Consider the following 57,671-nt stretch of genomic DNA (forward strand, 5'->3'; position numbering starts at 1 on the left):
CACCAGCGTGGAATTTAGTACCACGTTGACGAACGATAATGTTACCAGCTAGAACTGATTCACCGCCAAAGCGCTTAACACCTAGACGTTTACTTTCTGAATCGCGGCCGTTACGAGTAGAACCGCCAGCTTTTTTATGTGCCATGAGTTAGACTCCTATTATGCGTTGATAGCAGTAATTTTAACTTCAGTGAACCACTGACGGTGGCCCATTTTCTTGTCGTGATGCTTACGACGACGGAACTTAACGATAGTTACTTTATCGCCACGACCGTGACTTACAACTTCAGCAACGACTTTACCGCCAGCTACTAAAGGAGCACCAACATGCACTGTTTCGCCATCAGCGATCAAAAGAACTTGATCGAATTCGATAGTTTCACCAGTTGCAACTTCTAACTTTTCTAAACGAACAGTGTGGCCTTCGGCTACACGGTGTTGTTTACCACCACTTTGAAAAACAGCGTACATAGCTATTTTACTCCAATTCCTAACACGCGGGCTCATTCTTGGATGAGGCAGGGTGCTATAAAAACTTTATTGACAATGGGCGCGGAGTTTACGCGAAGAATCTAACTCTGGCAAGCCCTAATTAGGAAAGAATAAAAAAAGACCGGATTAACTCTCACATTAGTTGAGCTAGTGCTGTCATATGTCAGAATTTTAGGTAAAATTCATTTCATTATAACACGTGAGCCTAAACAGGGGCCGGTACGTAATGACCCCACAACCAGAGTCTACTATGGATTTAAACGCTATTCGTCAACTGGCTGACACTGATATGCAAGCAGTCAATCAGCTGATATATAAACAGCTTGAATCAGATGTCGCCCTAATTAATCAATTAGGTTTTTACATTATTAATGGTGGTGGTAAACGTCTTCGTCCTCTGCTGTCGGTATTAGCCGCACGTGCGGTGAGCTACGAAGGCGAAGCGCATCTTAAGCTAGCGGCGATTATTGAGTTTATCCATACGGCCTCATTGCTCCACGATGATGTAGTTGATGAATCGACATTGCGCCGCGGACGAGAAACCGCCAACGCACTGTTCGGCAATAGCGCCAGCGTGCTGGTCGGGGATTTTCTTTATACCCGTTCATTCCAGATGATGACTGAACTCGACAGCATGAAAGTGCTCAGAGTGTTAGCGGATACCACGAACGTGTTGGCCGAGGGCGAAGTCTTACAACTGATGAATTGCAACGATCCTGATACCACAGAAGAAAGCTATATGCGGGTCATTTATTGTAAAACAGCTAAGTTGTTTGAAGCGGCTACTCTGCTTGCGGGTGTGTTAGCGGGTGCGACGCCAGAGCAAGAAACCGCCTTAGGTAACTATGGTAAGTATCTTGGTACCGCCTTCCAGCTTACCGACGATTTACTCGACTATACCGCCGACAGTGATGAGCTAGGCAAAAACATAGGTGATGACCTTGCTGAAGGTAAACCAACTCTGCCACTCATCTATGCCATTGCCCATGGCACAGACGAAGAGAAACACCTCATACGTCAAGCAATTGAGCAAGGCGATGGTACACAGGCCATAGATAAAATAGTGGCAGCACTGCACCATTGCGGCGCGTTAAACTACACCCAGCAAAAAGCGATTGAAGAATCAGAGAAAGCCATCGAGGCATTATCGATTCTACCCGACAGCGACTACAAGCAAGCCTTAGTTGCGCTAGCTAAGATTTCGGTCGACCGTAATCATTGATTACTCGCTAATTCATTTTTAGCCCAAAGAAAAGGTCTTACTCAGTAAGACCTTTTTTATTGCCTCAAACTCGCAACCCTAAGATTAAACCTGCCAGCGGATCGGCGCCTCGCCCCGCTCAAGTAATAATTGATTCACTTGAGAAAAATGCCCACAGCCAAAGAAACCACGATAAGCCGATAAAGGTGAAGGATGCGGCCCAGTAAGCACTTGATGTTGCAGTGCAGTAATCACTTGACCTTTTTTGATGGCGTGACTGCCCCAAAGCACGAAGATAACCGGCTGTGTCTGGCGATTCAATAATTCCAGCACTGCAGTCGTAAACACTTCCCAGCCCGCTTTGGCATGGGAATGTGCCTTACCTTGCTCAACGGTTAATACCGTATTGAGCATTAAGATCCCCTGCTCCGCCCATGCGGATAAATCCCCGTGGGATGGAATGGTAAAGCCATCAATATCCGTCGCTAATTCCTTGTACATATTGGCTAAGGAAGGCGGCGGTTTAATACCGCGCTTAACCGAAAAGCATAAACCATGGGCTTGATCTGGGCCGTGATAGGGATCTTGGCCAATCAATACCACTTTGACCTTTTCAAGCGGAGTCATAGTAAAAGCATTAAAAACATCAGCTTCGGGTGGATAAACCACTTTCCCAACCCTACGTTCATTGTCTACAAACGCACTTAGTTGCTGAAAATAAGGCAAAGCCCTTTGCCCATCGATAAATGTTTGCCATGTCACCTGAGTCACGATTTTACTTCCTCAATCCTATTATCGGGCTAGCTTAAAAGTCCTGCTGTAGAATGGCAAGTTTGAAGGTTATGCTTGTCGATGAGTGATAAGGCTATGTTTGCAGTGTTTCACTTTAAGACTTTCAATTTAAAACATTCGAATTTAAATGCTATAGTGCGCCCATTCTCGCACTGTCTAATACGCCATGATGATCCAACATTCTGATAAATTGATACAACGACATCAAACGGGTTTCACCTTAGTAGAGCTTGTGGTGGTCATCATAGTGCTCGGTATTTTAGCGGTAGTGGCCCTGCCAAAATTTATCAATGTGCAGCAAGATGCGCAAATCGCCACAGTCAAAGCCGCAGGCGGTGGCTTTAAGTCAGCCATCAATCTGGCGCGCTCCGTTTGGGCGGTAAAAGTGGGCTCAGGTCCAAAAGAAGACTTACCCGTATTTGGCACGGCGCAATCAGAACAAGTGGATTTCAACGCCTTCGGCTGGCCTGCACAGCACTATATCTTTGGTAATGAAGCCTCTCCGTCGCTTGATAATGTCGAAGACTGTATCTCAGTATGGGAAGTGTTATTCCAAAATACTCAACCGAGTGTCTCGCGCTTAAATGTTGATGCGACAGAAACCGACTACAAAGCCAGTTATACCAATCCTGGCAAGTGCACTTATTTCTATCGAACAAACGACAAACTCTCGATCAGTTATGACTCCCAAACCGGAGTCGTCATTACCGACACAGATCCCAATAGTTAATGCCTGACGATTCCTTCTTACGTCAATTAAGTTAGAATCGAACTTTAATCTGTTACTTTTTAGAGTGAACGCCATGACCGACACGAGCAACACCACCATTTACGAACTTGCCGATCAGTTTATTGCCTTAGCCAATCAGCTAAGCCAACAAGAAGCAGATGTAGGTAAAGTTGGCACGGCACTGCGTTTTGCCGCGGCACGTTTTAACGCCTTCGAAGCCGCGATTAAATCAGCGGATCTCGGCGCCGAGAAAGAAAGCGCATTAGAATGGTTTAGCAGTGAATTCAAAGAAATGCTGAGTGACAACTTAGACGATCACATCGCGAATCCGCCGATTCTCCAAGAAGCGGTGGCAGAAGAGACCGACAATTCAGTGCAAATGTTTAAAGGCTAAGCACGCCCTTCATGCATAGCGAAAACATAAAAAACGCCATCGATTGATGGCGTTTTTGTTTGTTGAAACAGATGACCTGCAATAAGTAACTAAAGCGTGTACACCACGCGGATCGCTAGCAGTATCAATACCACGCCAGACAACTTATCAATTAACCCAGCCTTTTCCCGTAACTTAGGCAACACGCTTGAGTGGGATAACAATAAAGCGATAAGCGTGTACCAAAGGCCATCGACCACCAATGGGGTAAAAACGATTAAGGCTTTAGCTGTCATGCTGTCGGCCACCATCACGAATTGGCTGAATAATGCGAGGAAAAATAGCATGATTTTAGGATTGAATAAGGAAATGGCGATACCATCACGGGCGGCGGTCAAGGTATCTGTCGCCTCCCCTGCGGCCAATTTAGCTTGCATACCGCCCTTGGAACGCAGCGCCTGAACTCCCATCCAAGCCAGATACAAAGCACCGAGAATCGCAATGCCATTAAAGACTAAGGGCGCCTTTTTAAGTACGACGGCTAAGCCGAGTAACGTCACCAACGCATAAATCCCAATGCCCATTGAATGTGCCCACGCGCAAACTATACCCTTGCCCCGTCCACCGCCTAAGGTATGGCGCACCACCATAGCTAAACTTGGGCCCGGCGACATAGCCCCCAAACAACAAATAGCCAATAAACCTAACCAAGTACTAAAACTCATTGAACACACCTTACGCCGAATAAAAAGGCCCCTTTGATGTAGATAAACTCTGGGGCCTTAACTTGTTTGCTATTCTAGCATTGCGCCATTAAGGCGTTAACGCTAATCCATCCGTTTGTCGATAAATTAACGGCTATTTAGGATGATAAAAAGCACGGATATCCTTCACTAACAGAGTTAAGGATTCGGGCTCAACGTACATCATGTGCCCCGCTTTATAGTAATGCATACTCACACGACTATTATCTATGCCGTTATCGGCAAAGGTATTTTCGGTGGCAAAAAATGGTGTCGCAAAGTCAAAGTAACCGTTGCCGACAAAAATCCGCAGATCTTTGTTCTCACGCTGCGCTTGGCCAAGATAAGGCGCGACGTTGACATAGTGCATCTGCTTGCCACTGATATTCCAATTCCAACTCCGGTTCACATCAACAGAAAGTACATTGAAAGGACGGGATAAGGTCACGCCCAAATCGTCATACAGATATTGATGCATGGCAGCAGTATAAGCGCCATCAATCCCATAACCTGATGGATCATCATCGGTTGAGTCGCCGCCACTGTCGTAGTCTTTACCTGTGTAGCGGCTGTCTAAGCGTCCTATCGTCAAATCTTGATCTCTGAGCAGCTCCTTAGTGTATCGACTGGCGCTCACGCGCAAATTAACACGATCTAAATAGTGCTCACTTAAACACGTAAAGCGCGCCAAGCTTTGACGTACAGCTTGATATGCCTCGGGTGTTAAGCGGCTGCCTTGCAACAACGCGAGGGCATAATCTTTGATCGCAAATTGGCGCGCCTCCTCAATAAAGGCCTCCAGCCCCAAGGCTTTATCCGCAGCGCTGACTTTATTATGGTAAAAAGCCGTCGCCGCCATGGTCGGTAAAAAACCAATGTATGGTTGATTATTACCCGGTTGGTAGCGGGCATGACTAAAATCGAGAATGGATGAAATCAGCATAATTCCATTGACCGAAATGTCAGTCCAACCTCCCTGCAATTCATTCACAAGTGCTGCCGCGCGAGTAGTACCGTAACTCTCGCCGGCCAAATATTTAGGGGAGTTCCAACGTTTATGCTCAATCAACCAGCGGCGAATAAACTCGGCTATCGACTGGGCATCTTCTTTCACGCCCCAAAAATCCGCACCTTTTTTATCGCCCAAAGCGCGGCTAAAGCCAGTACCTACGGGATCGATGAACACAAGATCGGACTCATCGAGCATAGAGTAATCGTTTGACTCAATGCGATAAGGTGCTGCGCCATCGTCCTTTGCATCTGGTACCACCACACGTTTAGGACCGAATAAGCCCATGTGCAACCAAAGTGAGGCCGAACCCGGACCGCCGTTAAAGATAAAAGTGACTGGGCGTGTACTGCTATCTTTAACATCGTTACGTAAATAGGTAATAGAGAAAATACTCGCCAGCGGCTCGTCTTTATCATCCTTTAAAATAATCTCGCCACTTATCGCTTGGTAACTGACTTTTTGCCCTTGAATCGTCATCTTATGCTCGGTTTTAACCACCTCAGGGACAAGCTTGTCGGCTTTATCTTCGGCCTTTTTGGCGGGTTCGGCATAGCTCAGGCTCGAGCAGAATACGATCAACGGCAACAGTAATAATGACCAAAGCGGCCTAGCCGACGAGCGTCGACGCGATAGTAAAGGTGTCATCTTATTTCCTTTTATTTTTGTTATAGCGGTAACTATCATCTTGCCCAGCTTACAAAGACTCAACAGCAGGCGCAAAACACAATTGCAACTGAATGCGTCAAAGGGCAGCTCAAATGAAATCCCATAAATTCACGCTGATTTAAGCCGTTAACCGCTAAGATAAGCACGAATCTAAGTCTGTATTCCTAAGCCTCTATGTTTAATAAAGGCACGCCATTCTCCAGCAGGAAATTTTATGAGCACTATTACTCTGATCAGTATTGTCATTCTTTGTCTATTAATCGGCGCTATCTTGCTGCTGATTTGGCAAAGACAAAAAGGAAAAACCATACCGCTGGCGGTGATATTTGTACTGGGATTTTTCGCCTTAGGACTTGGCGCTATTATTGGATTTGTGCATAAAGGCGAGGATTATCAAGCCTATCAAAAACTGCAATGGCACACCTTAGCGCCCGAGCAAATTGCGCCTCTGGTTGCCCAAGGCTATACAGTGTTTGTCGATATCACTTCAGATTGGTGCACCATTTGCCAAACCAATAAAGCCGAAGTCACCCACAGGGAACAAATTGTGAATGCCTTAATGGCAGACAACATTATCCTGATGCAAGGCAACTGGAGTGAGGCCAACAAAACGATTGAAAGCTATATGCGCCATGAAGGTGTACCTGGTACGCCCTACAATAAAATCTACGGTCCAAGCGCACCCAATGGCATTCTTTTGCCGTCAAAACTCAGTATGAGTGATGTGCTGAATGGCCTTGCTGCCGCACAAACGAATCGCAGCTAACGGAAAAACAACCAATAAAAAAGGCTGCACTGCAGCCTTTTTGCTCACTTCACTTCAAATCTATAAAAGCCAAATTTCTTGAAAGGTGGGTTAGAAATCGCTTCTATAAATTGGCTTACTCATTAAAAACGGTAATTTACACGGCCATAGTAGAAGCCACCGTTGTAATCGAACGGCCCACTTTCATAGTAAACGCCACCAAGTTGAGAATAAGCGTAATCATCGCCCACTTTCAGCTTTTGCGCTTTTTGGTCGAATAGGTTATTTGCCCCTACCGCCAGGGTTAAGCCATCAAATAACTCATAGCTCACTTCCAAATCTATGGTGACAGCAGCATCGGCCATTTCAGAACCCCAATCAGAGGTATCATCAGCATGAGTCGCATAGTACTCACCGAAGTAGTTACCACGTAGTGACATGCTTAACTGATCCCATGACTGCGCCCAGGTCAAGGTTGCACGGTGTGCAGGAATACCATCTTCTAAACGGCGAACCTTGCCTTCATCAGTGGTTTCGGGATCGAATTTATCAACGCTGGTATCGGTCCAACCATAGGCAAGACTGAATTTAGCATTACCCGACAGAATTTCCGCATCATAGGAGGCGACGATGTCGATACCTTGAGTGGTAGTATCAAAGTCGTTGGTGTAATAACTCACGCCTTGGATCAACTCAGGGAACTCAACCCCCGCCGCACGCAGCGCATCATAATCTTCAGCTTTAACATCAATCTTACTCGACTGCGCAATACGACCCTCTACACCAATGTTGTAATAATCGACCGTTAAGAAAAAGTTTTCGTACTCATAGACAGCACCTAATGCATAGCTTATTGACTCTTCAGGCTTTAACACTTCCCCGCCATAGAATGCCGCCAAAGGATCGGTGGGTGGTGCAATAAAGGTCTGGATCAACTGACCATCAATAATCGATGTCTGCGTATTGACAACGTTTTCTTGACCCACCGTTGGCGCTCTAAAGCCCGTGCTGTGTGAAGCGCGGAACGACAACTCATCCGTTGCGGAATACTGCGCCGTCAGCTTGTAATTTAAAGTGTCGCCGAAGGTAGAGAAGTCTTCGTAACGCAGCGCTAAACCGAGTAACCAGTCATCACTTAAATAGGCTTCTAAATCCGTATAAATACCAATATTGTGGCGGGAATTTTTACCCGCAGACTCAGGGCCAAAACCTTTAAATCCATGCGAGCCGATGCTGAAGCCTTGCTCGGCATAGGGGCCAGCAATCCACGAGGCTTCATCACCTTGAAAAATCTCAAACGACTCATTACGCCATTCAAAACCAGAAGCAAAGCTAATGTCTTCGATGCCGCCTATAGTAATAAAACGCGAGAAGTCTAAGTTAACTGTGGTTTCAACTTGCTCATAGGCACCGGTATCGAAATCAGTTGGGGTATCTAATCCCAATGATGGGTTTAACGAGTTTTTAAGGCCGAAGCTGGCTTTGTTACTACCGGTACCGGCGCTGAAATCGTAATTCCACTCGCCGATATCGCCCTTTACACCAGCGAAGAAAGACATATCTTCAATGGTCCCAGTGAACTGCGGTGTATAACCACCGGGGAAAATTTGGTTCATAGCAAAGCAATTGGGATCGGCAACCATGGCCTTATAAGCATCGGTATCTAAGACGTTACCATCAGCATCGGGAATACCGTCGTTGTTTGTATCAACTTTAGGAATTGGCACTACCACACAAGACGATTGATCACCATTTATAGCTCCGACTAATAAATTACCGCCTTCAGGAGGGGTATACACATTACTGCGGTCCTGCGGATTACGATAATAAAATCCCCCCACAGCATCGCGGGATGACAGGTTACCAAAGGCATAGGCATGCATATTGGCATTAATGTCTAAGCCTGAGTTGATGAACACTGAGTAGTCATCATTGATTTCAGGATTACCCCATACTTGAGCGGGGTCATTAATCGCAGTATTGCCCTGCACAGCTAAGTTAGCCGCATCGGGACGCTGCACACTACGACTGGTTGCATCCGCATTTTTATACTGGAAGCTTAAGTTAACAAAGCCATTATCCGTCAACGGTAAACCAACATCACCTTCGACTGTGGTCGTGGCACCGTCACCCTCGTAATATTCACCTTGGGTCACTGTGATGGACCCACCATCGGAATTATCTTTTAAGACAAAGTTCATGACCCCTGCAATCGCATCAGAGCCGTATTGCGCCGCAGCGCCGTCGCGCAGCACTTCGACTTGCTTCAATGCAGAACCAGGAATAACCGAAATATCAGGACCTTGAGCACCATCGTTAATGCCGCCGCCTTGGAACGCAATCACAGCTGCGCGGTGACGACGCTTACCATTGACTAACACTAAAGTACTGTCGGATGGCAAACCACGTAAGTTAACGGGACGTACTAAGGTTGCCGCATCACTGATGGGTTGAGCGCGCGAGTTAAACGAAGGTACTGAGGTCACCAACATATCAATCATGTCAGTCGAACCATTCTTTTTTAAGTCGTCACTACTAATAATATCAATTGGAACGGGGGAATCACCGATTGAGCGTGGTGCCGCACGTGAACCAACAACCGCAATCTTTTCCACGCCTTCATTTTTAACAGCAGCGTCTTCTTCCTCAGCCATGGCTTGCGGGCTAATGAAGCTACCAGACAAAGCTAATGTAATCGCCAAACTGACTGCACTTAATCCAAACTTCTGCTTCTTTGAGGTCATCATATTCATCCCAACTGCTTATTATTTTTTTAGAATACCTGACCTGCTTTATGCGATTCTCATCCCTAAACCTTGCAACTACGGTCAATACAAAGTTATTTTTTACATAACAAGAACATTTTTATAACATAAATAAGACAATATCCAATATTAAATCAGACTTTTGAATGAATATTAGTCATTTCTCTTTTAGATCAGTTTGTTATAAGTGAATATTTTTTAAGGTGTGTCGTTAGGTAAAATGCACTTTAGGGCGCCAAAATGTAAAACCCATAAGTCACCATAAAGTGGGAAATACTCACTAACTCAATCAAAGACACGATATATCGCGACATGCAACTTAAGGTATACTCGGGCAATACCAGCCAAGCTTGAGTACCGCAGATGACAAATAAGATTTCGGTCAATAATCAAAAATCAGTCGATAAGCATTTCTTGCCTGAAAATCAGTTACTGCTTAACGCTGTCGGTGAAGGTATTTATGGATTTGATTTAAGCGGGAATGCGGTGTTTATCAATCCCGCGGCTGAACGCATGACAGGTTGGAAAAATGAAGAGTTACTGGGCAAAAATATCCATAACTGTCATCATCACAGCCATGCCGATGGTAGCCATTATCCCCAAGAAGATTGCCCAATTTACAACACATTAAAGGATGGCATTACCCGCGAAATCACCCATGATGTGTTCTGGCGTAAAGATGGGAGTAGCTTTCCCGTGCATTACAGTTCTACGCCCGTTTACCGTGATAATGAACTCATTGGCGTAGTCGCGATATTTCGTGACATTAGTATCCAAAAGCAAACGGAGCAGTCATTACGTCAAGCGTTGGCGCAAGTGCAAGCGCTCTCGGAGCGACTAGCCTCCGAGAATCATTACCTACAGGCAGAACTAGCTGACAAAACGGGTGATGTGGATATTTCGGGTGGCAGTAGCGTGATCCGCCACATGATCCAGCAATTGCATATGGTAGCCAATACCGACAGTACTGTGCTCATTTGTGGTGAAAATGGCACAGGAAAAGAGCTCGTTGCCCGTAACTTACATCAACTCAGTCGCCGCAAAGATAAACCTATGATCAGTGTCAACTGCGCCGCGTTTTCAGCATCCTTGTTAGAAAGTGAACTCTTTGGTCACGAAAAAGGCGCATTTACCGGTGCCACCAGCCGCCGTAAAGGTCGCTTCGAACTTGCTCACCAAGGCACACTGTTCCTCGACGAAGTGGCAGAACTCAGTTTAGAAGCACAATCAAAACTACTGCGGGTCATCCAAGAGCAATCCTTCGAACGCCTCGGAGGCAGCGAAACCATTCAAGTAGATATTCGCTTGGTCGCCGCCAGTCACCACGACTTACTCAAGCGAGTCGAGCAAGGATTATTTCGGATGGATCTCTATTACCGCTTGAATGTATTCCCAATTCAAGTACCGCCACTGCGTGCGAGGATCGAAGATATCCCCGAACTCGTCAGCCATATACTGCACAGCTTGAATCGTAAGTTAGGCAAAAAAATCCGCGGTGTGAGCCAAAAAGGGCTGCAAAAACTCATGGCTTACACATGGCCGGGCAATGTGCGCGAATTGCAAAATATTCTCGAACGCGAAGCCATTCTATCCCAAGGCGATATTCTGCAGATCCATGCGATGCCGAGCAACAACCCCTTAGCTCAAGCACAAGGCCAAACCTTAGCAGAAGCGGAAGCCTTACATATAGAACAGACCCTTAAACGCTTAAACTGGCGAATATCCGGTCCACTCGGCGCGGCGAATGTGCTAGGCGTTCCGGCAAGTACGTTAAGATCGCGGATGACAAAACTGGGGATCCAACGTCAATCGAGTGAAATATAACTCTAACCACACAAGCTAAAAACGCGATATATCGCCAATGTGTGATATATCGCGACTACCACTTAGCTCGCACCATAAAATAACCATATATATCATAAGGTTGAATCAGTTAAAACTTGGCCTAGCGCTTGCTATAGGGAGGCGAATCTTATTTAAGCCGTTAGGACCCTTTATGCCCAAGAGCGAAGTTACCCCCAATTCTCCAAGTGTGAATAAGAGTGTGAACGCGAAACCTTCCTCAGTCGAGCTGCACATTCCGATTAAAATCCTCTCCAGCGAAACTGCAACAGGGAGCAATACGCCCTCTGGCAACATCCATTTTCGTGAGCAGAAAGGTGATTTTCAGCGCCTGCGAACCATGATGAATAGCCTGCTGATCGTGTTGTTTTTCGCCCTGCCGTTTATCTCAATCGATGGCCGCCAAGCGATATTGTTAGATATCAGCCAGCAACAGTTTTTCTTCTTTGGCATCACGCTCTGGCCACAGGACTTTACCCTACTCGCATGGATTTTTATCGCCGCCGCCTTCGGTCTGTTTTTTATTACCGTATTCTGGGGCCGCGTTTGGTGTGGCTATCTTTGCCCACAAACTGCGTGGACCTTTATCTATGTGTGGATAGAAACGCGCATCGAAGGCAGCAGCAACAAACGCAAGCAACTCGACAAAGCGTCCTGGTCTGGCAGCAAAATCGGTAAAAGAAGCACCAAGCACTTACTTTGGGGTCTCGCCGCCCTGCTCACTGGCTGTGGTTTTATCAGCTATTTTATTCCCGCCCGTGAACTCTATATCGACATTTTTACGGGCAATGCTAGCTTTTGGGTGACAAGCTGGGTCTGGTTTTTCGCCATTTGTACTTATCTGAATGCGGGCTGGATGCGCGAGCAAATGTGTCTACATTGCTGTCCCTATTCACGTTTCCAAGCTGTAATGTTCGATGCCAACACTAAAACCGTGACCTATGATGCACAGCGCGGTGAATCCCGCGGCCCACGTAAACGTAAGCAAGAAACCAATCTCAGAGAGAGTAATCTTGGTGATTGTGTTGACTGTAATTTATGTGTCGAAGTGTGCCCAACAGGAATAGATATTCGTAACGGCTTGCAATATGAGTGCATCAACTGCGGTGCCTGTGTCGATGCTTGTAATGAAACCATGTTGAAATTCGATTATAAACCGAACCTTATCGGCTACATGAGTGAGAATGATCTTAAGGGAGTCAGCTACTCCTATTGGCGCTCGCCGCGATTCTTAGGCTACGGCGCAGCGGTCGTGATCATGCTGATAGTGATAGGTTTAGATTTAAATAGCCGCAGCGAAATCCAGCTTAACGTGATCCGAGACCGTCAAAGCCTGTACCGCGAAACGGCTGACAATAAGATTGAAAACACCTATCAGCTGAAGATCCGCAACAAAACGCAGGACACTAAGCAGTATCAACTCGCTGTTGACAGTGAAATGCCCTTCAGCTTGATTGCCGATCCTATTATTACCTTGGCTGCGGGTGAACAAGTAGACTATCCCGTCACAGTATTAGCCGATAAGGATGCCATCCCCTCTGGACGCAAAATGATCCAATTCTCGGTGACGGATGTGAAACAGCCAAGCCAGCAAGTGAGTCAAGAAACCGGATTCTTTAGTCCCTAGACTTTTAGCGGTTAATATCGGTAACCGTCTACATTAACCGCTAAATCGGCGCTTGGGGGATCAACCTAAGCGCCATTCTAAATCAAGCACTAATCCTCAAAGGACAGATCTCGAATGATCTCCACTCACGCACTATTAGTGCTTTATCGATGACACGATAATTACGCTATCGTTAACGCCTGAGCTTTAGAGTAAAAATACTATTTGTTACATAAAGATACCGTTACTGGTATAGCGATGTTTTTCGCGATAAGCATTGACCTCTAGTGCTAACACCCTCTAATCTAAACACCTGTTTAACTCCAGAATAATAACAACTAATAAACATCATCTTTGAGGTAGTTCAGCATGGCATACGATCAAGACTCTCAACTCACACTAGACTACTCATCACTGGTCGATCTGATCGAGAAAACCAGCCTACGTTATGGCGATAAACCCGCTTATGCCTGCCTTGGTAAAACCAGCAGTTTTAATGAGATAGAACGCGACTCTCGTTACTTTGCCGCCTATTTACAGAATAAGACCACACTCAAACCGGGCGATCGCATCGCCATTCAATTGCCCAATATCACCCAATTTGTCATCGCGGCCTACGGCGCAATCAGGGCTGGGCTAATCCTTGTTAACACGAATCCTTTATATACCGAGCGCGAGCTTATTCATCAGTTCAATGATTCTGGTGCTAAAGCGCTCGTGGTGTTATCCGACCTATTGCCGACCTTGGCCAAAGTCATCGACAGTACTCAAATAGAACTCGTCATCTCCACCCATCCTTTAGATTTGATCGATCCGCATGTGCAGCCAAAAACAGGGCTTAAGAATGTCGAGTTTTGTCAGATTTTAAAACAAGGTGCTGACCTTACCTTTAGCCGATTTATCTCCAATCTCGACGACCTCTCGGCGTTGCAATACACAGGTGGCACGACGGGATTATCGAAAGGTGCCATGTTGACCCACGGCAATATGCTCGCCAATGCGGCGCAGGTAAAATCCCGCATCGCGAGCGTGATCACCGAAGGGGAAGATATCTTTGTTGCGCCGCTGCCGATTTACCACATTTATGCGTTTATGGTGAACTTAGTGCTGTATTTCGAGTGCGGCGGTTGCTCGGTATTAATTCCAAATCCGCGTGATATTAGTGGCTTAATTAAGACACTCGCCAAATACCCCTTCACGGGATTTGCAGGACTCAATACCCTGTTTGTCGCCCTATGCCATCAACCCGAGTTTAAGGCACTGGACTTTAGCCACTTAAAAATCACTATCTCGGGCGGCACCGCACTCACTGCCGCAGCGGCGAATATTTGGCAACAGACGACAGGTAATATGATCAGCGAAGGTTATGGATTATCTGAAACTTCGCCAGTGATTTCACTCAATGCGCCCGGTTATCAAAAACTTGGCACTATTGGTAAACCTGTGATTGGCACTGAAGTTAAACTCTTAGATGAAAACAACCTTGAAGTGCCCTTAGGTACAGCGGGAGAATTAGCTGCGCGTGGGCCACAAGTGATGCGGGGTTATTGGAATAATCCGCAGGAAACCGCCAACGCTATGACTCAAGATGGTTTCTTCAAAACCGGCGATATTGCCATAGCAACAGCGGAAGGTTTCCATCAAATTGTGGATCGCAAAAAGGATATGATCATAGTCTCAGGCTTTAACGTTTATCCCAACGAGGTGGAAAACGTGCTGGCGAGCCATCCAAGTGTGATCGAATGCGCCGTGGTGGGAGTAAAAGATGAACACTCGGGCGAAGCGGTTAAAGCCTTTATCGTGCTCAAGGATGATAGCCAAGATCATCAACAGGCAAAAGAGGCCATTCAAACCTATTGCCGCGAGCAATTGACCGCCTATAAATTGCCAAAAGTCATTGAATTTATGACGCAATTACCTAAAAGTACCGTAGGAAAAATTCTGCGCCGCGAGCTAAAAGATAAAGCTTAGAGACCGCACTTAAAGTGCAGTACTTAAAGTGCCGTACTTAAAGACAAAGCTGATTAACAAAGCTTAGCAACAAACGCACAGTAAAGAATCCGCCTTCTTAGAAGGCGGCTTTGACTTGCCCCTGGAAGGGGCTATTCAAAAAACTACATCATCTGCAACGACAATTGAGCCTCATGTTCCTGATCTTGTTTATCTTGATGGCGCACATATCGTCTAATGATTTCTTCATTAACCCCTACTGTATCTACAAAATAACCTCTGGCCCAAAAGCTATTGCCCCATAGCTTTTTGCGTACATGAGGGAATTTATTGAATAGCCTTATCGCACTTCTTCCTTTCAATACTCCCATCAGCGTTGATACTGACAACTTCGGCGGGATTATGACTACCAAGTGAACGTGGTCTATCTGAACGTTTAATTCTAAAACCTCACAACCCTTCATATTGCAAAGGATATAAATTGACCTGTATAACTCCTTACCAAGGTTTCCTTTTAATATTTTAAAACGGTACTTCGGAGTCCAAACAATATGATATTTGCAACGCCAATAAACATGTGATGAACTTCTATAATCGCCCATGCTTTTCGTTTCCTCTTACTTGTGGTGAATAAGAAGTCTCTTTTAGCATGGGCGTAATTCAGGCTATAGCCTCAAGGAACAATCACCACCGCCAGAGGCGGTGGTTTTGGGATGACAATAAAAGACCCAGTGAGCTAGCTTGAGCGTTTCAGCTAGCAACTGGGTTTTATTTTACCTAAATGGTCTCATTCAAGGCGCTGGCATTGGCCTCTTCGGTTAACAATTGCAGACTGGCAAATTCACGATATAACGCATTCGATTGCATCAACTCTTGGTGGCGCCCGCAGGCAACAATCTCGCCCTTATCGAACACAAAAATCCTATCGGCATTGATCACCGTCGATAAGCGATGGGCAATAATCAAGGTAGTTTTACCCGCCATCAATACGTCCAGCGCTTGCTTCACTTTCTGCTCGCTTACCGCATCTAAAGCGCTGGTCGCCTCATCGAGTAACAATATGGGTCTGTCGGCTAAAATCGCTCGCGCAATGGCGATCCGCTGCTTTTGTCCGCCTGAAAGCCGCACACCACGCTCGCCTAAATAGGTTTGATAACCGTCAGTAAATTCGCTAATAAACTCGTGGGCACGGGCCGCGATACAAGCATCTATCACTTCTTGCTCAGTCGCATCGACACGGCCATAACGCACGTTTTCAAGTACGCTGGTCGCAAAGATCACTGAGTCCTGCGGCACCAAAGCAAACTGCGCCCGTAGGTCATGTGGCAGAAGCTTAGCAATATCAATTCCTTCCAGTCGAATACTGCCAGCGCTAGGCACATAAAAGCGCTGCAATAACTGGAACAAGGTACTCTTACCCGCGCCACTTGGGCCGACTAAGGCGACCCGCTCACCCGCGGCAATGGCCATATTGAGCTGTTTTAGCACTAAGGCATCATGCTCTGGATAGGCAAAGTTGAGTCCTTCTATCACTAACTCGCCACTGACCTTGGCGGGTAACGCTACTGGATGAGTTGCAACGGGAATATCCACTGGCGTTTCAGCCAGTTCAATTAAACGCTCGGCGGCGCCAGAAGCCCGCTGAATTTCGCCTATCACTTCGCTAATGGTCGCCACTGCGCCTGCAACCATCACAGCGTAAAACATAAAGGCGGATAGCTCGCCGCCCGTCATCTTACCCGCCATCACATCGTGGGCACCGACCCAAGTCACCATAGCAATCGCCGCGATACTTAAAAACATCACGGTTGAGATCAGCAAGGCACGGTAACGAATGCGGCCGCTTGCCGCAGACATCACATCTTCAACGCGGGTATTGAATAGGCTACGGTCTTTATCTTCATGACCATAGGCTTGTACCGTATGAATTTCATGAAGTGTTTCATCCACATAAGCGCCGAGATCGGCAACCCTGTCTTGGCTTTCTCGCGCCAGCGTACGCACTTTACGGCCGAAAAAGATCACCGGTCCCAACACTAAAGGTACGGCCAATAACACTAATAAGGTCATCTTAACGCTGGTGATCCCCATCATGGCTAAACCGCCAAGCACGGTCACACTTGAGCGCAATGCCATAGATAAACTCGAGCCCACCACGGTTTGCAGCAAGGTAGAGTCGGCGGTAAAACGGGAGATCACTTCGCCGGTGCGAACCTTAGCGTAAAAGGCGGGCGAAAGTTTAAGCAGTTGATTGTAAACAGTTAGACGAATATCGGCACTGACCCGCTCGCCGAGCCAAGTCATTAAATAGAAGCGGCAAAACACAGCTGTGCCACTGACGGCGGTAATTCCGAGCACTAACAGTATGATTTCATTCAGCCGCTGCGCATTGTCGCGCACAAAGCCTTCATCAACCATTAAGCGCACACCTTGGCCCAATGATAGCCAAGCGAGCGAGCCTATCATCAAGCAAATAATCGCCGCGACGACTTTCAGTTTGTAGGGTTTAAGAAACCCCATAATCCAAGGCAATACCGATCTTTGCTGCGCCGAGGTTGGTTTAACCTTCGAAGCATCAGCGCTTATTGTAGGCGTGACTGGAATTAACTTTTCAGGCAATGGCTCTGCGCCCGCTTTAATGGGGTTTGGTGATTTGGTTAATTCGACGGTCGGCTCTGTCACTGGGGTATCCTTCGGTAGGGAACGGCAATTCAAGCATAACATTCACCTGAACTGGGTATCTGCAAGCCGTTAACCGCGCAGCTTTGCTTAAAGCATATCAGTGAGATGCTACCTGTTGCGGGAAAATTCAAGGGCAAAGCGTGGTTTTACTCAAAAGAAAAGCATAAAACCAACCCGCAGCGAGTGCGGGTTGGTTTTATTGCCATCGCTTAGCACGACTTAAGCGACTTGCTGATTTTCCGGTGTTTTGGGCGTGCCATGGTGGCCATCACGCTTCCAATCCACATCTAACAACTCTGCGCCGCTCAGGCTAAATGCTTGGCCAAAACCTTTCACGTAAAGACCCTGATGGGGCGCGAGCTTGTATAAGTTAAAATCGGTTAATGCCGCAAGGTTATCGGACATTTCACCAAAACGGGCCGATAACACACTAACGCCCTTAATAAAGGCGGGCGTATCACGAGGCACGGCCTCGGCAATCGCATCGAAGGTCAAACGCTTGCGGGCAAAAACCGATTTGGCCGCAGTTTCATCTTCAACAAGCATCACAGAGACCTTAGATGAGTGCTTTAAGTTATGACCATGACGGGCTAAGTCACTCACTAGAATATAAAAACCATCATCAGCCAGTGCGAAGGGGGCATAACTCGCATTAGGCTGGCCATCTGTACCTAGCGTGGCCAGTTGCAAGGTTTCCCTTTGCTGTTTAAAGGCTTCTATCTCAGGTAAAAGCTTGTCTCTTAATCGTTGTTCTTGTTCGGTCATTTCAGGCTTCATTTGCTGTGTTCCTTAAATACTTTTGTAAATGCTGCAATTCAGAGGTGTGATTGCACCGAGGCAAAGGCAGTCGCGAGCGCTTTAAATTGGCGAACTTGTTCAGGAAACAGCGCCCTTTGTTTATCGCGACCTAAATACACTTTGAACACGACCTCACCTTCGCTGCCGAAGAAGTTAATCGAATGGCTCTCGCTGCCTCTAAAAGGTCTGCTGATCAAAGCGATGCCACGCATGGCATCTAATTTGAGATGCCCGTGCAAACCGTCGCCCTTGCTGTAAAGGTTATAATAACCATGGGCATATTTTCCCTGTGGGAAATCCCCTTTAAATTCAAATACGCTGCCCGACAACATCACAATAGTGGTTAACTTTCCCCATTCGGGTAAGGCTTGTAGTAAGGCATCGAGCTGAGTTAACGGGACAAACACTACTTGTTCGGGCGGCAAGGCGGCAACGACTTCGAGCTCGGCAATGCCTAATTCACTGGCGAGCTGCGCTGGCATTAAATCAACTTGTTGCTCAAATCGTTGTCGCAGTTGCGCCTGCAGCTCACTTAGCTGACGTTGCTCAGAGCCTAAATCTGGCGCAACATCAAACTCAGTATCGAGTGTCATCTTCATTTTACTGTCTCCAGCTGGTAGCTATAGAGTGACTTAGAACATATATCGCGCCGATAACTTCATATTACGGCCCGGTTGATACAAGGTTTGCCACGCTTGTAGGTATTTCTCGTCGCCGATGTTTTCGATGGCAAAATCCACTCTCACACCCGCCATGGCGCCCATAGTAGGCTCCCATGCAACATACACATCCCATAGGGTGTAATCGTCGTATTTCGCCACTCTATAACCGTCAGGTGTATTCGACTGCGTCGCTATATAGGTAACGCGAGTGCCGAGTTTCATGTCGCCTTCCATAATGCCTTGGGATAAATCGACGTTGAATTTATTGGCGGGTATACCTTCAATATCGCCGCCCGTTTGACGATCTTCACCATGGGTTTGGCCGTAATTCATCGCTAAACGAGTTTGGCCAATACGATAACGACCGCTTATTTCAAAACCTGTTAAACGTGCATCCTCAACGTTATTCCATGAGGTCGTTTGCTCGAACCCAGGAATACCATGCCAAGGATTAGACACTTGCTGCACGATGAAATCGTCCACATCGTTACGGAAAATGTTGAACGTCAACGCTAATTCATCATCACCGGCTAACTCACTGAAACGTAAGTCTGCTTTGATTTCTTTGTTACGGGCTTTTTCAGACTTGAGATCTGGATTGGTCGCAAAGGTGTTGCATAGACCTTGGGGCAAAAATCCCGGAATAGGTGGAATGCAGTAATGGGTGCCACTAGAATACATTTCCTCAACCGAAGGTGCGCGGAAGGCTTGATCGTAACGGGCACTTAAGGTCAACCAAGATTGAGTCTGCCAAACTAGCCCTAGCGATGGCGATAACTCATTATCATCGGAGGATAAATTGAGGTTGTTACTGTCATTTTTAAAGCTGTCATAACGCAGACCTGCATCCAGATTTAACGTCTTAGTCAGCTCAATATCTGCCCGCGTAAAAGCGCCCCATACAGTGGTTTCACCATCAATATTTCCCGGACGCTGGCCCACTTGACCCGAATCATCACGCGTCGTTTCTATGGTATCGCGAAAGCCATCAACGCCGTAGGTCAATAAAGTATTGCCCAAGCGCGAACTGTTATTAAGGTTAATGCCCACTGTACGATACTCAGTGCTGTCTAGCTGGCCCTTAGTAATACGGTCTTCATCGTAGTCGGTACTGTTCCAATACACTTGCATCTTAGTATCCAGATACGGGTTATTGGCTGGATTGAAACTGTAATCTATGGTGATATTTTGATCGTCTGTCTTGCGACGCACTAAAGGTATTGAATTACTGGCTGCCGCAGAAGGATTACTTGGCACTAATTCATTGATCTTATTGACTCTCGCCGATAACTCTAAGCGTGACGCCTCATCGGCTTGCCAACCGAATTTGACTAAACCACTGCTGCCATTAGATGAACTGTTGCTTAGGGTTTCGTCATTACCGGTTTTTATATTGTTTGAGTCGGTGTAAGAGCCGTTCAGTAACCAATCGATACTGTCTTGTTGACCATAAATCGCGCCACTGGTTTTAGTGCGCGAGCCATTGGTTTCATAACCTTGTTTGAAATAGCCACCAAAGGTCTCATCTGGCGCTAAAAAGTCTTGTGCCGACTTAGTATTTTGCGCGACGACGCCACCCAGTGCGCCACTGCCCCACAAACTACTGGCTGGACCGCGCAGCACTTCAATGGATTTCAGCAACTCAGGGTCCATAAAGTAAGTTGCTCTGTGGCCAGAGCCGGTATTTTGTCTCGCTCCGTCAATCGTCTGCAGTACTCGACTGCCACTTAAACCACGGATTTCAACCCCTTGAGATGAAGCTCTTGGGCCATTTGTCAGCGTAATATTGGCCTCGTTTTTAAGGGCATTAGCCACGGATGATGCTTGAGCAACCGCAAGTTGCTCTTCACCCACCACGGCTACGCTGCGGCTGGTTTCGGAGGATTTCTCGCTGATGCGGGTTGCGCTTACTAACACTTCATCAAACTCTGTCGTAACGAGTTTTTTATCCGCATCACCTTGCACAACAGGCTTAACATTTTCTTCTGCCGCTAACGTAAAACTTAGGGCCGTACTGCTCAGTGCTATCGCCATGGCGATCACTAACGGCTTTTTCTTCATCTCTTCATCCTCAAGTGATAATCAGCTGTTCCCGTGCAATTCAATACTGATCCCAGACTCTCTTTCCAGACACCAATCCTTTTAAGATTAAGTCTGTTACAGATGCTCCTTTCCAAATTAGGCTCTTTCAAACTTGAGCCCTTTCCAGGCAGAGTCCAAGACAATCTGTACCCATAAAGTAGGATGAATTACCGGGTTAGCTGTTTTTTAAGCGCTCATTCGAGCTATTGCAGGCACTCTACCTGAGATAACAAAATAGATCAAATGCAAATCATTATCATTTGCGATCTTGTTTATATTGAGATATCTTAATTAGCGAAGATAAATGAGCAGAAGTGCTTTATTGGGAAAAAGAGGTTGCTGTGACACCGAAACGATATCTTGCCTTTGGCGTGTTAACTGTTGCCATCCAAACGGGTGTTATCGCCTCGCAGCCTGCTATCACTATGCTGCAAAGCGCCCAAGCATCGAGTGCAAATCAAGCATCGAACGCTCCCAGCGCGAATCGTGTCACCCTCAATTTTTCTGCTGCGACAAGCAACAACGCCAATGTCGAGCCCATAACGCAAACAGAATCCAAGCTAGCAAGCGTAAACAGCACTGCACGAAAAGTATCAACAGCAGACTCTGTCGATAAGACGGTTATCGAGGCTGTAGAAAAAGCCAAAGCGGATCAACGAATTGACAGCCAGTTAGCTAAGAAATCTTCTGTCGCAAAGCCTACGACTAAAAATCATCCAGATGCGGATCCTTTAGCAACGAACGCTTTAGTAAATAAGCACCCCAAACATGTTGAACAAAAAATAGAGCCAAAAACAACACAAGAACCAACGAATTTAATCGCTAACGCAGCCGAACTAGATGCAAAAGCGACTCAAAATGTAGACAGTGCAGCCGCTGACAATGCCCCATTTAACGACAGCCTCCAAACCAACATAGTGGAATTAGCCAAACCGCTGTTTGCTACAGCGCCACCGCAACCGACTTATCCGCGAATAGCACGTAAGAAAGGATTCGAAGGCACTGCAACCATAGAAGTGATGTTTAACGAACTTGGCGAGCAACTGGCACTGACGTTAGTAAAAAGCTCAGGCTTCAGCCTGCTAGATCAAGCAGCAATCGCTGCGGTTGAAAACTGGCAATTTGCGGCGCCGACGCCAAGGTTAGCGAGTCACTACAAGGTCAGAGTGCCTATTCGTTTCGCGCTTAACTAGCGGGCCTCAATCTTATCGCTGAAAAGCTAGCCATAGGAAAACAGGCAACAGGAAAGCCTGCGGAACAAAAGATAAAGCGCTAAATAGTGAGCCATAGTAAAGCTCACTTTTTGATTCACTCACTGACGTATAAAACTGATTTTTCAATCGATTGGAGAGGCTTAATGCCCATAACTGATTTTTCAACCCTACAGACTCAGCTTGGCGTGCTAACTTGGCCCTTGTTGTTATGTGCATTTTTGGCCTTGATGATCTGCCTTGAACGTAGCGCCTTGTTTTTGCATCAAACTCTGCTGTCAATCTGGCCGAAAAAACAGGCTTGGGTAATGTCATTGCGTCAATCAAGCTCGACGGCGACCACTGAAAACGTCAGCGCGCTGCTAGCGCAAACCAGCGCACAGCAAGATTTACTCGCCCGTGGCGCGACCTTGTTACTCAAACAAGTCCACCAGCCCAAAGTGCTAAGGGAAGAATTACTCAGTCTGTGGCTCAACAAACAGCAACGCGACTTGCAAGCCGGACTCAAGGTTTTACAAGTAATTGGCATTATCAGTCCATTACTCGGCCTACTTGGTACCGTACTAGGCCTCATCGACATGTTTGCTCAGCTTGGGCAATCACAAGGACCTGTTACCCCAGCTCAACTCAGCGCAGGACTCGGTCTTGCGATGAACACCACAGCTGCCGGACTTATTATCGCCGTGCCCGCCATTACCGCCGCCCATCTCTTTGGCATTTGGGCTCAAGGACAATGTCTGCGCGCAGGGCATGTACTCAATCAACTCAATCTGTGGTTAGCGGGTATCGAAGATATTTCAATCGATAGCAATCAATACCAAGCATTCAGCAAAGTCAGCAACAGCAGCACTGCGCAAAAGTCGGCATTCAACTCTCATTCCCAGATTGAGCCACAGACATGATAAGTGCAGATGCATCACCGCGCTCGCAGGCAGGCATTGCTTCGCCTGAGCAACTTCCGAGCCTAGATTTAACCGCGTTAATCGACATTATTTTTATCGTGTTGGTATTTCTACTGCTGACGGCAAACACCCAACTACTCAGCTTGCCGGTAGATGTGCCGCAAAGCCCAAGTTCGGCCATCACTGCAATCGACAATAAGCCAACGATTGCCATCAATATCATGGCGACAGCGCCTTATTGGGCAATCGATAGTGAGACATTTGATGATTTAGCGACTTTTACCGCCGCGTTTACCGCACATTTTAACACTATGCCGGAGGCGACCGTGATTATTGCCGCCGATAAGGCCGCGCCCGTGGAACCTTTGATGCAACTGCTCGCGCTGTTGCAGACGCTGTCAATCAGTCAGACCCAAATATTGATGGAGCATTAGTGCGTTGCCAAGCCCGCTATCTGCCCCCAAAAGCCAAATGAGCAAGCTAAATAATGAGCCAGAGACACAGCTAGTACAGCCTCTCTAGCTAAAGACCAAAACCAACACGAAAAGATGCAGGCAGTAAACCACGACTTTTAACTTACTGATCTTAATCTACTGAACTTAACATACTGATTTTTAAAGCTACCATTTTGAAAGTCAGATGTTAGAAACAGTAACTAAGCCTGTAGCGAACAAGTTTGTATTAGGAGTTCAACCATGTTGTTTCAAGCAACTAAAATGTCATTAAAAATAGATACTAGCGCCCTTGGCCATCCGCATAAGCCTAAGTGCGCATTTAATCCGTTAAGCCGATTTAAGCCATTAAGCAAAGTGGTATTTATCGCCTCAGCATTTGCAGCTTTGCTATCGTCCAGCGTCTTTAGTGCTGAATCTGAACATGAGATAAGACTCGTGAGTGCGGGCACGGGCGTCACTGAGCTCGTGCTCGCCCTCGATGCGGGTAATGAGCTGATCGCCATAGATTCCACCAGCTATGTACCTGAAGGTTTAGCCCATGTGGCTAAGCTTGGCTATCACAGAATGCTCTCTGCCGAAGGCATTATCGCCCTCTCGCCAACACTCGTTGTCGGCTCGGATGTCATGGGGCCTGAGACCACCCTCAATGTATTAAAACAAGCCCATATCCAAGTTGTGCAGTTACCCGCAACGAACGATGAGCCGCAGCTAATGAGCAATGTGGATACCTTAGGTCAATTACTCAATCGTCCTGATAACGCTGTTAAGTTAAAGCTGGACTTACATCAACAACTGCAAAGCTTGGCGGATAAAAAACAGCAAATAAGCGATGCTGGCGCTCAGCCAAAAATCCTCTTTATGCTGCTACAAGAAGGCCGTGGCGCACGGGTCGGCGGTAAAGGCACTGCCGCTGATACTATTATCGCGCTATCAGGCGCACAGAATATCGCCGAGTTTGATGGCTACAAAAGTATGTCTCAGGAAGGGATTTTGTCCTTGCAGCCCGACATTATCTTGCTGTCAAAGCGCAGCGATAAACCCGCCGAGCAAACCAACGCGCAAATTGCCCAAGAACTGATAAAAGAGATGCCGCTAATTGCCCATACCCCCGCGGGTAAAAACGGCCATATTCAAACGCTGCCGCCACAAGCGCTTCTCGGCGGCTTAGGCATCAGTGCGATTAGCGCCGCCGATACGCTCGCCAGTACATTGCTCAAGCAAAACCAGTAACCTGCATAGTAAAGAATACCGTCAATCATCAGGTGCGCTCATATTGATTATATGAGTCACTTATTTGAATGGCTTGTATGAGCCACTAATCGGACTCGCAGACTTGCACTACTGACTCACACACCAGATTAGTCACCTGATAAAAATAGAAAGGATAGTTGAGATGTTCCTCAATCGCTGGCTCTGGCCCGGTTTAGTCACACTGTTAGCCCTAAGCTGCTTACTCTCGGTCAGCACAGGGCCTGTCAGTATCAGCCTAGTGGATGCCCTAAGCGCAGTGCTTAATTGGGCGACCCAGCAAAACATCGGCAATATTGCGCCCCACGAACAACTGGTGGTCAACACTGTTCGCCTGCCGCGAACATTATTGGCACTGGCGGTGGGCGCCACGCTCGCTCAATGCGGCGCAGTGATGCAGGGACTGTTTCGTAATCCCTTGGCCGATCCCGGTATTATCGGGGTGTCATCTGGCGCAGCTCTTGGCGCGGCCATCTGTATCGTGCTGTTACCCAATGTAAATCCATTCATGATCCCCATCAGTGCCTTTGTATCGGGTTTAATCACCACCCTTGTTGTCTATCGCCTCGCCAGTAGCCCAACCGGAACATCGGTCGTGTTGTTACTGCTATCAGGGGTTGCTATTGCGGCACTGGCAGGCGCAGGAATTGGCATGCTCACGTATCTTGCCAACGACATGGCGCTGCGTGACTTAACCTTGTGGCAGATGGGCTCGATAGCAGGTGCGCAGTGGATGTATGTCAGCCTGTGTCTCGTGACTTTAGCATTACTAAGCTGGCGATTTCGCCAAGATGCGGCGGCGCTCAATGCCTTGCTACTTGGTGAATCCGAAGCGCGTCACTTAGGGATAGATGTCGATAAGCTTAAGCTGAGACTCATTTTACTTTGCGCTTTAGGCGTTGGCGTAAGTGTCGCGGCGACAGGCATTATTGGCTTCATCGGCCTAGTGGTGCCGCATTTAGTGCGGATGATGTTAGGGCCAGATCATCGCCAACTGCTGCCCATCAGCGCCCTTTTAGGTGCAGCCCTATTAGCCTTAGCCGATATCGGCGCTCGCGCCTTCTTGCCACCAGCAGAGTTACCGGTTGGGTTAGTGACCGCGCTCATCGGTGCGCCATTCTTCATCTTCTTACTACTGCAACAACGCAGTAAGCTCATCTAAGCGAGGCGTTATGACTGCCACTTCCTATGCCGAATCAGGATCAGAGTCAAATTTAGATTCTGAATTAGCATCAAGAGCACATCTAACTCATTCAGCTAATGCACAGTTTGAGCGCACTGAGCTCTGCATTAGTCAGCTCGATGTCAGCATTGGGCAGAAAACGGTGCTCAGCGATATTAATGTGCAATTTAAACCCGGTGCAGTAACCGCCCTACTCGGCCCCAATGGCGCGGGGAAATCGACGCTACTCAAAGCCCTTTGCCAAGAAATCAGCACACCAAGGCAAAGTATCCGCCTAGGCCATAGCCAACTGGCGGATTGGCCGAGGCGCGAGCTGGCAAAATCCTTAGCCGTACTGCCACAGCACGCCAGTCTGACGTTCCCCTTTACTGTGTCCGAAGTGGTGGCTATGGGTTTATATCCCTTAACCATCAGTAACAAAGAGGGTGAAGCGTTAGTTGCCGAGCAGCTAGCGCAAGTGGGCTTAACCCATCTCGCCAAGCGCAGTTATCCAACGCTATCAGGCGGCGAAAAACAGCGAGTCCAGCTCGCCCGCGTCTTAACTCAACTCAGTCAATCGCCGTTCCCACCCATACTATTATTGGATGAACCAACATCGGCATTAGATCTCGCTCAGCAACACAGAGTGCTTGAGTTAGCCCAAAACTTAGCTCATCAGCACGCGTACACTGTGATAGTGGTACTGCACGACCTTAACCAAGCCGCTCGCTATAGCGATCAATTAATCGTATTAAAACAAGGGCGAATAGTGAGCGAAGGCACGCCAGCAAAAGCCTTGTCGGTCGATACCATTCGTGATGTATGGGACTATGAACCAGTATACGTTGCTGCACCAGAAGGCGGGCATCCACTGATTTTTTAATGAAATGAAGATATTGGCTGTAAGTTTTAATGTCTAATGCGGGTATAATCTGGCAATAACACTTTGGGCTCGCTTTTGACTAACGAATGAGCGAGCAGCTTCGCGGGCATATTGGCTCTTATATTAACGAGCCTATTTTAGCCGCAAGTGCGTTAACTCAAGCCGCATTAACTCAAACGGCAACAATTTAGGCAACTTCCAGATGAAACCCACTATCTCGACAGAAACTCAGCAAGAAGCACTGGCCGCAGCCAAAGCCACTCAAAAGCCAGGACAAACTAAAGAGCAAACTAAGCTCATTGCCCAAGGGATTGAAAAAGGCATCGCCGAGTATAAAAAACTGCTTAAAGCTAAAGCCCGTGAGCGGGATAAAGCCCGTAAACAACAGTTGAAAGCAAAAGCTCGCACAGTGAATGACATAGATAATCTAGACGATGCTGACGAAATCATCGACTCCCAGAGTCAGTTCACCCGAGCCACTTGGGTTGCTATCGCCCTACTCGTGCTAAGTTGGGCAGGATTTGCCGCCTATTATGTTATGACGTGATTGCCGAACTCAGAACTTACCGCTTCATGCTGCCGTTTCGCCACTCTCAGCAACACCAATCAGATCGGCGATTTCAGTGAGATGGGTATCAACCCATGCACTACTGATTGGGCCCCATGTCACTATGCGGTAATAACCTGCATTGTTACGACTGCCTTCCTGGACAAACTCGACTCGAATACCTATATCCTCAAATGCGGTGATGGCATCCTGTAAGGTGCGGCGCGGCATTCCAGTTAACTTATTGAGTGATAATAGATTATGGCGGTCATCATCCATCAGATGCGCTAAATAAAGCTTACGCAAAAACGCCTTATGCTGCTTCGTAACTTGTTGCGATACCGGCATTGAAGATGACATAGAAAGACCTGCCTAGAGACTGAAGTAATTATCATCAAAACTACTTTATATTCAGGCAATAAGGCAATAGCCAGCACTAAATACTTACGAAAGATGATCAGTTTTTCTGCTAACCTATCTCTCCTAAATCAAGCAAAACAACTTGTCATTATCCCCCAACAACTGTTATTTCTAACAGCACTCATCACCTATGAAGGGACGCTAAAATGAGCCAGACAATCACAGCCGAACAAGTACTGACATTTTGGTTTGAAGAAATTGAGCCAAAGCTTTGGTGGATTAAAGATGTTGAATTTGATGCACTAATCAACCAACGCTTCGGGGATGTATTAGTCCAAGCTAAGCGTGGAGAGCTTTCCCATTGGCGAGTCACGCCCCAAGGCCGATTAGCGGAGATCATAGTGCTCGACCAATTCTCCCGTAATATTTACCGAGATACGCCTGCCGCTTTCGAAGCCGATGCCATCGCTTTAGTGCTCGCTCAAGAAGCTGTTGCCCAACAGGTTGATTTAGCAATCAAACCTAAACAAGTCCCCTTTCTCTTTATGCCCTATATGCACAGCGAGTCGGCAATGATCCATCAAGTTGCAGTTAAACTGTTTAATCGTGAAGCGGCGGTAGCCAACTTAACATTTGAACTGCAACATAAGGCAATTATCGACAGATTTGGCCGCTATCCACATAGGAACGCCATCTTAGGCAGAGAATCGACAGCAGAGGAAATCGCCTTTCTGCGCGAACCTGGCTCATCTTTTTAATTCGCCCATTGTTTAGCGTATTTGAATAAATAAAACCGTGCTGAGTTCACAGACACACTACACTTACTCAATAGAGTCATGGAAAGACTGGCGAGTAACAAACACAGCTGTACGTGTGTACCGCGGAGGTATTGGTAACTTATGACGCAAAATCTAAATAAGCCAAATAGCTCAGTGGCTCGTTGTAACCGCTTTAAATTGATGGGGTTTCTCACCTTATGCGGCGCTCAGCTTTGCCAAGCGGCAGAAATTACGATAGGTGTCAGCCTGTCTATTCCACCTTATGTTATCCAAGAAACCAATAGCGGAATCGAACTCGAATTACTAAACCAAGCCCTCGCTGTTAAAGGCCATACCGCTTCTATCCAATACTTACCACTGGCGCGTACATTCCATGAACTCAGGGAAGGTAAACTCGATGGTATCATCAACATTAAAGATGGCATGCTCGACAACGTCTTTTACTCCAATGTTGCGATAACCTACCAAAACTGCGCTATTAGCCTAGAAGATAATAATTTTACTATCAACAACATAGACGACTTAAATAACAAGCAAGTCGTTTCCTTTCAGCGTGCATCATCGTTATTGGGGGAAGAATTTGCCAAAATGGCTAAGGCTAATAGCGGCTACCAAGAACAAGCAAGGCAAGTGCAGCAGGTTTATATGCTGATGAAACACAGGGCCGATGTCGTAGTGATGGATAAAAACATCTTCAAATATTACTTAAAGCAGGCTTACCTTGAGGGAAAACTCACTGAGAAAGATTTAAAACAACAGGCCATTTGCCACAAAATATTTCCACCAACAGAATACAAGTTTGCCTTTCTCAGTGAACAAATTCGGGATGATTTTAATGTGGGACTCAAACAAATTACCCAAGATGGTAGCTTAGTGGCCTTGCAGGAAAAGTATCGACGCCTGATGTCCTTCGAGACTGAAGCTGAGGCGTCGACCAAATTAAAAGAACCTAAAATCATTAAAAACGATTCTTACTAAGTCTTATCTAAGCGCTTTATTTCACCACCAGCACAGGGCACTTAGCATACTTAACAATATCTTGTGTGACATGTGGCTTTAAAAAATCCGCTAAGCCGCTGCTACCATGACTAGCAATCACCACCATACCTACATCGACGGCTTCCGCTAAAATCTCGTCAATCGCATCACCATGACGCACCACGAGCTTGATATTGAGCCCCTCGGTGAGGCCTTGTTGCATTTCCTGCTGTATGCTTTGCATTTTTGCATCGACAAAAGCTTGCAGCTCATTTTCCAATGTGGCGGGAATATCAACCGCAATACCATAGCAATGGGCGCCACGGGCAGGACTTGTCACATGCAACAATCGAATATCAACATGATAAAGATTAGCCATTTCAACCGCATATTTGAGCGCATGGGCTGCGGTGGATGAAAAATCCGTAGGGCATAACACTTCTTGAGTACGCATAAGCTTATCCATCATTTGAGTTTTAATCAGGCTATCTATTAAAGCCAAAATACCACTAATTTATAGTAGTTAGCTATGCTTCTTGCGTACCCATTTCAATTAAATATTCTTTATCAATCAAAAAGAAAGGACGCAATAAGCGTCCTTCGGGTTTATTGAGTCAAGCTACTAACTCAGTTATTTCACCACCAGCACAGGACAAGCCGCACCGTTAGCGACCGCTTCTGCGACATTAGTATGTAAAAAATGCGAAATCCCAGTTCGGCCATGGCTCGCTATCACCACCATGCCAATATCTTTACTGTTGGCCTCTTCTAAAATTTGATACACAGGATCGCCACGGCGGATCAAGGTCGTGACAGGAAGCTCAGTGTTTAACCCGGCTAACAGCGCCTGCATCTTAATTGCGGCCGCGTCCTCCATGCTCTTAGCCAACTCTTCTGGAGTGATCGATAGAATCATAAAGTTTTCATCACCGATCGGCTGTTCAACTACATGTAAAATTTTGAGTCCTACATGGTATAGATTAGCCATTTCAATGGCATAACTCAGTGCATGGGCCGCAGTTTCCGAAAAATCTGTGGGCCAGAGTATTTGACCGGAACGCATAATCTGTACTCCTTCTATGATGCTAATGGATTACTGAGTAACTAGTCTTTTAACCAAGCAACGGCGTCGCCATTATCAACAAAAAATCTGACCTCAGCAGGCGTAAACCAGTTTGCCAATTTAGCCAACACTTCCTGCAGAGTCGTTTTGCCGACTATGGCTATTTTCTCGAAATGACGAATATGCTTCACCCCAAGTTTCAGATCATCCCAAGCAGCCTGTAATTCCAAGCCATCTAACTCGGTCACATCCACTAAGGCGAAGATATCAGGATCTTTTACGCCCGCCAGTGCCGACTCCAACACTGGCACCATCATTTCGTAGTCTTGATGAGTTAAAGTACCGATGGCCTTAAAGGCAACAAAAAAATCATCATCACCATAGCGTTCAATACCAATCGTAATTCCGTGCTTTAACAATGCCATACATACTCCTTATGTAACAACCCTTGAATTAGTGTAAAAGCTAACGCCTCAATAAGCCGTGATCTTGCTCAAAAATACATCAGATAACTTGCACCATCTCACTAAGCAAGTTAGGATGAACCGACTAATCAGTCGGTTCCAGTTTAATAAAAGACTCAATCGAGACGATTAGTTAAATAAAGTACCGAATAAGACTCAGCCTACCATTTCCCTTGGAGCGACCACTATGAATATGGCCACCGAACAGCTTAATGCCTCGCCACTGACTCAATTGCTCCAACGCCAACGCAGCAGTTATTTAGCGGCGCCGAATCCAAACTACGCTACGCGAGTGGAGCAATTAACTCGACTTAAAGCGGCCATACTGCAATTTAAAACGCCTTTAGTCGAAGCCTTAAGCCAAGACTATGGCCATAGATCGATTGATGACAGCCTGATATCAGACATTATGCCAGTCATCAACAACATCAATTACAGTTTGAAAAATCTAAAAAAATGGCTCAAACCCAGCGCTCGCCATGCGGGGCTCTTGCTCGCACCCGCCAAAGTCACTGTGCATTATCAGCCTGTGGGGGTTATCGGCATCATAGTGCCGTGGAACTTCCCCGTCATGCTATCAATTGGCCCGCTAGTGACCGCCATCGCGGCGGGTAATCACGCCATGCTAAAATTGTCTGAATTTACCCCAGCGACCAACCAAGTGATTAAACAACTACTGGCACACGTCTTCGATGAGTCCCACGTGGCAGTTGTAGAAGGTGAAGCCGATGTCGCCGCAGCGTTTTCAGCCCTACCCTTTGATCATTTACTCTTTACCGGCTCCACCACAGTTGGCCGCCATGTGATGCGCGCCGCAGCCAATAATCTCACCCCAGTGACACTCGAATTGGGCGGTAAATCGCCAGTCATTATCGCCTCCGATATGCCGCTTGAGATAGCAGTAGAACGAATGATTTACGGTAAGTGTTTGAATGCCGGACAAATCTGCGTCGCACCGGATTATGTTCTATGTCCAAAATCAAAAGTGGATGAATTTATTGCCGCCTACCGAACTAAATTTAATGCCATGTACGGCGCGATAAACCACAACAAAGACTATGGCAGCATCATTAATACCCGTCAGTTTGACCGCTTGATGACAGTGCTCGACGACGCGAAAGCTAAGGGTGCCCATGTTATTTCGGCGACAGACGAAGCTATCGATAGTCAACATCGTAAACTCGCCACTCAGCTAATCACTCACACCAGTGAAGATATGCTATTGATGCAAGAGGAAATTTTTGGCCCATTGTTACCGATTATTAGCTACGACACCTTAGATGAAGCGATTCAGTACATCAACCACAGAGCAAGACCGCTAGCGCTGTATGTGATGAGTTTCGATGAGCCAACTCAGCAAAAGATCCTCCAGCAGACCCATTCTGGCGGTGTGTGCATTAACGAAACCGTGTTTCATGTCGCCGCCGACGATGCGCCCTTTGGCGGAATCGGCCCGTCGGGAATGGGGCATTACCATGGCAAGGAAGGTTTTTTAACCTTCAGCCACGCTAAAACTGTGCTTAGCCGAGGCCGATTCAACACAGGCAAATTTGTGCACCCGCCCTACGGCACTGTTATCCAGCGCATCTTAATGAAGCTATTTTTGCGCTAGTCATTGGGGGATAAATCTTGAATCAGCCATCAACAACACAAGCCATTAAAACCATGACAGATAAACGCCAAGCCATTCTCGACACTGCCTTAGCGCTCTTTGTCAGCCAAGGATTTCATGGCACGTCCACCGCCTCGATAGCTAAGCAAGCAGGTGTAGCAACAGGCACCTTGTTCCATCATTTCCCTTCTAAGGAAGCCTTGATGGAATCTTTATTTCTTACCATAAAACAAGAGTTTGCCGATGCCTTGCTGTTGAACACTCATAATGGCAGCGATCTAAAGCTCAATGCCCTACAACTATGGCAAAGTGCGATTGATTGGTCGCTGGATAACCCTGTCAAACAGCTGTTTTTTCAGCAATATTCAATGTCGCCCATGATTGCCACTAAGGTGCGCGATCAGGCGATGAACAGCATCTTAGGCTTTATTAGCGAGCTGATTAAGCAAGGACAAATAGAGGGATTAATCGCCCACTATCCGCTGGAGCTGATGCTAGAAAACTGCCATGGCCAATATCTGGCGGCAACCCGATTCTTTATCGATAACCCGCACTTAGGTACGAATACAAGGTATCGCGATGCCAGTTTTGAACTGTTTTGGAAGGCCATGCAAGCGAACTAACACCACACAGCCCACAACACTGCCAACGTCCAACCACAGCAGAATTTAATCCAATACAAAACCGAGTCAGTTTAACTGGCTCGGTTTTCTTTTACGTATTCACACATATAGTGACTAAGAGTTAAAGCAGAGGCCTGCTTTCAGCGATATCTAACTCCGACGTCTAGCGCCTAACTCTGACTCAATTCCTGCGCTTTCTCTACTGGCTGGGTGACTTGAGTTGGACTCCAGTAGCCTTGCTTAATGCCCTTATCAATCAGCTCAGCGACCGCTAATTCAATGGCTTGCAACACGCAAAACTGTACTGGCTCGTTAGTGGTAAAACCGATTTCTGCCTCAGCGAGGCGATTTAAACTGGTGTAACGGAACAAGCCAGCGCGCATTTCTTGGGATAAAACACGTTTGCTGGTCGAAACCGACATCATCACTTTACCTGTGTGCACATCGACGGCGCGCAAATAAATGGTCACCTGATCTTCACGATACATTTCCGAAGCGCCAATGCCGTAGTATTCGACACCGCTACCGCCTGTGCTGGTGTTAGTCTCATAGCTAATGACGCCACCTTCGAGTAACAATCTGGCGGTGGATAATACGGGCACTTCATCGCCCTTAGTACCGCTCTGTTTATTACTAATTTTGCGCTCGGTCAGCAGGTTTTGTAGCCCTTCACGTTCCACTGGGGTAAACCATTTAGAATCGAGCAAGGTCTGCATCAACATAGAGGTTGCGCCCTGAGTCACGGCGGTCGAAAACGAACTCACGTTCGCCTGTGGTTTATATTGGCCAGTTTGATCGCGAAAGGAATACACAGCAACTGGAATGGGAAACTTAGGTCCTGGTTGAGTTTGCAGCCCACGCATCACTTCACTCAAGGGGTTAACCTCGGCAGGCGTGATATTCAAATCGGGTTTGGGGATCAAGCTACAGGCCGACATGCTTAACAGTAATAAACTCACTAACACTAGACGGGCCATTAGTTGCCACCTCCAAACGCTGACATTTCAATGATTGTCACTTCATTCGTGGCAATATTAGTGATAGTCAGTATAACTTTATCTCCTATAGAGTTAATTTCTATACGAAAATCGCCAGTATTATAATCACCATCGGTGATTTCACCATCAGCAATCCCTCGGGTAATAGAATTGATAAGATTGCGCTCTAGGGATTCTTTAAAGCGAGTAATAAAGTCCTTCTCGGATGAGTTGGACTTATTATCATTCTGCGCCTGGGCTTTATTTAATAAGAAAGCCCCATTTTGTGGATTGCCGCCAAAGCTGGGGTTCACTGGCGTATAGATCAATTCAGTGGCTTGGCCACTGCTTGCCACACATAGCGTGACAAGGGCAAGTAACGTCCTGTATGTCATTATTAATATCCTAAAAATCGTCCGATGTTCCTGAAAAATCACCTGTTATTGCATTGGCTCTGACTTGCGCTAAATAATCAATCGTGATCAAAATCGCCTGCTCTGCACTCTCTTTAACCGGATTTGCACGACGACCAAAATGGGTGGTGTAAATCCGTGTTCCGTTGACTTCTAAGCTTAAAACCGTCCCCGCCTGCGGAAACACTGTCTCATACAAGGTCACGTTAAAGCCTTGAGTAAAGGGCAGCTCGCGCCAATAGCTTGAGTAGTAGAAGCCAAAATCCTTACCAAACCGAGTCAAGGTTCTATCTATCACTAAGCCACTAATTTCAATGTCGTTGTCGGCAAGAGTGATAGGGGAAGCCAGCAGCAGGAATGGACATAAAACGTAAGTAAGCAGACGCTGTTTTAACTGTTTCACTTATCCCTCCTTTACCTTTTAATCGAACCTTAAAACCGCCGCTAACCTCCGTTTTAACAACGGGAGTTTTAGCGTCAATTTTCGATAAAGCAGGTTAACAGGGTTAAAGATCTCCCGTCATTATGCGAGGGGGCAAATTAGCCCGAAGAGCTAAGGTAAAATGGCAAAAATAGCCCATTTGGCTAATACGCTAAGAGGCGGTTAAGGCAAGAGTCATAGGGTAAACGAACGGAGCAAGAGGCAATAAAAATGCGACCCTAGGGTCGCATTGCGGTGTTTATTCAAAACGCGAGCATTATTGTGGTAACCATAGTCGAACCAACAGGCCACCGTCACTGCGATTGTGCATACTAATACTGCCATCATGGGCTTCAATAATTTCACGGCACAGAGGTAAACCAAGCCCTGTACCCGATTGTTTAGTCGAGTAAAACGGCAACAACGCTTGCTCTAAAACTTCGCCTGACATGCCAGTACCGCGATCCTCGATAACAATACTAAAACCCACACCATCCACTAAGGTTTGTTGCCGAATCGACAGGGTGACATCCTCAGGGTTTGAACCCGATTCATGGGCATTTTTTAGCAAGTTGAGAAGCACTTGCTCCAACTGTCCTTGATCGAAATAGCCATCGTTTTCAGGCAAATCATGCGTAAGTTTAAAGGGATAATGCTGGGTTAACTGAGTCGTAAATTGTGCCCAATTCACCTGACGCCGCTGCGGGAGCGGCAACTTAGCAAAGCGGGCATAGTTGAAGATAAACTGGCTCAGATGACTGGTGCGATTCTCTATGGTATCGAAAATCAGCTTAAGTTTTGGATTATCCAGATCTTTAGTCAGTAAACGCCCCGAGTTAACCATAGAGGCGATGGGCGCCACTGAGTTATTGAGTTCATGGCTAATAATGCGGATCACTTTCTTCCACACTGCCACCTCTTGACGATTAAGCTCACGGGTCATCTGCTTGAGCAATATCAAGTTATGTTGTTGGTTATTCAATAAAAATTGGCCGCGACTCAGATACCAAGTTTCCACATCATCTTCGCCCATGGCAAAGAGGCCGTTCTTTTCATGTTTAAGCGCCAAGGCCAATACCTCAGGCAAGTCCAGCAGCAATTCATCTAGGCTCATGCCTTCCATTTTGCCCTTTTTATGGAATAGGTGACGCGCCGCATCGTTGGCGTAAATGAGTCGCTGATGGTCGTCGAGCAATAGCATCACGTTGGGAGAGCTTTGGATCACCTTATCCAGCAACAACTCTCGCTGGTAAATGTATTGCCTTTCTTGGCGTAATTTTGCCGCAGAATAATTAAATAACTGGGCCAAGGTTTGTAGCTGACCTTCACCATGTTCTGGAATACTCACACTAAAATCATTATCGCTAAAGTTCAGCAGACCTATTTCAAGGGAATCCAAGCTACGACCCAGATGCCGTGTTAACCAAGCGACACTTAGGCCACACGCGCCACAAGCGAGCAATAACACCAGTAAAGCTTCACCTAAGGTTAAACTCGAGACTCGCTCGATCTCTGCTATTTCAGTGGGTGCCACAGGGGATGCTGGGGCTTTGGGCGGTAAAATCGAGAGCGGTTCTACACGTAAAGGCTCTGCAATATGGGCGCTGAAATTAAACTGCCCTTCTTTAAGTTGTTCTAACTTGAAGAGTTTTATTTGTAACTGTTCTTGCTTAAGTTGTTCAAGTTTTTGCAGTTCAGCCTTAATCTGCTCGGTCCTCTGGCGCGCTTGCATGGCTGCCGCTAGCTGCAATTGTTCAGTATTTTTAAGGGCAAGCTCAATGGCAGCAGTGGTTTTTTCCAGATCAGCAAAGTCGAGTTGTACATTCACATCGGGGATTTCGATTGCCTTAGATGTGGCGACAGCCGAAGTTTCAGGTGAGATATATTTCACCAAGGCAAAACTAAGCAAGACGCCAAATGCGCAGCAAACCATTGAATAAATGATAATTTTAGTTCGGATTAACACTGACATTCCTTAATCGATTGCCTTTCTCTCGCCTAGAAGCTGAAGCTTAGAATCTGTGACCTAGTATCTGAGACTTAGTATCTATGCCCTAGTAGCTGTTGCCTAGAAGCTGCTGTCTAAAAGCTACGAACTAGCATCTGCACTTGGCCTATGACTTATCTAAACCAAACTTATCCATGCGCCGATACAGCGCCTGACGACTGAGCCCAAGCGCTTTGGCGACCCGAGCAATCACGCCATGGTGCTGTTTTAGCGCCGCTTCGATATCTTCTCGACTCACTTCTATCGCCTCATTGGCAGACAGTGCTTGACCGCGGTCAGAGTTATCAGCAAAAGTGACATTAGCGGGAATAGAATCAGACGCATAAGCTGGCTGAGGATCAGATTGTCGCTGTTCAAAGATGCGCGGATCAGATTGTCGCTGATCAAAGCGTTGAGGCTCAGAAGCTGCCGAAATATGGGAAGTAGCAGCTCTTACGGCACTCACGACAGGTGCTAAACCAAAGTCAGTTTCAGTCAGAACACGGCTTTGCGCCAACAATACCGCTCGCTTACAGGCATTTTCAAGTTCACGCACATTACCCGGCCAGCGATGGTGCAATAACGCCTGCAATGCCGGTTTACTCAAGCTAAACTCGCTACCGATAAAATGCTGCACTAAAGGCAAAATATCATCGGTGCGTTGATTCAGCGGCGATAGCGCCAGTTCGATAACATTTAAGCGGTAAAACAAATCCTCGCGAAAACGCCCTTCGGCAATATCTTGGGCCAGATCCGCATTGGTCGCACTGATCACCCGCACTTTCACTTTTTGGGTTTTATGGCTACCTAAGCGTTCAAATTCACCGGTTTGCAGCACGCGCAGCAGTTTTACTTGGCCAGATAAGGGCAAGTTACCGATTTCATCTAAAAACAGTGTGCCACCGTCGGCCGCTTCAAAGCGACCAATACGCGCTTTAGTCGCGCCCGTAAAAGCCCCTGCCTCGGCACCAAACAACTCTGCCTCTAATAAATCCATCGGCAAAGCGCCGACATTGACCTTGATAAAAGGCTTGTTTTTTAAGGGAGAATTAGCATGGAGAATATCGGCAAGCTTGTCTTTACCCGCACCATTAGGGCCAGTGATGAGGACCGACACATCGGAGCGTGCCAGTTGCAAGGCTAAATCAATGCAACGCTGCATCGCGCCGCTACCAAAGACAATCCCACAGAGGTCCGCATCGGCGATCGCCACTTGGCGTTGATGATTCACCCGCTCGAGACGATGGTTAGCACGGGAGAGTTTATAAAGTGCGATCAAATTGGTAATGCTATTGAGCACCTTAGCGTCATCCCAAGGTTTACCCATGTAATCGGCCGCGCCCGCTTTGACTAATTCAACGGCGGTTTCGAGTTGGGTCCACGCCGTCATCAAAATGATCGGTAGATCCCCTTGGCGTTCACGCAGGGCGTAGAACAGCTGCTTGCCTTCCTCGCCCGAGGTGGTATCTCGGGTAAAGTTCATATCTTGGATCACTAAATCCACATCTTGCGTCGCCAATAACCCAAGGGCGTCCTCCGGACTATGGCAAGTCAGCACCCGATAATCATTAAGCTCTAGCATCAAACCTAGGGCTTGGCAGATGGCGTGATTGTCGTCGACGATGAGGATAGTATCCATAAGTATGAGTGTTGTCCTATATAAAACTATTAACCGTAAAGTAACAAAAAGTGCAATAACATCCTATTGTTATCGCACTTTTATTGGGCTTTTATCGTACCTTGAGTGACATCAAATATTTCGCTATACGCTGCGGGTTGCCGTTGCTGGCGAAATATTTGCCGCCTTACGCGCTGGTAGGTAAACCGCTAGCGTGGTGACAATAAACAAGCCTGCCACAGTAAATAATGGATAACTTAAGTCCAACATAGGCAAGCTATAGATTTTCATTAACTGCTGCCCTAACTGTATCGCTAACAAGCCACCCAACACGCCTCCCGCTAAGCAAATCAAATAATTTTCTACGAGGAAGTAACTGACAATGTCGCGCTTTTTCGCCCCCAGTGCACGGCGGGTACCTATCTGCTTAGTGCGGCGCTGGATATTAAACATCACCATACCGGTTAAACCGAGCGAGGTGATCAGCAGCAGCAACACTACCATCATGATCAACACGGTAATCATCAATTTATGATCGCGGTATGAGCTATCTTTTAACGCCTCGATTGACTTAAAGCCATCGAGAACTCGGTTAGGATTCTCGGCCAGCAACGCTTTTTTTATCGCATCTTTAAGCTCGGCGTGAAACTCAGGTTTGGCCCGAACCATGTAAGAACTGCTGCCATAATCCACATTTTGAATCACACTGTTTTCAAGGCTAGAACTGTCAATCCACGCGCCTTGCAGTTTATCGACAACCCCTATCACAGTGATCTGTGCATCTTTACCCTCGTACAACACTTTGCCAAGTGGTGATTCATCAGGCCAAATCGCTTTCGCTAACGCGCTGGAGATGATCGCTAATCGGCTCGGGCTATCGAGATTGTCCTTAAGTTCATGGGGGTAAAAGTTACGCCCTTCAATCAGCTTAAGGCCTAAGGTCTCAAGGGTGTGATCTGTCCCTAAGTACATGGCAAATTGCGGTGTCGATTTAGCGCTATCCGGATCGGGCCCCAGATTGAAGGTGCTCGACCAGCCGCCACCGCTTAATGGCAACATATTGGTTGAGGTCGCATCAATCACATTGGGTAGCCCACGTAAAATTTGCTGATCAATTTTGTTTTGCGCGGTTTTATCGATCAATGGATCGAAGTTGAACAAGCTAAAGGTCAAGACTTCAGACTCTTCGACTCCCGAAACGCGCTGCATCAGGGCTAAACGCTCTTGAATAATAAAGCTCGCGTTCGCCACAATTGCCACAGACAAAATAATCTGAATAAGCAGTAAGACAGGACCGCTTTTACTGCGCAACAAACTGCTGAGAATAGGTTTAATATGTAACATAATAAGTCCCTTACTGGCTTTTCAGATAAACGCTAGGTTTAGTCCGGCACACGACCCACGCGGGATACAAGCCAGCCAACAAGGCTGTGCCTACCGCAATACTAGGAGTGATAATCCACATACTCGCCGATAAATGGGTTAACCCCTTCGAGACCTCAAACTGTGCCGATAAGCCGTAAAGTGACGCGTAAGCCCAAGCGAGTCCCAGTAAGCCGCCTAATAAACCTATCATGCCTACTTCCACCATATATTGAGCGAAGATTTGGGCACGGCTAGCACCGATTGCGCGGCGTACCCCAACTTCAGGCGCTCGCTTGAGGAACTTAGTGAGCATTAAACCTAATATATTGACTAAACAAACACTTAAAAATAGTGCGCTCAAGCCAACCAAGATTTTATTGTCTTCAGGCACCACATTATTGTATTCAAGCCAAGTCGCGACATCGGAGACTTTGACTGAGTCAGCGGCAGATTTTTTATCGGTAAAGCGGCCCAATGCTTTTTGCTCCGCCACATAATTACTGAGCCAAGAACGGTAACTGGTTACTGCATCTTTATTGGGTAACTCAACCCAATACAGCAGCCACACTTTTTCAGAGTTAAGGCGATCGCTGTAACTATTCATCGTCTCAAACTTCCAACCCGAGGTGTTACCCCATACATCAAACTCTTCGATAGGTGTCAGCGAAAACGGCACAAAAATTTGTTCAGTGTCGTTAAAAGCACCGTTAGTGGGATCATAATATTTAGGCTTAGGGTCCCAGGCTTTAATCACCCCCACTATTTGATAAGGTTTACGATTAAGATAGATAACCTTGCCGACACTGTTTTGGCCCGCAAACAGCTTTTGATTGAGTTTATCGTTAATCACCACTTGATAAGCAGGTTCAGTGTCTACGGATTTATCCCACACATTGCCGTACAAAAATGGCACGTCAAACAGCTTAAAAAAGTCGCTATCTGTCACCCGAATACTTTCTAAAATAGGCGCGAAATTGACATCCTCAGTTTGCAGCGCCATCCCAGTGCGAAACATCGCCGCTTGGCGTTTAGGTAAGGTATTGTTGCGCAAATTCATCGCATCTTGATAAGTCACTAACGAGTTAAGCTCATCCCAAGAATCGGGACCTTGGCTCCAAAGCTGTACCGCATTTAACTCATCTGAGCGTTCACCCGCAGGATTAAACGACATCATCTTGTAGACGTTTAACGTGGTGATTGTGATGCCAATACCTATCGAAATCGCCAACACCATCAACAGCGACAGCACTGGGGTTTTCTTAATGCTGCGCCAGGCTAAATCAACATAATAAAAAAACATAATGCGTATCCTTAGTCAGCGTTGGCGACAAGTTTATCTAATGGGTGCGAAGCTGCAGTTTTCACACTGCCATGGGGCTGATACATAGTAAAATCACACACTTGACCATCGACGATTTGAATATTGCGCTGGGCACGGCGAGCGAGTTCAGGGTCGTGCGTCACCATGATAATGGTCGTGCCCGCTTGATTGATATTTTCAAGTAATTCCATCACTTGGCGCGCCATTAAGCTGTCGAGGTTACCTGTTGGTTCATCGGCGAGCAGAAAACGCGGTTCACCGGCTAATGCGCGGGCAATCGCCACCCTTTGTTGCTGTCCGCCCGAAAGCTGAGTGGGAAAATGCTTGAGTCGTGAGGCTAAACCCACTTGTTCTAATGCTTGTTGTACGCGGCGTTGGCGTTCCTTGGCATTAAAACCACGGTAGCGCAGCGGCACTTCAATATTCTCAGCCAAGTTAAGGTCGGGAATTAAGTTAAAACCTTGGAAGATAAAGCCGATTTTCTCGTTACGAATGGCGGCGCTCTTGTTATCGCTCAGGTTAGACACGTTGATGCCATCGAGAAAATAATCACCGTGGGTAAAACCTTCAAGCAAACCCGCGATATTTAAAAACGTGGTTTTACCTGAGCCAGAAGGACCCGTTACCGCAACAAACTCGCCTTCATTCACTTCGAGGTTAAAATCGCGCAGGGCGTGGGTTTCCACTAAATCCGTTTTAAAAACCTTGCTCACACTCTTCATTGATAACATGTTAATTTCCTTAAAATAATCAAATCAATTTTACGCCCTGACGCTGCATCTAAACGACGTGATGCATGGCAGCGTCATCAGCCGAAAAATGGCTTAACGACAGATTCTACAAGCCACACAAAAACGCCCAATATAAGGTCGGCACTTTCGAGTGAAACCTCACCCACTTGGCGAACCTCCTCCAATGGATTGGTCCATTCCAAGATATTCAGTCCAAGGAAAAACCAGCTATTGGCTTCACCGATACTCAACTCCACCGCGACCACCAGCAGCAGTAAGGCCAACACGCCAAACATTTTTGATGACATCAACACACTGAAATCAAATTGTTCATCACGCATATTCGGCTCCTATTCTTGTCCATGTCGCAGCAGGTTTCGTCATTCACCTTGATCGCTGCGCCGTTATATTCATCAGATTGGTTATTTAGTAATTTACGAATATCGGTCATCAATGAATCCTGACCTGTTCTGCTTGATTAAAAGGTTCGACGCTGGATATCACCCACTCATCTCCGGCTTTACCGCCTTCGAGCACTTCGACTTGGCTCATGCTGGTACTGCCGAGTTTTATCTCGCGGCGGCTGGCTAAATCGCCTTCAATTTGGTAAGCCTCATTGCCACCACCGCTAGTCATAAAGGCGCCGCGTTTTACCATTAGTACATCGGGTCTGTGCTCCAGTAAAACTCGGGCAGAGATACGTTGGTTCTGACGCAGTTTCAAGCTGTTATCTTGAACGAACTGCACCCTTGCGGTCACTTCACGGTTACGCACTTCGGGGGAGATGGACGATAACTTGCCCATTAACTTCACGCTGCCGAAACTCAGCTCAACTTCCATGCCCAAACCTAAATCGTCGGCGTAAGACTCTGGCACCGCAAGTTCGGCCTCATAGGCACTTAAGTCCACAACGGTTAGAATCGGTTGGTTAGCGCTAAGGCGGGTTTTCTGCTCTGTGATCCAGTTGCCGATAATGCCGCCCACGGGCGCTCTGATATTCAAGGCTTCAACTTGGCGTTCGAGTTCATGCACGGCAAGGGTTTGGCGCTCGACCTCTAAGGCTTTATTTTTAATTTCGAAGGTGAGCGTGTCTTTTGTTAGCGCCACTTCCTGCTCGGCATGGGCAAATTTAAGCTTAGCCTTGTGTAAATCGTCCTTACCTTTCTCGTAATCGATTTCACTGATCAGCTTATTTGTAATTAATAACTCACCCCGGCGGCGCTCCCTGTCTGCGGCTTCTAAATCCACCGCGGCCATGTCTAAGGTTTGATTTACTTGCAGTTGATCGCGTCTCGCGTCCAACTTGGCACGCTCTAAAGCACTCTGCATTCCTGCCAAAATCGATTTAGCCTGCTCTAGCTGATTGGTTAATCTTGGGCTATCAAGCTTGGCAACCACATCGCCTTTATTAACGCTATCGCCAGGATTACTCAGCAGAGTGACTGTGCCTTCCTCAGTGCTATACAAAATAGGCGCATTCGCCGCCACAATTTTACCTGTGGTCGCAACATCGCGGGTTAAGGTTCCAACAAAGAGTTTTGCGGTAGTGATGTCGCTGCGGCTTAAGGATTTGCTCACGTTATCTGCGCCCAAGCTCGCCCACACTAAGGCGCTGACCAATAAGGCGCAACCGCCGATCAACAGAGGTAACTTAAGACGTTTAGTGGTCGATGGCACAAGTACAGTATCTTGGCCGCTAGTATCTTTAATCATGGCTTTACTCGCTTCCCTGTCGGAATTATCAGTGCCGGAGCGCAATCAACGGACACTATTGGAAATCTATACCATAGAGATAGCAAAGCCTATGCCAAATCAGTAAACACATATTATTCATAACGTTAACCTTGGTTTATTGATAAAAGTGTCCGCGGACACTGGGGTTTAAATCGAAAAGTGTCCGCTGTAGATTAATCAAAAGTGTCCGATGCTAAAAACAGTGACATAGCGCGAGCCATGCGGCTAAGCGCTTCAATTACATGTCCTAACAGATTTATTGGCCGAAACGACCGAGTTTCCCTTTACAGTAAAATCCTTGCCACATAAGATCCTGCCACCCTCGCAGCAAAAACGATCAAAAGACCAAACCCTATGACCACAATAACAATCACTCGCCCAGACGACTGGCATATTCATTTAAGAGACGGCGCCCAGCTTAAAGATACCGTGCGCGACATCAGCCGCTATATGGGCCGCGCCATCGTGATGCCAAACTTAGTGCCCCCCGCTATCGATACCGAAACCGCACTGACTTATTACGACCGCATTAAAGCGCAGGTGCCAGCGGGCTCACAGTTCGAACCTTTGATGGTGTTGTATTTAACTGACAAAACCAGCCCAGATGAAATCCGCAAAGCCAAAGCTTCGGGTAAAATTGTCGCCGCGAAACTCTACCCTGCGGGCGCGACGACCAACTCGGATTCCGGCGTAACCGATTTGAAGAACATCTACCCCGCCCTCGAAGCCATGCAAGAAGTCGGCATGCTGTTTTTAGTGCACGGTGAAGTCACGGATTCATCGATTGATATTTTCGACCGCGAGCGCGTCTTTATCGAAAATATCCTCAGCAAAATCGTTGCCGATTTCCCAGAACTTAAAATCGTGCTTGAACATATCACCACTAAAGATGCGGTCGATTTTGTCACCCAAGCCTCTGATAATGTGGCCGCGACTATTACAGCCCACCATTTGCTGTATAACCGCAACCACATGCTGGCTGGCGGTATTCGCCCACATTTTTACTGCCTACCGATTTTAAAACGCAATACCCACCAGCAGGCGTTATTGGCCGCTGCAGCAAGCGGTAGCAAGAAGTTCTTCTTAGGCACAGATTCGGCGCCCCACGCTAAAGATAAGAAAGAAGCCGCCTGTGGCTGCGCGGGTTCGTACACGGCCCATGCCGCAATTGAGCTGTATGCCGAAGCCTTCGAATCGGTGAATGCGCTAGATAAACTCGAAGCATTTGCAAGCTTCAATGGCCCCGATTTTTACAATCTGCCACGTAATGCCGACACGATCACGCTTGTTAAAAAATCATGGGATGTCCCTGCAACTTACCCGCTGGGCGACACTAACGTAGTGCCGATTCGTGCAGGCGAAGCCATTGATTGGCAAGTTGAGTAAGCCTTAAGTCTTTAACATCAGGTCGCCTACGGGCGACCTTTTTTACACCCTAGGTTCATTTTGATTTTCAATCCAACTTATTACCTTTTAAGAGAAAATATGTATGCAAACAAGGATGTTGTTCTCGGTTTTATCCTCAAGCCTGTTGCTTGCTTCTACGCTCCCATTACATTCCTTTGCGGCCAATGAACTGACGGGGATCTGGCAGGGACAATTAGGCAAAAGCAAAGTCAGCGTCTGCTTTAATCAATATGGAACAGGCAGTTATTACTATCAACGCTACTTAACGCCGATAAGGCTCGAGCAGCAAGATGAACTGTGGAAAGAAGAAGGCAACACGGGAAACTGGCAGTTTGATACTGCCACGCCACAAAAACTGAGCGGCCATTGGTTTAAAGATAGCGCGGGTAAATCGTTCCCCGTAGAACTTGAGCGAGCAATCAGCCCAGATGATGTAGAAGATTGCGGCGCCGATGCCTATAACCTGCCACTAGAAACCACGCCAAAACTCAGCCGAGGGAAATGGCAACCCTATGAAAATATTGAGTATCGCCCGCTGACGTTCGGTACAGAAGTAGGGATCGAATTTAAAGGCCCACAAACGGGGATCTTGGCGATTAATCAATGGCTTGAACATAAGCTCACCGATGAAGCCCAACTAGCACAAACCTTTGACACCCGCCGCAGAATGCTGGCACAAATGGGCAGTTTTGTGACTGACGAAACCTTTGCCGAGCCGATTTTTATTAATCAGCATTGGCTCAGTGTGCGCCTATATCGCTGGGCCGCAGGTTATGGCGCTAATGGTATCAATCAAGAGTTTGTCAGTTTCTCCCTTAGCGATGGCAAAACTTTCCACCCGTGGCAGTGGTTTCTCGCCGATACCAAACCGCAAAGCATGCTCGATGGTATGAGCCATCCTTTGCCCCAAGCATTAAGGGAAAAATTGTTTGCAGGTAAAGAGTTAGATCCAGAATGTCCTTCATCAGACGGCTCGGGATATTATCAGCTCACCCTTGAGGCAAAGACCATCAAATTCTGGGAAACACCCCGCGGCGATGGATGCGAACAGGAGTTTGTCCTGAGTCCGCAGGAGGCGATGCCTTTCGCCACCCAATGGGGACAAACACAGCTTAAGTTGTTGTAATAAAAACATTAGGATAGTGAATATGACGGAAACCACAGGCATCGGTGCAAGTGCCAGAACTAAAGCCAAAGCAATAGAAAGCTCACCCGAAGCGCTGGTTCAAGCTCAGCTTGAAGCCTACAACCAGCGCGATCTCGCTACTTTTGTCGCCCAGTTTAGTGATGATGTGTGCATCTATCGTCCACCCGCAACAGCGCCCGCCATCCAAGGTAAAGCCGCTTTTAGTGACTTCTATCAGAATGAACGCTTTAACCTGCCCAACTTACATGCCGAAATAGTCAGCCGTATGGTGGTGGGCAATAAAGTCGTCGATCACGAACGCATCAGCGGGATTAGGGATCAACCCTTTGAGGTAATGGTGGTGTTTGAGATTAATGATGGGTTGATTCAAACCATGTGGAGTTTTGCAACCAACTGATTGGGTTGGTTGATAATCAAGCTCCGCTTGACCAACGTCGTGGGGCTTCACCCCACACCCGACCAAAAGGGAAAAAGCGCCTATTCCCCTTTTGGAAATCCCCCGGCGTCCCTAGCGAAGTTACATGCATTGGATACTGGCTTCGTGCTTATTCGAAAATCGCTAACGCTTCCGATGGGGCGTCCCTTCCCCCCGAAAGCTACGCAGACGTCCTGTCTGCGTCACGCTATTTCCTTCAACGCCCTTCAGCAACTTCGCAGGGAATTAGCGTATTCCTGTAGCTAAGGTGTTAGCTGCTTATCTGAAAAGAGTGATTTTTATCCCCATATAGATAAACTAAATTTACTTAAACCACTACAACCTAATACTGGCTATATAATGGAAGTACAAACATCTCCCTTGTTTCTGCTCGTTCCTGCCACTCAAAAACACCATTCCAATCAAAATGCTTAATAAGCTGTTTAGCCAATTCATCATATTTTAAGAAGTATAAGGATTGAAGCATATGACTAAAACAATTAGTTTTATCCAGTAAGTGCATGAAGTTTTGTCGGAAAGATGTAGGTTGTCGCTGTGCAGCTATTGCTTCGAGTAATAGATATTCATACGTATTGGTATATTGCTCTGAAAAGTCTAAATCACGAGCAAAATAAAACAATGCTTGAAAACCTGCCAACTTTTCAACAGTCAGCCATTTGGAAACATCTTCCCAAATATTGGATTTTATTTCACTACTTCTAACCATATGCTCAAAGACACCAAGAGCGTCCGATGATGAGATAGTTGTGCCAGCTATTGTTTTATCTTTTGCATCTACATGCAACGAAAGCCAATGAGTAATAAATGAAAATAAATTGTCTTTACTTATGCCATGTAAATTGACGGTAACACCAATCAAAGGGGCTAACTCATAATTCCCTTTAATAATGTTTATCGCATCACTAAGTTCCCGAGATGATATGCCAAATTTATCTTTTAACGATTGTCTTACAACAGAAAAGTGTTCTGCTGACCACTCATCAATAGCTGGTAGTTCTTTTGCTATTTTAAATAACTGCACCCGAGATAAATGTTTGGTAAATGATCTATTTTTATACTCCATGACTAGAAACTCGTTCAACTTATGCAATGTATCTAGATGTGATTCGAGAGTGTTAAACCTTTCTTTCAAAACAAAAAAGCTGATAACGCCAACATCAGCAAGGTGCTTCTGACTTTCTGTGCTTACTGGATAGCGAAATGTTTGACCTGTCGCATCTATTGCTGCTATATCGAGGATAGTCGGAGCTATTTTTTGGTTTAAAGCCTCGTAACGTGAATCGAATTTTTCCGATTGAGTTTGAAAGAACTCCCATATTCTACCTATATCGTGAGAACCTATTAGGTCAAACTCCAATCGTATCCTAGCAACTTCTCCAAGTTTTTGTAATTCAGATATAGCCCCTTTTAAACGGAGCTCAACTGAATGCCGCATATTAAAGCAGACTGGATAAATAAAATCGTCTACAGCATATTTAATGTCATCGTTTAAAACTTGGTCTATAAGAAGGTTTGCGGCTTGTGAAAAACCCATTGCATACTGAACATAAGTTGGATTTCCATTCTCGCCAACACAAGCATTTGCCCATGATGGTTCTGCACCTAAAAATGTGTTATTTACTCTACTCATTGTCAAACCTTCAAACTCAGAATTATTACCAGCAAATACTTTAACCCAATTATTAGGACTTTCCCTACTATAGATAAAAAGACAAAAGTCAGGATACCCATAACTATTTTTGCTTTGATAAAAATTTACCAAGGAGCTTTACCTAGATACCCATTGCTAAATTTGGCTACAGGTGTACTCAGGAATTAACGAGATTAAGCACTTGCATGGAAGTGACCGCTGGCGACATGCCTCCGTAGAGCCCTCTGGGATATGTCTTGTGAAACCAAAGGCGGCGTGTCACAGGAATGATAATGCTTAATGGATATACGGAATTAAAGTTCCCCAATATTTACAAACACACGAAAGATTAAGTTAGCATCCCAACAAAACAGTGGGGAAGCCTATTCAAAATAGGCAACGCTGGAGCGGAGTTTGGCTGAGGTTTCTAGGTGTGATGCATAAATCACACGGATTTCAGCGGATTGATGACACTCGGGTAGCACTCTGACTAATATGCTCGGCTAGTACCATAATTTTTTGCGTGCTAGATATAAATATGAGTCGATGCTGCTACCTAGATATCGTCTAAATTCAGACTTGCAGCATGATGCTGACCCGACCATCAACACTTCCAATCAATGAAGTAGTGAAATGATTAATTACTCTACATAAAAATAGCCTCAGAAGTGTCAGTAACGACGATTCTGAGGCTATTTTTCAGTATTCAGTAACTATTTTCAGTGACTATTATTTTTAGTGACTATGATAACTTACTGCCGCTTACTTCAATAATACGGTAGTAATGCCACATGATAATTTAACGTCTATCCTAAACTAACGCCTTAGGATTCGGTCCATATTCATTATCTGCATGACTATCTTGTACTAAAAAAATCAACAACACTATGATACCAATGATCGGGATCAAAGCGATCAACTGCCACCAACCAGATCGCCCAGTATCATGCAGCCTGCGAGTCGCAATACTGATGCTAGGAATAAGTAAAGCAAGAGAGAAAATCAGAGCAAAAAGCTGAGTACCTAATACATAATCAATTGCAGCAACAGCAAAATAAAGCAGCAGATAAATAAGGCCAAACATCCAATATTGCTTACGTCTAGCACGGCCACTAAAATCTGCGAACTTTTTTAAACCTTCAATAAAATAATCCATTATCAATCCTATTCCATCAATATAATTTGATATAGCACAATTAGAAGAGCACAACTATTACAACCGATAATGGCGTAATAAGCTGAGTTCAAAAATATTATACCCGAATTAAACTCCAGAGTGCCACACTCACAAGTTAACAGTTAATGATTTAAAAATGACTTAACTTCAAAGCCAATAACAGTAATCTACACAATTTGCCATAGTTAATTTGGATGAAACTTGTTATTAAGCCTAATTCTCACTTGACTTAGCTTTGCCAACACAAGGAATATGATTATGCGACTGGCTACTCAGTGATGAGTAACCATCAGAATCTGATGCTATGCTTTGTTACATGCCAAACAATGGAGCGATACTCAGCCTTTGTCTCGGTATTGCCAAGTGCCCTATCCAAGGCAAGCGATCTTACTGGGTTATGCAGCTCATACGCCCGATGAGCTGCGGGAAAATATTAAAAAACTCGCCCAGAGCCTTTAATATCAATCGTTAAAAAGCTTGAAAGAAAATCCCGAAGGCGCTGAAGATAGCGACAAACCATGAGAGGGATCGTAGGGTGCCTTTATTGGCAAGGTATAGGATGTGATACACAAAGCGGGCGGCGACATGGGTAATTGCCAACCACTCAGTGGTGGGGTTTACTTTACCCGTCGCGATAACCACTAATACCGCCAGACCAAACACTAACAAGGACTCGAAGGCATTTTGATGCCCTGCCAAGGCGCGAGCACCAAAACCGGTTAGCTGTGCTTGCTGGGCGCGGGGATGATTATTGTCATAACCGCCCGCCTTGGCCATCGCCCAAGCGACGGGGCCTTTCGCCAGATACGGCAATAACATGGCGACAAATAGGCAAATAAATAAAGTATTCATAGGTTAAGCTTCCTTAGATTGTTGTTCGAGTTCTGTTATTCAAGCTCTACTGTTTTAGTTCTGCTGTTTTAGCTCTGCGACTGCGAGTACTGCTATTTAAGCTCTACAGCGACGAGTCCTGTTACGAGTGCTGCTACGTGAACTCTATAAAAGTGTATGGGTTAGCGGTGTTATTTCACTATATACATGCCTTCACTTGCGGGGCGGCTGAATTTAAAGCCAAACTTTTCATAGAGTTCAGGCACATCGGCCATCAGGGTAATATAGGCGCCTTCAAAAGCCTCACGGTCAAGATAGGCCATAATGTGCTGCATAATCAGCCGTCCTAAGCCTTTGCCTTGGTGCTCGGGATCGACCGCGATATCGACAATTTCAAAGTTCAGCGCGCCGTCGCCAACCACACGCCCCATACCCACAGTTTGATCGGCAAGCTTTATCTGCACGCCATATAAACTCCTAGGTAAGGCCTTAATAGCGCCCGCCAATGGCCGAGGACTTAATCCCGAAATCTGCCGTAAACGGATAAAATCATTAGCTGAGGCAACGTCTTCAAGCACTTGATACATGATATTCCCTATTGTTTTTATTCTGTCACTTGCTTCTGTAACTAAGCTTCAGTCACTAAGCTTTCAATCGCTTGGCTTTCAATCAATTTTTCAATCACTTAGCTCTCAATCACCTCAAGATCAAAGCCTTCATCCAGAGTCGGCGGCTGAAAATAACCGCTCACATGCCAGAACATCGCCTCGGTATCGAACATAGCGCGCTCAGGGTGACTTTGTCTGCGTTTATCGAGTTGGCTCAAACAAAGCGCATCACTGTGATTCAGATGCATCAACTTATGGGCGGCGCCGCAATCGGTAAAAATGCTTCGAAACCACAGGCGTTGATTCACCGTATTCGCGGGAAAGTCCATCACCACAGATACACCCGAACAGAGCAGTTCCTGCACATGCTTTTTAAGCAAGGGCTTAAGACGAGCGGAATACTTCAGGTAAGTATCAAAATCGTTAATTTCATCGGCATACAGCGCCGCCAGCCATTCATCTTCCGAGATTAAAATGCGGTTTTCGGCCTCGGCGAGTTGTCGCGATAAGGTGGATTTACCTGCGCCCATTTTGCCACAGAGGAATATTAATGTGCCTTTACTGACCTCTTGCCCTAACGCATTTTGCTCTGTCATCTTCACTCCTTGATTACTTATCTTTTATCTCAGCTAACGATTGCATCTAGCGAGGACACAAATTAACGACAGTAGAGAGCATCACATAAAGCATGAACAGCGAGCAAGGCTTAGGGCGGGTTTGAGGTAATAAATTCCCATTACATTAATGACTATGCTGTGTTTAGACAGCAGACGTTTACCGTTATTCGCACATTCCACCGTTAGCTTTTTTTGAGATATTACATCTCTTCACCAACTGAGTTCGCCTCGCTCTCTGAGTCCTCGCCGCTGCCTTAAACCAGAAAGCCCCAAGTATTTAACTCGACTAATAAAATAATAAACCACACATTTAATCTAATAATTAAGCACTAAAGTAGTAATTTACGCTGCATAATAAAAATATTACCACCACTCATGCTGTGACGATAAATTAAGCGTATGCTAGGGTAAGCATGAAAGGATAACCGTCATAAGTGCAAAGGAGGCTCTATGAGCACTGTAGTTCCGCGTACCGTCACTTCCCCTAAAAAATTCATTATCGGCAAGGGCTTATTAGCTCAAATGCATGATTATGTTAAGGACTTTGGTGACAATGCTTTTATCATCTGCGATGAATTTATCCTCAACCGAGTTGAGAATGAAGCGGTCGCAGGGCTGGATCAAAATGGGATCAGCAGCCATCTCGAAAAATTCAACTATGAGTGCAGCGAAGCCGAGATAAAGCGCTTAGGTGCACTGGCAGAGCAGCATCATACCAATGTAATTGTTGGAGTTGGCGGGGGTAAAACCTTAGATGCCGCCAAAGCCGTCGCCTTCTATCAAAAACGGCCAGTGGTGCTCTACCCAACCATTGCTTCAACCGATGCGCCATGTACGGCACTTGCCGTGATCTATTCCGAAACCGGTGAGTTTGAGCGCTATCTGTTTCTGCCACAAAATCCTGATGCTGTTGTGGCCGACACAGCCATTATCGCTGCGGCTCCCGCCCGATTTTTTGCAGCAGGCATAGGCGATGCACTGGCCACTTACTTTGAAGCCCGCGCCTGTTATCAATCCGATGGCGTCAATCTCGTATTGAAAAAACCTTCCCGCACAGGGCTGGGATTAGCGCAGCTTTGCTATCAACTACTGACTGAAAATGTTGAAGCCGCTATGGATGCGGTGAGAAACAAGATAGTCACTCCCGCACTTGAGCAAACCATTGAAGCGACGATTTATCTCAGTGGTGTCGGGGCCGAAGCGGGCGGATTAGCCGCAGCCCATGCTGTGAACAATGGTATGTCGGCGGTAGCTGACCTACATAAAGCCCAGCACGGCGAGAAAGTGGTATTTGGCTTACTCACCCAGCTAGTACTCGAAAATGCCCCCAAAGCCGAAATCGATAACGTCATTCACATCATCAAAACCGCGGGACTGCCGCTCACGCTCGCCGATTTGGGGCTAAAAACCTTTGTCGAAGCAGAGTGGCGCAAAGTGGCTGAGATTGCCTGCGCAGAGGGCGACACTATGGGCAATATGCCGATGCAGTTAACTGCCGACGATGTCTATCAAGCCATGATTGCCGCCAATGCAATGGCTGAACGCTATAAAAAGCTTGCGGTTTAAAGCTCATCAATAACTCCCTTGCCTCACCGCTATGGTCAGCAAGATGGCAAGGGAGATGACAACAGACACGATATTTCCACCCTCAATGCCAAGAGTTGGCATTTACTCTCTATTCGTTGAACGCTTGGAGGAACATATGGCTTATGCAACGATCAATCCCTTTACGGGAAAGCTCATTAAAGAATTTCCAAATGCAACAGATACCGAAGTCACACAGGCGATAGAATCCGCCCATCAGGCATTTTTAAGCTGGCGAACCACTCCCTTTGCCGACAAGGCCGCAATACTGTCTAAGGCAGCGAAGATCCTCAGAGACAACAAGTCCAAATACGCCAATCTACTGACCTTAGAAATGGGCAAAGTCACAGCAGAAGCCGAAGCTGAAGTCGAACTGTCGGCGCAAATTTTCGAATACTACGCCGAACATGCCGAGCGACTGCTGGCACCGCAAAAACTGCCGGTTGCCGATCCCGCCGAAGGTGAAGCGATACTGGTTAACGAACCGCTGGGCGTATTATTGGCCATCGAACCTTGGAACTTTCCCTACTACCAAATTGCGCGCATCTTAGCGCCGCAGCTTGCCGCCGGAAATACCTTACTACTCAAACATGCATCCAACGTGCCCCAGTGCGCTGCGGCCTTTGAAGGCTTAATGCGCGATGCCGGACTGCCCTCAGGTGCATTCCAAAATCTGTATGCCACCCGAGAGCAGATAGAACAGATCATCAATTCGCCCAAAGTGCATGGGGTCGCTCTCACAGGCTCAGAAGATGCAGGATCGCACATTGCGGCTCTTGCGGGTAAGGCGCTGAAAAAGTCCACCCTCGAACTGGGTGGCGCAGATGCCTTTATCGTGCTGGAAGATGCCGAGCTCCCCAAAACCATCGACTGGGCTGTATTTGGCCGTCATTGGAATGCGGGTCAGGTCTGCACCTCATCTAAGCGGATGATCTTAGTTGAAGCCATTTACGATGAATTTATGCAGGGCTATATCAAGGGGATCGAAGCCTTAAAAGCGGGCGATCCTATGGATCCCACCACCACATTGGCACCGCTGTCTTCCCAAGGCGCCGCCGATGAGTTGAAGCAGAAAATCCGTGATGCCGTAAAACACGGCGCTACCGCAACCGAAGTGGGGCCAAAAGTGCCGCAGCAAGGCGCCTTTGTGCAGCCAACAATACTGACAAACCTGACGCCAGATAACCCCGCCTACTATTGGGAATTCTTTGGTCCTGTATCCAGCATCCACAGGGTGAAGGATGAGCAAGCAGCGATTGCCGTTGCCAATGACTCGCCCTTTGGACTGGGTGGCTCAGTGTTTACCGCCGACACTAAACGCGGGCTCGCGGTCGCGAAACAGGTTTCCACTGGCATGATGTTTGTTAATCATCCGACTATGGTCAAGGCCGACTTGCCCTTTGGTGGCGTGCGCCGCTCAGGTTATGGCCGCGAGTTGATTGATTTAGGATTGAAAGAGTTTGTAAACCACAAGCTGATTGATGTGGTCGATATAAACGCACCTTTCTAACTCCTTAAACAATAGCGACATCGGACTAAACGCCTGACGGAATAATCTGTCAGGCGTTTTTATTTAACGCGCTTTATCCAAGGCATCACATAAGGCTTGAACGCCGAGTAAGGCTCTGGGCGTCGCACGGTGTAATAAATCGGCATTAAGCTGATAAATATGCTGATTTTTAACGGCGGGAATTTCGGGCCATTGGCTCCAATCGACACCTTTAACATTGCCTTCCTCTTGGCTTTGCAAAATCACCTCGGGCAAGGTCAACAACACATTTTCTAAACTCACCTGCGGGTAATCACTGGCGGCATCGTAAAACACATTTTGGCCATGGCAGACACTGATGATTTGTTGGATCCAACTGTTTTTAGAAACCGTCATCAAGGGCGTAGACCAGAGTTGATAAAACACTTTAGGCTCAGATTTACTGGCATTATCGCTCCTTAAACGACTAAGTTCGGCGCGATACGCGGCGGCGGCCTTGCTCGCCTCTTCAACGTGGCCAGTTAATTTACCTAACTCTTCCAGTTCCTTGGCAACCCCTTCTAAGGTTTTGGGATCGCTACCATATAGGTTAAACCCCAGCGTTCGAAGTTGATTGATATCTTCAGCTTTATTGCCCGTATCCCACACCACAATCAGATCGGGATTAAGCTCCATCACCCGCTCCATTTGAATGCCATAGTAACCCCCAATACGCGGGATTTTTTTGGCCGCCTCGGGATAATCCGCATAATCGGTTGCGGCCACTATGGCATCGCCCGCGCCTATGGCGTAGAGCATTTCTACCGCGTGGGGCGAGAGCGCAATAATGCGTTTAGCGGGATCGGCCAACACGCTGTGGGGAAGAAACAAGCTGAGCCCAAAAACGAGTCCAGCTAAGTGTCGCTTAATCATGATATGCCTTAATTTTTAAAGAATTAAACTAGCTGCTCTGGCCAGCCATAGTGTTCGATATAGGTTTGTAGATTCTTGGGGCGATAGCTAGGGTCTTGATCCCAGCGGGCCTTGACCGAATGATGCAAAAGCACTGGGACTTGCTCAGGGTCGAGTGGCCGCAAGTATTCCTGCTTTATCCGATAAAAGCTGCGCCTCGAATCATGCAAGGTGGCTAACGGACTCGGATGCACACTCGCGGCTAAGTGTGGCTCTAAGCTTAAATCAAATTTCTGCGCCTCGGATATCATCCACAGCAGCGCATTGTCCGACAGCAATGCGCCGTCTTTATCGGGTTTATAACTGCCGCCAATATTGCTATGGGCACCGGCAAACCACACCTGTTGCATGTCCATATTGTCGCGCAGTTGCCAGATGGTCGGCTCAAAGTCGCTGCGGTGTTCGTCTATGGCTAAGGCATGGCGGGCAACGCGCACGTTGCGGCCGATTTTAGTGTCGTAAAACTCATCTCTATCTTCGAACAAACCTAAAAACGAGATAGGGATCCCCATGGCGCCAACGGTATCCCACACACCAACAAACTTGATGCCCCGCGATTCATGGCTGTATCTAGCTCTAAATTCGAGGGATTTTGCACCATCAGGCGCAAAGGGCGCACTGCTTTTTTTATAATGGTCGAAGGCTTGCTGAATCAATGCCGCATCGGGGCGTTTGAGTATGCCGCAGTTATTAATCAAGCCACACAGGCAACGCACTGTGTAAGCACCGCGACTAAAGCCAAAGAGGTAAATCTCATCGCCGGGGGAATAGTTTTGCACTATATAGCGATACCCATCCATGATGTTTTTATGCAAACCGCGCCCTGTTGCGCCGCCCATGGCTTCATCGTAATAGGAACCGACACCCCAATCGTAAAACACCTGCTGGGGTTTGCCGTCACTGGCCAATGGGCTGATGGCCCGCGCGAGGCGCAGCACATTGGTTGGGAAATCGACCTTAAGATCTTTCTCGGGCCGATTCCAAGTCCCATCGGCACAAATCACGATACGCTTATTCATAGGATCATCCTTGAGAACACTTTGAACGTTGAACGGTTAGTGACTAACGACTAGTAGTGGCTAAAGGCCTAGCTGCCAGCCAATAACAGATAGTCGCTTATGCGCTGACGTTTACCAAGTTCGATTAGTAATCAAAACCTTGCTGTGCCTTGATACCCGCTTCAAAGGCGTGTTTCAACGGCTGCACTTCGCTGACCGTATCTGCAAGCTCGATGATGGCACGGTGGCAAGCACGGCCCGTGATAATCACATGCTGCATCGGTGGGCGATTTTTAAGTGCACTAAGCACACGTTCTACATCCAGATAGTGATAGCTCACCATGTAGGTCAGCTCATCCAGCATCAAGCAGTCAATCGACTCATCTTGCAGCAGCTTTTCAGCGGCTTCCCAAGCGAGTACAGCGGCGGCGGTATCCTTTTCTTTATCTTGGGTTTCCCAGGTAAAACCTGTGCCCATCACATGAAACTCAACCCCTGCACCTTCGAGTAAGTTGCGCTCACCGCACTCCCAAGTGCCTTTGATAAATTGCACTACCGCGGCTTTTTTACCGTGACCGACGGCGCGGGCGACCGTGCCAAAACCTGAGGTCGACTTGCCTTTACCGTTACCAGTTAATACCAGCAAAATACCCTTTTCTTCTTGGGCGGCGGCAATTTTAGCATCCACACCCGCTTTCACTTTTTGTTGGCGAGCCTTGTGGCGTTCGGCCTTGATTTGCGCTTGTTCATTGTCGTTCTGTGCTGTCATGGTCTTCTCTTCACTCTGCTGCTAAAAATGTC

56 protein-coding genes (1 of these 56 only partly in view) are annotated in these 57,671 nt (G+C 46.7%); 23 read left to right on the top strand and 33 right to left on the bottom strand.

The window, feature by feature from the left end; genetic code table 11:
- Nucleotides 1–145, bottom strand: the 5' portion of a protein-coding gene (rpmA, locus tag Q4Q49_RS05940) for a 50S ribosomal protein L27 (protein WP_006080527.1). Its footprint begins 110 nt before the window's first position; 145 of the gene's 255 nt are visible here — the first part of the coding sequence; its start codon is at nt 143–145; its stop codon lies beyond the left edge, outside the window.
- Between the two features lie 14 nt (nt 146–159).
- Complete coding sequence (rplU, locus tag Q4Q49_RS05945; protein ID WP_006080526.1) at nt 160–471, bottom strand: 50S ribosomal protein L21; 312 nt, start codon at nt 469–471, stop codon at nt 160–162.
- A 271-nt stretch (nt 472–742) separates the two neighbouring features.
- On the opposite strand from rplU, the gene ispB reads away from it, so the two are divergent.
- Nucleotides 743–1,714, top strand: a complete 972-nt coding sequence (gene ispB, locus Q4Q49_RS05950) for an octaprenyl diphosphate synthase (RefSeq protein ID WP_037391117.1) — start codon at nt 743–745, stop codon at nt 1,712–1,714.
- Between the two features lie 84 nt (nt 1,715–1,798).
- Here the strand turns inward: ispB and ung are convergent, their stop codons facing one another.
- Nucleotides 1,799–2,464, bottom strand: coding sequence for a uracil-DNA glycosylase (gene ung, locus Q4Q49_RS05955; protein WP_311998871.1), 666 nt, complete (start codon nt 2,462–2,464; stop codon nt 1,799–1,801).
- 187 nt (nt 2,465–2,651) lie between these two features.
- Between ung and Q4Q49_RS05960 the strand changes: the two genes are divergently transcribed.
- Nucleotides 2,652–3,215, top strand: a complete 564-nt coding sequence (locus Q4Q49_RS05960; protein WP_311998872.1) for a prepilin-type N-terminal cleavage/methylation domain-containing protein — start codon at nt 2,652–2,654, stop codon at nt 3,213–3,215.
- 73 nt (nt 3,216–3,288) lie between these two features.
- The gene (locus Q4Q49_RS05965) at nt 3,289–3,609 is read left to right on the top strand and encodes a DUF3144 domain-containing protein (protein WP_106649673.1); all 321 of its coding nucleotides are present in this window, start codon (nt 3,289–3,291) and stop codon (nt 3,607–3,609) included.
- Nucleotides 3,610–3,698: 89 nt separating this feature from the next.
- On the opposite strand, the gene Q4Q49_RS05970 is transcribed toward Q4Q49_RS05965, so the two are convergent.
- The gene (locus tag Q4Q49_RS05970; protein WP_283629896.1) at nt 3,699–4,313 is read right to left on the bottom strand and encodes a LysE family translocator; all 615 of its coding nucleotides are present in this window, start codon (nt 4,311–4,313) and stop codon (nt 3,699–3,701) included.
- Nucleotides 4,314–4,446: 133 nt separating this feature from the next.
- The gene (locus tag Q4Q49_RS05975) at nt 4,447–5,988 is read right to left on the bottom strand and encodes a S10 family serine carboxypeptidase-like protein (RefSeq protein ID WP_311998873.1); all 1,542 of its coding nucleotides are present in this window, start codon (nt 5,986–5,988) and stop codon (nt 4,447–4,449) included.
- A 235-nt stretch (nt 5,989–6,223) separates the two neighbouring features.
- Here Q4Q49_RS05975 and Q4Q49_RS05980 point away from each other — a divergent pair, with 235 nt between their 5' ends.
- Entirely contained in the window at nt 6,224–6,775 is a 552-nt protein-coding gene (locus tag Q4Q49_RS05980) for a thioredoxin family protein (protein ID WP_006085835.1), read from the top strand.
- A gap of 122 nt (nt 6,776–6,897) precedes the next feature.
- On the opposite strand, the gene Q4Q49_RS05985 is transcribed toward Q4Q49_RS05980, so the two are convergent.
- Nucleotides 6,898–9,501 carry a TonB-dependent siderophore receptor gene (locus tag Q4Q49_RS05985; RefSeq protein ID WP_006085836.1) on the bottom strand — a complete coding sequence of 868 codons (2,604 nt, stop codon included), beginning with the start codon at nt 9,499–9,501 and terminating at the stop codon, nt 6,898–6,900.
- 381 nt (nt 9,502–9,882) lie between these two features.
- Between Q4Q49_RS05985 and Q4Q49_RS05990 the strand changes: the two genes are divergently transcribed.
- The 3 genes from Q4Q49_RS05990 to Q4Q49_RS06000 all read left to right on the top strand — a co-directional run bounded on the left by Q4Q49_RS05990 (nt 9,883) and on the right by Q4Q49_RS06000 (nt 14,938).
- Nucleotides 9,883–11,343 carry a sigma 54-interacting transcriptional regulator gene (locus tag Q4Q49_RS05990; protein ID WP_311998874.1) on the top strand — a complete coding sequence of 487 codons (1,461 nt, stop codon included), beginning with the start codon at nt 9,883–9,885 and terminating at the stop codon, nt 11,341–11,343.
- 172 nt (nt 11,344–11,515) lie between these two features.
- Complete coding sequence (ccoG, locus tag Q4Q49_RS05995; protein ID WP_311998875.1) at nt 11,516–12,988, top strand: cytochrome c oxidase accessory protein CcoG; 1,473 nt, start codon at nt 11,516–11,518, stop codon at nt 12,986–12,988.
- A gap of 348 nt (nt 12,989–13,336) precedes the next feature.
- A complete protein-coding gene (locus Q4Q49_RS06000) occupies nt 13,337–14,938 on the top strand; it encodes an AMP-binding protein (protein WP_311998876.1) in 1,602 nt (533 codons plus the stop codon).
- Between the two features lie 143 nt (nt 14,939–15,081).
- Here the strand turns inward: Q4Q49_RS06000 and tnpA are convergent, their stop codons facing one another.
- The 5 genes from tnpA to Q4Q49_RS06025 all read right to left on the bottom strand — a co-directional run bounded on the left by tnpA (nt 15,082) and on the right by Q4Q49_RS06025 (nt 21,120).
- Nucleotides 15,082–15,519: an IS200/IS605-like element ISSod23 family transposase gene (gene tnpA, locus Q4Q49_RS06005; protein WP_012088248.1), complete on the bottom strand. Its 438-nt coding sequence runs from the start codon at nt 15,517–15,519 to the stop codon at nt 15,082–15,084.
- A 175-nt stretch (nt 15,520–15,694) separates the two neighbouring features.
- Nucleotides 15,695–17,599 (bottom strand): ABC transporter transmembrane domain-containing protein, encoded by a 1,905-nt coding sequence (locus tag Q4Q49_RS06010; RefSeq protein WP_311998877.1) that lies wholly within the window; start codon nt 17,597–17,599, stop codon nt 15,695–15,697.
- A 219-nt stretch (nt 17,600–17,818) separates the two neighbouring features.
- Nucleotides 17,819–18,376, bottom strand: a complete 558-nt coding sequence (gene hutZ, locus Q4Q49_RS06015; protein ID WP_115335335.1) for a heme utilization protein HutZ — start codon at nt 18,374–18,376, stop codon at nt 17,819–17,821.
- Nucleotides 18,377–18,414: 38 nt separating this feature from the next.
- Nucleotides 18,415–18,996, bottom strand: coding sequence for a heme utilization cystosolic carrier protein HutX (gene hutX / locus Q4Q49_RS06020; protein WP_311998879.1), 582 nt, complete (start codon nt 18,994–18,996; stop codon nt 18,415–18,417).
- A gap of 33 nt (nt 18,997–19,029) precedes the next feature.
- The gene (locus tag Q4Q49_RS06025) at nt 19,030–21,120 is read right to left on the bottom strand and encodes a TonB-dependent hemoglobin/transferrin/lactoferrin family receptor (protein ID WP_311998880.1); all 2,091 of its coding nucleotides are present in this window, start codon (nt 21,118–21,120) and stop codon (nt 19,030–19,032) included.
- A 362-nt stretch (nt 21,121–21,482) separates the two neighbouring features.
- Here Q4Q49_RS06025 and Q4Q49_RS06030 point away from each other — a divergent pair, with 362 nt between their 5' ends.
- From Q4Q49_RS06030 to Q4Q49_RS06060, 7 genes are all read left to right on the top strand, one after another.
- Complete coding sequence (locus Q4Q49_RS06030) at nt 21,483–22,334, top strand: TonB family protein (RefSeq protein ID WP_311998881.1); 852 nt, start codon at nt 21,483–21,485, stop codon at nt 22,332–22,334.
- A gap of 164 nt (nt 22,335–22,498) precedes the next feature.
- On the top strand, nt 22,499–23,254 hold the full coding sequence (locus Q4Q49_RS06035) for a MotA/TolQ/ExbB proton channel family protein (RefSeq protein WP_311998882.1): 756 nt from the start codon (nt 22,499–22,501) through the stop codon (nt 23,252–23,254).
- Nucleotides 23,251–23,688 (top strand): biopolymer transporter ExbD, encoded by a 438-nt coding sequence (locus Q4Q49_RS06040; RefSeq protein ID WP_311998883.1) that lies wholly within the window; start codon nt 23,251–23,253, stop codon nt 23,686–23,688. The genes Q4Q49_RS06035 and Q4Q49_RS06040 overlap by 4 nt, the downstream gene beginning before the upstream one ends.
- Before the next feature lie 261 nt (nt 23,689–23,949).
- Nucleotides 23,950–24,939, top strand: coding sequence for a hemin ABC transporter substrate-binding protein (locus Q4Q49_RS06045; RefSeq protein WP_311998884.1), 990 nt, complete (start codon nt 23,950–23,952; stop codon nt 24,937–24,939).
- A 163-nt stretch (nt 24,940–25,102) separates the two neighbouring features.
- The gene (locus Q4Q49_RS06050; RefSeq protein ID WP_311998885.1) at nt 25,103–26,119 is read left to right on the top strand and encodes an iron ABC transporter permease; all 1,017 of its coding nucleotides are present in this window, start codon (nt 25,103–25,105) and stop codon (nt 26,117–26,119) included.
- 10 nt (nt 26,120–26,129) lie between these two features.
- Nucleotides 26,130–27,002, top strand: a complete 873-nt coding sequence (locus Q4Q49_RS06055) for a heme ABC transporter ATP-binding protein (RefSeq protein WP_311998886.1) — start codon at nt 26,130–26,132, stop codon at nt 27,000–27,002.
- A gap of 202 nt (nt 27,003–27,204) precedes the next feature.
- Nucleotides 27,205–27,549 (top strand): DUF2956 domain-containing protein, encoded by a 345-nt coding sequence (locus Q4Q49_RS06060; protein WP_106649661.1) that lies wholly within the window; start codon nt 27,205–27,207, stop codon nt 27,547–27,549.
- 24 nt (nt 27,550–27,573) lie between these two features.
- On the opposite strand, the gene Q4Q49_RS06065 is transcribed toward Q4Q49_RS06060, so the two are convergent.
- On the bottom strand, nt 27,574–27,909 hold the full coding sequence (locus Q4Q49_RS06065; RefSeq protein ID WP_311998887.1) for a winged helix-turn-helix domain-containing protein: 336 nt from the start codon (nt 27,907–27,909) through the stop codon (nt 27,574–27,576).
- A 206-nt stretch (nt 27,910–28,115) separates the two neighbouring features.
- Here Q4Q49_RS06065 and Q4Q49_RS06070 point away from each other — a divergent pair, with 206 nt between their 5' ends.
- Both Q4Q49_RS06070 and Q4Q49_RS06075 read left to right on the top strand, forming a co-directional pair.
- The gene (locus tag Q4Q49_RS06070) at nt 28,116–28,667 is read left to right on the top strand and encodes a DUF924 family protein (protein ID WP_311998888.1); all 552 of its coding nucleotides are present in this window, start codon (nt 28,116–28,118) and stop codon (nt 28,665–28,667) included.
- Nucleotides 28,668–28,808: 141 nt separating this feature from the next.
- A complete protein-coding gene (locus tag Q4Q49_RS06075; RefSeq protein WP_311998889.1) occupies nt 28,809–29,666 on the top strand; it encodes a transporter substrate-binding domain-containing protein in 858 nt (285 codons plus the stop codon).
- A 16-nt stretch (nt 29,667–29,682) separates the two neighbouring features.
- Here the strand turns inward: Q4Q49_RS06075 and Q4Q49_RS06080 are convergent, their stop codons facing one another.
- The 3 genes from Q4Q49_RS06080 to Q4Q49_RS06090 all read right to left on the bottom strand — a co-directional run bounded on the left by Q4Q49_RS06080 (nt 29,683) and on the right by Q4Q49_RS06090 (nt 31,154).
- Nucleotides 29,683–30,120 carry a universal stress protein gene (locus Q4Q49_RS06080; RefSeq protein ID WP_106649657.1) on the bottom strand — a complete coding sequence of 146 codons (438 nt, stop codon included), beginning with the start codon at nt 30,118–30,120 and terminating at the stop codon, nt 29,683–29,685.
- 177 nt (nt 30,121–30,297) lie between these two features.
- Entirely contained in the window at nt 30,298–30,729 is a 432-nt protein-coding gene (locus Q4Q49_RS06085) for a universal stress protein (RefSeq protein ID WP_063883743.1), read from the bottom strand.
- A 41-nt stretch (nt 30,730–30,770) separates the two neighbouring features.
- Nucleotides 30,771–31,154 (bottom strand): STAS/SEC14 domain-containing protein, encoded by a 384-nt coding sequence (locus Q4Q49_RS06090; RefSeq protein WP_063883744.1) that lies wholly within the window; start codon nt 31,152–31,154, stop codon nt 30,771–30,773.
- Between the two features lie 226 nt (nt 31,155–31,380).
- On the opposite strand from Q4Q49_RS06090, the gene Q4Q49_RS06095 reads away from it, so the two are divergent.
- Together Q4Q49_RS06095 and Q4Q49_RS06100 are read left to right on the top strand one after the other, a co-directional pair.
- Nucleotides 31,381–32,805, top strand: coding sequence for a coniferyl aldehyde dehydrogenase (locus tag Q4Q49_RS06095; protein WP_311998890.1), 1,425 nt, complete (start codon nt 31,381–31,383; stop codon nt 32,803–32,805).
- A gap of 17 nt (nt 32,806–32,822) precedes the next feature.
- Nucleotides 32,823–33,428 (top strand): TetR/AcrR family transcriptional regulator, encoded by a 606-nt coding sequence (locus tag Q4Q49_RS06100; protein ID WP_311998891.1) that lies wholly within the window; start codon nt 32,823–32,825, stop codon nt 33,426–33,428.
- 170 nt (nt 33,429–33,598) lie between these two features.
- Here the strand turns inward: Q4Q49_RS06100 and Q4Q49_RS06105 are convergent, their stop codons facing one another.
- From Q4Q49_RS06105 to Q4Q49_RS06150, 10 genes are all read right to left on the bottom strand, one after another.
- The gene (locus Q4Q49_RS06105) at nt 33,599–34,405 is read right to left on the bottom strand and encodes a CsgG/HfaB family protein (RefSeq protein WP_106649656.1); all 807 of its coding nucleotides are present in this window, start codon (nt 34,403–34,405) and stop codon (nt 33,599–33,601) included.
- Nucleotides 34,405–34,800 (bottom strand): curli assembly protein CsgF, encoded by a 396-nt coding sequence (locus Q4Q49_RS06110; RefSeq protein WP_105251643.1) that lies wholly within the window; start codon nt 34,798–34,800, stop codon nt 34,405–34,407. The genes Q4Q49_RS06105 and Q4Q49_RS06110 overlap by 1 nt, the downstream gene beginning before the upstream one ends.
- Nucleotides 34,801–34,810: 10 nt before the next feature.
- Nucleotides 34,811–35,221 (bottom strand): curli production assembly/transport protein CsgE, encoded by a 411-nt coding sequence (locus Q4Q49_RS06115; RefSeq protein ID WP_012088448.1) that lies wholly within the window; start codon nt 35,219–35,221, stop codon nt 34,811–34,813.
- Nucleotides 35,222–35,516: 295 nt separating this feature from the next.
- Nucleotides 35,517–37,205: an ATP-binding protein gene (locus Q4Q49_RS06120; RefSeq protein WP_311998892.1), complete on the bottom strand. Its 1,689-nt coding sequence runs from the start codon at nt 37,203–37,205 to the stop codon at nt 35,517–35,519.
- Between the two features lie 148 nt (nt 37,206–37,353).
- Nucleotides 37,354–38,865, bottom strand: a complete 1,512-nt coding sequence (locus Q4Q49_RS06125) for a sigma-54 dependent transcriptional regulator (protein ID WP_311998893.1) — start codon at nt 38,863–38,865, stop codon at nt 37,354–37,356.
- Nucleotides 38,866–38,988: 123 nt separating this feature from the next.
- A complete protein-coding gene (locus tag Q4Q49_RS06130; RefSeq protein WP_006085859.1) occupies nt 38,989–40,188 on the bottom strand; it encodes an FtsX-like permease family protein in 1,200 nt (399 codons plus the stop codon).
- Between the two features lie 10 nt (nt 40,189–40,198).
- The gene (locus Q4Q49_RS06135) at nt 40,199–41,509 is read right to left on the bottom strand and encodes an ABC transporter permease (RefSeq protein WP_311998894.1); all 1,311 of its coding nucleotides are present in this window, start codon (nt 41,507–41,509) and stop codon (nt 40,199–40,201) included.
- Between the two features lie 11 nt (nt 41,510–41,520).
- Nucleotides 41,521–42,261, bottom strand: coding sequence for an ABC transporter ATP-binding protein (locus Q4Q49_RS06140; RefSeq protein ID WP_311998895.1), 741 nt, complete (start codon nt 42,259–42,261; stop codon nt 41,521–41,523).
- 77 nt (nt 42,262–42,338) lie between these two features.
- Entirely contained in the window at nt 42,339–42,602 is a 264-nt protein-coding gene (locus Q4Q49_RS06145; RefSeq protein WP_311905130.1) for a hypothetical protein, read from the bottom strand.
- A gap of 109 nt (nt 42,603–42,711) precedes the next feature.
- Complete coding sequence (locus tag Q4Q49_RS06150) at nt 42,712–43,974, bottom strand: efflux RND transporter periplasmic adaptor subunit (RefSeq protein WP_259512195.1); 1,263 nt, start codon at nt 43,972–43,974, stop codon at nt 42,712–42,714.
- A 375-nt stretch (nt 43,975–44,349) separates the two neighbouring features.
- On the opposite strand from Q4Q49_RS06150, the gene pyrC reads away from it, so the two are divergent.
- The 3 genes from pyrC (at nt 44,350) to Q4Q49_RS06165 (ending at nt 46,946) form a co-directional block, all read left to right on the top strand.
- On the top strand, nt 44,350–45,381 hold the full coding sequence (pyrC, locus tag Q4Q49_RS06155; RefSeq protein WP_012586965.1) for a dihydroorotase: 1,032 nt from the start codon (nt 44,350–44,352) through the stop codon (nt 45,379–45,381).
- 103 nt (nt 45,382–45,484) lie between these two features.
- On the top strand, nt 45,485–46,528 hold the full coding sequence (locus Q4Q49_RS06160) for a hypothetical protein (protein ID WP_311998896.1): 1,044 nt from the start codon (nt 45,485–45,487) through the stop codon (nt 46,526–46,528).
- Between the two features lie 22 nt (nt 46,529–46,550).
- A complete protein-coding gene (locus tag Q4Q49_RS06165) occupies nt 46,551–46,946 on the top strand; it encodes a nuclear transport factor 2 family protein (protein ID WP_311998897.1) in 396 nt (131 codons plus the stop codon).
- A 361-nt stretch (nt 46,947–47,307) separates the two neighbouring features.
- On the opposite strand, the gene Q4Q49_RS06170 is transcribed toward Q4Q49_RS06165, so the two are convergent.
- The 5 genes from Q4Q49_RS06170 to Q4Q49_RS06190 form a co-directional block, all read right to left on the bottom strand.
- On the bottom strand, nt 47,308–48,747 hold the full coding sequence (locus tag Q4Q49_RS06170) for a hypothetical protein (protein WP_311998898.1): 1,440 nt from the start codon (nt 48,745–48,747) through the stop codon (nt 47,308–47,310).
- A 679-nt stretch (nt 48,748–49,426) separates the two neighbouring features.
- Nucleotides 49,427–49,771 carry a DUF805 domain-containing protein gene (locus Q4Q49_RS06175; RefSeq protein ID WP_311998899.1) on the bottom strand — a complete coding sequence of 115 codons (345 nt, stop codon included), beginning with the start codon at nt 49,769–49,771 and terminating at the stop codon, nt 49,427–49,429.
- Between the two features lie 489 nt (nt 49,772–50,260).
- On the bottom strand, nt 50,261–50,644 hold the full coding sequence (locus tag Q4Q49_RS06180) for an MAPEG family protein (RefSeq protein WP_311998900.1): 384 nt from the start codon (nt 50,642–50,644) through the stop codon (nt 50,261–50,263).
- A gap of 170 nt (nt 50,645–50,814) precedes the next feature.
- Nucleotides 50,815–51,210, bottom strand: coding sequence for a GNAT family N-acetyltransferase (locus tag Q4Q49_RS06185; protein WP_006085872.1), 396 nt, complete (start codon nt 51,208–51,210; stop codon nt 50,815–50,817).
- 98 nt (nt 51,211–51,308) lie between these two features.
- On the bottom strand, nt 51,309–51,827 hold the full coding sequence (locus tag Q4Q49_RS06190) for an ATP-binding protein (protein WP_311998901.1): 519 nt from the start codon (nt 51,825–51,827) through the stop codon (nt 51,309–51,311).
- A gap of 471 nt (nt 51,828–52,298) precedes the next feature.
- Here Q4Q49_RS06190 and Q4Q49_RS06195 point away from each other — a divergent pair, with 471 nt between their 5' ends.
- Nucleotides 52,299–53,414 carry a glycerol dehydrogenase gene (locus tag Q4Q49_RS06195; protein WP_261272085.1) on the top strand — a complete coding sequence of 372 codons (1,116 nt, stop codon included), beginning with the start codon at nt 52,299–52,301 and terminating at the stop codon, nt 53,412–53,414.
- A 136-nt stretch (nt 53,415–53,550) separates the two neighbouring features.
- Nucleotides 53,551–54,942, top strand: a complete 1,392-nt coding sequence (locus Q4Q49_RS06200; protein ID WP_311998902.1) for an NAD-dependent succinate-semialdehyde dehydrogenase — start codon at nt 53,551–53,553, stop codon at nt 54,940–54,942.
- Nucleotides 54,943–55,005: 63 nt separating this feature from the next.
- Here the strand turns inward: Q4Q49_RS06200 and Q4Q49_RS06205 are convergent, their stop codons facing one another.
- From Q4Q49_RS06205 to cobO, 3 genes are all read right to left on the bottom strand, one after another.
- Nucleotides 55,006–55,833 (bottom strand): cobalamin-binding protein, encoded by an 828-nt coding sequence (locus Q4Q49_RS06205; protein WP_311998903.1) that lies wholly within the window; start codon nt 55,831–55,833, stop codon nt 55,006–55,008.
- Nucleotides 55,834–55,856: 23 nt separating this feature from the next.
- On the bottom strand, nt 55,857–56,891 hold the full coding sequence (locus tag Q4Q49_RS06210; protein ID WP_311998904.1) for a DUF2235 domain-containing protein: 1,035 nt from the start codon (nt 56,889–56,891) through the stop codon (nt 55,857–55,859).
- A gap of 124 nt (nt 56,892–57,015) precedes the next feature.
- A complete protein-coding gene (gene cobO, locus Q4Q49_RS06215; RefSeq protein ID WP_006085878.1) occupies nt 57,016–57,639 on the bottom strand; it encodes a cob(I)yrinic acid a,c-diamide adenosyltransferase in 624 nt (207 codons plus the stop codon).
- Nucleotides 57,640–57,671: the final 32 nt, after the last annotated feature.

Source organism: Shewanella sp. SP1S1-7 (assembly GCF_031932105.1).
In the GTDB taxonomy this organism is placed as follows: Bacteria; Pseudomonadota; Gammaproteobacteria; order Enterobacterales; family Shewanellaceae; genus Shewanella; species Shewanella baltica.

Bases quoted from the DNA above. Each gene is read 5' to 3' on its own strand.
- rplU (WP_006080526.1), bottom strand. From the start codon at position 471: ATGTACGCTGTTTTTCAAAGTGGTGGTAAACAACACCGTGTAGCCGAA.
- ispB (WP_037391117.1), top strand. From the start codon at position 743: ATGGATTTAAACGCTATTCGTCAACTGGCTGACACTGATATGCAAGCA.
- Q4Q49_RS05960 (WP_311998872.1), top strand. From the start codon at position 2,652: ATGATGATCCAACATTCTGATAAATTGATACAACGACATCAAACGGGT.
- Q4Q49_RS05965 (WP_106649673.1), top strand. From the start codon at position 3,289: ATGACCGACACGAGCAACACCACCATTTACGAACTTGCCGATCAGTTT.
- Q4Q49_RS05970 (WP_283629896.1), bottom strand. From the start codon at position 4,313: ATGAGTTTTAGTACTTGGTTAGGTTTATTGGCTATTTGTTGTTTGGGG.
- Q4Q49_RS05975 (WP_311998873.1), bottom strand. From the start codon at position 5,988: ATGACACCTTTACTATCGCGTCGACGCTCGTCGGCTAGGCCGCTTTGG.
- Q4Q49_RS05980 (WP_006085835.1), top strand. From the start codon at position 6,224: ATGAGCACTATTACTCTGATCAGTATTGTCATTCTTTGTCTATTAATC.
- Q4Q49_RS05985 (WP_006085836.1), bottom strand. From the start codon at position 9,501: ATGATGACCTCAAAGAAGCAGAAGTTTGGATTAAGTGCAGTCAGTTTG.
- Q4Q49_RS05990 (WP_311998874.1), top strand. From the start codon at position 9,883: ATGACAAATAAGATTTCGGTCAATAATCAAAAATCAGTCGATAAGCAT.
- ccoG (WP_311998875.1), top strand. From the start codon at position 11,516: ATGCCCAAGAGCGAAGTTACCCCCAATTCTCCAAGTGTGAATAAGAGT.
- Q4Q49_RS06000 (WP_311998876.1), top strand. From the start codon at position 13,337: ATGGCATACGATCAAGACTCTCAACTCACACTAGACTACTCATCACTG.
- tnpA (WP_012088248.1), bottom strand. From the start codon at position 15,519: ATGGGCGATTATAGAAGTTCATCACATGTTTATTGGCGTTGCAAATAT.
- hutZ (WP_115335335.1), bottom strand. From the start codon at position 18,376: ATGAAGCCTGAAATGACCGAACAAGAACAACGATTAAGAGACAAGCTT.
- hutX (WP_311998879.1), bottom strand. From the start codon at position 18,996: ATGAAGATGACACTCGATACTGAGTTTGATGTTGCGCCAGATTTAGGC.
- Q4Q49_RS06025 (WP_311998880.1), bottom strand. From the start codon at position 21,120: ATGAAGAAAAAGCCGTTAGTGATCGCCATGGCGATAGCACTGAGCAGT.
- Q4Q49_RS06035 (WP_311998882.1), top strand. From the start codon at position 22,499: ATGCCCATAACTGATTTTTCAACCCTACAGACTCAGCTTGGCGTGCTA.
- Q4Q49_RS06040 (WP_311998883.1), top strand. From the start codon at position 23,251: ATGATAAGTGCAGATGCATCACCGCGCTCGCAGGCAGGCATTGCTTCG.
- Q4Q49_RS06045 (WP_311998884.1), top strand. From the start codon at position 23,950: ATGTTGTTTCAAGCAACTAAAATGTCATTAAAAATAGATACTAGCGCC.
- Q4Q49_RS06050 (WP_311998885.1), top strand. From the start codon at position 25,103: ATGTTCCTCAATCGCTGGCTCTGGCCCGGTTTAGTCACACTGTTAGCC.
- Q4Q49_RS06055 (WP_311998886.1), top strand. From the start codon at position 26,130: ATGACTGCCACTTCCTATGCCGAATCAGGATCAGAGTCAAATTTAGAT.
- Q4Q49_RS06060 (WP_106649661.1), top strand. From the start codon at position 27,205: ATGAAACCCACTATCTCGACAGAAACTCAGCAAGAAGCACTGGCCGCA.
- Q4Q49_RS06065 (WP_311998887.1), bottom strand. From the start codon at position 27,909: ATGTCATCTTCAATGCCGGTATCGCAACAAGTTACGAAGCAGCATAAG.
- Q4Q49_RS06070 (WP_311998888.1), top strand. From the start codon at position 28,116: ATGAGCCAGACAATCACAGCCGAACAAGTACTGACATTTTGGTTTGAA.
- Q4Q49_RS06075 (WP_311998889.1), top strand. From the start codon at position 28,809: ATGACGCAAAATCTAAATAAGCCAAATAGCTCAGTGGCTCGTTGTAAC.
- Q4Q49_RS06080 (WP_106649657.1), bottom strand. From the start codon at position 30,120: ATGCGTACTCAAGAAGTGTTATGCCCTACGGATTTTTCATCCACCGCA.
- Q4Q49_RS06085 (WP_063883743.1), bottom strand. From the start codon at position 30,729: ATGCGTTCCGGTCAAATACTCTGGCCCACAGATTTTTCGGAAACTGCG.
- Q4Q49_RS06090 (WP_063883744.1), bottom strand. From the start codon at position 31,154: ATGGCATTGTTAAAGCACGGAATTACGATTGGTATTGAACGCTATGGT.
- Q4Q49_RS06095 (WP_311998890.1), top strand. From the start codon at position 31,381: ATGAATATGGCCACCGAACAGCTTAATGCCTCGCCACTGACTCAATTG.
- Q4Q49_RS06105 (WP_106649656.1), bottom strand. From the start codon at position 34,405: ATGGCCCGTCTAGTGTTAGTGAGTTTATTACTGTTAAGCATGTCGGCC.
- Q4Q49_RS06110 (WP_105251643.1), bottom strand. From the start codon at position 34,800: ATGACATACAGGACGTTACTTGCCCTTGTCACGCTATGTGTGGCAAGC.
- Q4Q49_RS06125 (WP_311998893.1), bottom strand. From the start codon at position 38,865: ATGGATACTATCCTCATCGTCGACGACAATCACGCCATCTGCCAAGCC.
- Q4Q49_RS06130 (WP_006085859.1), bottom strand. From the start codon at position 40,188: ATGTTACATATTAAACCTATTCTCAGCAGTTTGTTGCGCAGTAAAAGC.
- Q4Q49_RS06135 (WP_311998894.1), bottom strand. From the start codon at position 41,509: ATGTTTTTTTATTATGTTGATTTAGCCTGGCGCAGCATTAAGAAAACC.
- Q4Q49_RS06140 (WP_311998895.1), bottom strand. From the start codon at position 42,261: ATGTTATCAATGAAGAGTGTGAGCAAGGTTTTTAAAACGGATTTAGTG.
- Q4Q49_RS06145 (WP_311905130.1), bottom strand. From the start codon at position 42,602: ATGCGTGATGAACAATTTGATTTCAGTGTGTTGATGTCATCAAAAATG.
- Q4Q49_RS06150 (WP_259512195.1), bottom strand. From the start codon at position 43,974: ATGATTAAAGATACTAGCGGCCAAGATACTGTACTTGTGCCATCGACC.
- pyrC (WP_012586965.1), top strand. From the start codon at position 44,350: ATGACCACAATAACAATCACTCGCCCAGACGACTGGCATATTCATTTA.
- Q4Q49_RS06160 (WP_311998896.1), top strand. From the start codon at position 45,485: ATGCAAACAAGGATGTTGTTCTCGGTTTTATCCTCAAGCCTGTTGCTT.
- Q4Q49_RS06165 (WP_311998897.1), top strand. From the start codon at position 46,551: ATGACGGAAACCACAGGCATCGGTGCAAGTGCCAGAACTAAAGCCAAA.
- Q4Q49_RS06175 (WP_311998899.1), bottom strand. From the start codon at position 49,771: ATGGATTATTTTATTGAAGGTTTAAAAAAGTTCGCAGATTTTAGTGGC.
- Q4Q49_RS06180 (WP_311998900.1), bottom strand. From the start codon at position 50,644: ATGAATACTTTATTTATTTGCCTATTTGTCGCCATGTTATTGCCGTAT.
- Q4Q49_RS06185 (WP_006085872.1), bottom strand. From the start codon at position 51,210: ATGTATCAAGTGCTTGAAGACGTTGCCTCAGCTAATGATTTTATCCGT.
- Q4Q49_RS06190 (WP_311998901.1), bottom strand. From the start codon at position 51,827: ATGACAGAGCAAAATGCGTTAGGGCAAGAGGTCAGTAAAGGCACATTA.
- Q4Q49_RS06195 (WP_261272085.1), top strand. From the start codon at position 52,299: ATGAGCACTGTAGTTCCGCGTACCGTCACTTCCCCTAAAAAATTCATT.
- Q4Q49_RS06200 (WP_311998902.1), top strand. From the start codon at position 53,551: ATGGCTTATGCAACGATCAATCCCTTTACGGGAAAGCTCATTAAAGAA.
- Q4Q49_RS06205 (WP_311998903.1), bottom strand. From the start codon at position 55,833: ATGATTAAGCGACACTTAGCTGGACTCGTTTTTGGGCTCAGCTTGTTT.
- Q4Q49_RS06210 (WP_311998904.1), bottom strand. From the start codon at position 56,891: ATGAATAAGCGTATCGTGATTTGTGCCGATGGGACTTGGAATCGGCCC.
- cobO (WP_006085878.1), bottom strand. From the start codon at position 57,639: ATGACAGCACAGAACGACAATGAACAAGCGCAAATCAAGGCCGAACGC.